Source organism: Paraburkholderia mimosarum LMG 23256 = NBRC 106338 (genome assembly GCF_000739815.1).
GTDB classification, from domain to species: Bacteria; Pseudomonadota; Gammaproteobacteria; order Burkholderiales; family Burkholderiaceae; genus Paraburkholderia; species Paraburkholderia mimosarum.
This window is the reverse complement of the sequence record NZ_BBJJ01000052.1, coordinates 1-49,697: the sequence shown is the minus strand read 5'-3', so window position 1 is coordinate 49,697 and position 49,697 is coordinate 1. Positions and strand designations below refer to the sequence as shown.

At 65.5% G+C, this 49,697-nt stretch carries 40 protein-coding genes and 1 pseudogene; 21 read left to right on the top strand and 20 right to left on the bottom strand.

Features of this window, described 5'->3' with window-relative positions; translation table 11 throughout:
• The 3 genes and pseudogenes from BMI01S_RS27250 to BMI01S_RS27240 form a co-directional block, all read left to right on the top strand.
• Positions 1-779, top strand: a pseudogene (locus tag BMI01S_RS27250) (DUF802 domain-containing protein); the annotation flags it as partial.
• Positions 776-1,423 carry an OmpA family protein gene (locus BMI01S_RS27245; RefSeq protein ID WP_028210346.1) on the top strand — a complete coding sequence of 216 codons (648 nt, stop codon included), beginning with the start codon at positions 776-778 and terminating at the stop codon, positions 1,421-1,423. The pseudogene BMI01S_RS27250 and the gene BMI01S_RS27245, both read left to right, overlap by 4 nt.
• Complete coding sequence (locus BMI01S_RS27240) at positions 1,413-2,069, top strand: DUF2894 domain-containing protein (RefSeq protein WP_042291117.1); 657 nt, start codon at positions 1,413-1,415, stop codon at positions 2,067-2,069. The genes BMI01S_RS27245 and BMI01S_RS27240 overlap by 11 nt, the downstream gene beginning before the upstream one ends.
• Positions 2,070-2,136: 67 nt before the next feature.
• Here BMI01S_RS27240 and BMI01S_RS27235 read toward each other — a convergent pair whose 3' ends face one another.
• From BMI01S_RS27235 to BMI01S_RS27225, 3 genes are all read right to left on the bottom strand, one after another.
• A complete protein-coding gene (locus BMI01S_RS27235) occupies positions 2,137-3,264 on the bottom strand; it encodes a 3-deoxy-7-phosphoheptulonate synthase (RefSeq protein WP_028230371.1) in 1,128 nt (375 codons plus the stop codon).
• A gap of 138 nt (positions 3,265-3,402) precedes the next feature.
• A complete protein-coding gene (locus BMI01S_RS27230; protein WP_028210349.1) occupies positions 3,403-4,410 on the bottom strand; it encodes a sterol desaturase family protein in 1,008 nt (335 codons plus the stop codon).
• Positions 4,411-4,423: 13 nt separating this feature from the next.
• Positions 4,424-5,422 (bottom strand): YncE family protein, encoded by a 999-nt coding sequence (locus BMI01S_RS27225; RefSeq protein ID WP_028230370.1) that lies wholly within the window; start codon positions 5,420-5,422, stop codon positions 4,424-4,426.
• Positions 5,423-5,659: 237 nt separating this feature from the next.
• Here BMI01S_RS27225 and BMI01S_RS27220 point away from each other — a divergent pair, with 237 nt between their 5' ends.
• Both BMI01S_RS27220 and zwf read left to right on the top strand, forming a co-directional pair.
• Positions 5,660-7,003, top strand: a complete 1,344-nt coding sequence (locus BMI01S_RS27220; protein ID WP_081723334.1) for an Nramp family divalent metal transporter — start codon at positions 5,660-5,662, stop codon at positions 7,001-7,003.
• Between the two features lie 292 nt (positions 7,004-7,295).
• Positions 7,296-8,771, top strand: coding sequence for a glucose-6-phosphate dehydrogenase (zwf, locus tag BMI01S_RS27215; protein ID WP_028210352.1), 1,476 nt, complete (start codon positions 7,296-7,298; stop codon positions 8,769-8,771).
• Between the two features lie 39 nt (positions 8,772-8,810).
• Here the strand turns inward: zwf and BMI01S_RS42060 are convergent, their stop codons facing one another.
• Positions 8,811-8,963: a hypothetical protein gene (locus tag BMI01S_RS42060; RefSeq protein WP_028210353.1), complete on the bottom strand. Its 153-nt coding sequence runs from the start codon at positions 8,961-8,963 to the stop codon at positions 8,811-8,813.
• Between the two features lie 88 nt (positions 8,964-9,051).
• On the bottom strand, positions 9,052-9,468 hold the full coding sequence (locus BMI01S_RS27205) for a MarR family winged helix-turn-helix transcriptional regulator (protein ID WP_028230368.1): 417 nt from the start codon (positions 9,466-9,468) through the stop codon (positions 9,052-9,054).
• A gap of 175 nt (positions 9,469-9,643) precedes the next feature.
• Here BMI01S_RS27205 and BMI01S_RS27200 point away from each other — a divergent pair, with 175 nt between their 5' ends.
• Positions 9,644-10,708, top strand: coding sequence for an alcohol dehydrogenase (locus BMI01S_RS27200; protein ID WP_028210355.1), 1,065 nt, complete (start codon positions 9,644-9,646; stop codon positions 10,706-10,708).
• 65 nt (positions 10,709-10,773) lie between these two features.
• Here the strand turns inward: BMI01S_RS27200 and BMI01S_RS42055 are convergent, their stop codons facing one another.
• Positions 10,774-10,953, bottom strand: a complete 180-nt coding sequence (locus BMI01S_RS42055) for a hypothetical protein (protein WP_028210356.1) — start codon at positions 10,951-10,953, stop codon at positions 10,774-10,776.
• Positions 10,954-11,196: 243 nt separating this feature from the next.
• Between BMI01S_RS42055 and BMI01S_RS27190 the strand changes: the two genes are divergently transcribed.
• Positions 11,197-13,329: a tetratricopeptide repeat protein gene (locus BMI01S_RS27190; protein WP_028230367.1), complete on the top strand. Its 2,133-nt coding sequence runs from the start codon at positions 11,197-11,199 to the stop codon at positions 13,327-13,329.
• A 19-nt stretch (positions 13,330-13,348) separates the two neighbouring features.
• Here BMI01S_RS27190 and BMI01S_RS27185 read toward each other — a convergent pair whose 3' ends face one another.
• Positions 13,349-13,567 carry a hypothetical protein gene (locus BMI01S_RS27185; protein ID WP_028230366.1) on the bottom strand — a complete coding sequence of 73 codons (219 nt, stop codon included), beginning with the start codon at positions 13,565-13,567 and terminating at the stop codon, positions 13,349-13,351.
• Positions 13,568-13,730: 163 nt separating this feature from the next.
• Here BMI01S_RS27185 and BMI01S_RS27180 point away from each other — a divergent pair, with 163 nt between their 5' ends.
• The 3 genes from BMI01S_RS27180 (at position 13,731) to BMI01S_RS27170 (ending at position 16,877) form a co-directional block, all read left to right on the top strand.
• The gene (locus BMI01S_RS27180; protein WP_028230365.1) at positions 13,731-14,084 is read left to right on the top strand and encodes a DUF1330 domain-containing protein; all 354 of its coding nucleotides are present in this window, start codon (positions 13,731-13,733) and stop codon (positions 14,082-14,084) included.
• A gap of 170 nt (positions 14,085-14,254) precedes the next feature.
• Positions 14,255-14,668, top strand: a complete 414-nt coding sequence (locus BMI01S_RS27175; protein WP_154671161.1) for a hypothetical protein — start codon at positions 14,255-14,257, stop codon at positions 14,666-14,668.
• Positions 14,669-14,747: 79 nt separating this feature from the next.
• Positions 14,748-16,877 (top strand): phosphocholine-specific phospholipase C, encoded by a 2,130-nt coding sequence (locus BMI01S_RS27170; protein WP_028230364.1) that lies wholly within the window; start codon positions 14,748-14,750, stop codon positions 16,875-16,877.
• Between the two features lie 77 nt (positions 16,878-16,954).
• On the opposite strand, the gene BMI01S_RS27165 is transcribed toward BMI01S_RS27170, so the two are convergent.
• Entirely contained in the window at positions 16,955-17,977 is a 1,023-nt protein-coding gene (locus BMI01S_RS27165) for a LirA/MavJ family T4SS effector (protein WP_051381344.1), read from the bottom strand.
• 571 nt (positions 17,978-18,548) lie between these two features.
• Here BMI01S_RS27165 and ppk2 point away from each other — a divergent pair.
• The 9 genes from ppk2 (at position 18,549) to BMI01S_RS27120 (ending at position 26,587) form a co-directional block, all read left to right on the top strand.
• Positions 18,549-19,394, top strand: a complete 846-nt coding sequence (gene ppk2 / locus BMI01S_RS27160) for a polyphosphate kinase 2 (RefSeq protein WP_042291112.1) — start codon at positions 18,549-18,551, stop codon at positions 19,392-19,394.
• Positions 19,395-19,609: 215 nt separating this feature from the next.
• Entirely contained in the window at positions 19,610-20,407 is a 798-nt protein-coding gene (locus tag BMI01S_RS27155) for a potassium channel family protein (RefSeq protein WP_028210361.1), read from the top strand.
• A gap of 104 nt (positions 20,408-20,511) precedes the next feature.
• The gene (locus BMI01S_RS27150) at positions 20,512-22,233 is read left to right on the top strand and encodes a SulP family inorganic anion transporter (RefSeq protein ID WP_042291110.1); all 1,722 of its coding nucleotides are present in this window, start codon (positions 20,512-20,514) and stop codon (positions 22,231-22,233) included.
• A gap of 502 nt (positions 22,234-22,735) precedes the next feature.
• Complete coding sequence (locus tag BMI01S_RS27145; RefSeq protein WP_028230361.1) at positions 22,736-23,806, top strand: catalase family peroxidase; 1,071 nt, start codon at positions 22,736-22,738, stop codon at positions 23,804-23,806.
• Positions 23,803-24,348 (top strand): cytochrome b, encoded by a 546-nt coding sequence (locus BMI01S_RS27140; RefSeq protein WP_028230360.1) that lies wholly within the window; start codon positions 23,803-23,805, stop codon positions 24,346-24,348. Before BMI01S_RS27145 ends, BMI01S_RS27140 begins: the two co-directional genes overlap by 4 nt.
• A gap of 18 nt (positions 24,349-24,366) precedes the next feature.
• On the top strand, positions 24,367-24,639 hold the full coding sequence (locus tag BMI01S_RS27135; protein WP_028230359.1) for a CerR family C-terminal domain-containing protein: 273 nt from the start codon (positions 24,367-24,369) through the stop codon (positions 24,637-24,639).
• The gene (locus BMI01S_RS27130; RefSeq protein ID WP_028230358.1) at positions 24,582-25,217 is read left to right on the top strand and encodes a LysE family translocator; all 636 of its coding nucleotides are present in this window, start codon (positions 24,582-24,584) and stop codon (positions 25,215-25,217) included. The genes BMI01S_RS27135 and BMI01S_RS27130 overlap by 58 nt, the downstream gene beginning before the upstream one ends.
• Before the next feature lie 96 nt (positions 25,218-25,313).
• Positions 25,314-25,880, top strand: coding sequence for a TetR/AcrR family transcriptional regulator (locus tag BMI01S_RS27125; protein ID WP_028230357.1), 567 nt, complete (start codon positions 25,314-25,316; stop codon positions 25,878-25,880).
• Between the two features lie 281 nt (positions 25,881-26,161).
• Complete coding sequence (locus BMI01S_RS27120) at positions 26,162-26,587, top strand: organic hydroperoxide resistance protein (protein ID WP_028210368.1); 426 nt, start codon at positions 26,162-26,164, stop codon at positions 26,585-26,587.
• Between the two features lie 79 nt (positions 26,588-26,666).
• Here BMI01S_RS27120 and recD read toward each other — a convergent pair whose 3' ends face one another.
• The 8 genes from recD to BMI01S_RS27080 all read right to left on the bottom strand — a co-directional run bounded on the left by recD (position 26,667) and on the right by BMI01S_RS27080 (position 41,957).
• Entirely contained in the window at positions 26,667-28,898 is a 2,232-nt protein-coding gene (gene recD / locus BMI01S_RS27115) for an exodeoxyribonuclease V subunit alpha (protein WP_081723333.1), read from the bottom strand.
• The gene (recB, locus tag BMI01S_RS27110; RefSeq protein ID WP_028230355.1) at positions 28,895-32,731 is read right to left on the bottom strand and encodes an exodeoxyribonuclease V subunit beta; all 3,837 of its coding nucleotides are present in this window, start codon (positions 32,729-32,731) and stop codon (positions 28,895-28,897) included. The genes recD and recB overlap by 4 nt, the downstream gene beginning before the upstream one ends.
• Complete coding sequence (gene recC / locus BMI01S_RS27105; RefSeq protein WP_244145308.1) at positions 32,728-36,312, bottom strand: exodeoxyribonuclease V subunit gamma; 3,585 nt, start codon at positions 36,310-36,312, stop codon at positions 32,728-32,730. The genes recB and recC overlap by 4 nt, the downstream gene beginning before the upstream one ends.
• A gap of 276 nt (positions 36,313-36,588) precedes the next feature.
• Positions 36,589-37,665 carry a sn-glycerol-3-phosphate import ATP-binding protein UgpC gene (locus BMI01S_RS27100; RefSeq protein ID WP_028230354.1) on the bottom strand — a complete coding sequence of 359 codons (1,077 nt, stop codon included), beginning with the start codon at positions 37,663-37,665 and terminating at the stop codon, positions 36,589-36,591.
• A 25-nt stretch (positions 37,666-37,690) separates the two neighbouring features.
• Positions 37,691-38,536, bottom strand: coding sequence for a sn-glycerol-3-phosphate ABC transporter permease UgpE (gene ugpE / locus BMI01S_RS27095; protein ID WP_028210371.1), 846 nt, complete (start codon positions 38,534-38,536; stop codon positions 37,691-37,693).
• A complete protein-coding gene (ugpA, locus tag BMI01S_RS27090; protein ID WP_028230353.1) occupies positions 38,536-39,417 on the bottom strand; it encodes a sn-glycerol-3-phosphate ABC transporter permease UgpA in 882 nt (293 codons plus the stop codon). The genes ugpE and ugpA overlap by 1 nt, the downstream gene beginning before the upstream one ends.
• Before the next feature lie 227 nt (positions 39,418-39,644).
• The gene (locus tag BMI01S_RS27085; protein ID WP_028230352.1) at positions 39,645-40,886 is read right to left on the bottom strand and encodes an NAD(P)/FAD-dependent oxidoreductase; all 1,242 of its coding nucleotides are present in this window, start codon (positions 40,884-40,886) and stop codon (positions 39,645-39,647) included.
• A gap of 165 nt (positions 40,887-41,051) precedes the next feature.
• Positions 41,052-41,957 (bottom strand): transporter substrate-binding domain-containing protein, encoded by a 906-nt coding sequence (locus tag BMI01S_RS27080; protein ID WP_028230351.1) that lies wholly within the window; start codon positions 41,955-41,957, stop codon positions 41,052-41,054.
• 339 nt (positions 41,958-42,296) lie between these two features.
• Here BMI01S_RS27080 and BMI01S_RS27075 point away from each other — a divergent pair, with 339 nt between their 5' ends.
• Positions 42,297-42,821 carry a nucleoside 2-deoxyribosyltransferase gene (locus BMI01S_RS27075; RefSeq protein WP_036018016.1) on the top strand — a complete coding sequence of 175 codons (525 nt, stop codon included), beginning with the start codon at positions 42,297-42,299 and terminating at the stop codon, positions 42,819-42,821.
• A gap of 25 nt (positions 42,822-42,846) precedes the next feature.
• Here BMI01S_RS27075 and BMI01S_RS27070 read toward each other — a convergent pair whose 3' ends face one another.
• From BMI01S_RS27070 to BMI01S_RS42050, 4 genes are all read right to left on the bottom strand, one after another.
• Positions 42,847-44,529 carry a S10 family peptidase gene (locus BMI01S_RS27070; RefSeq protein ID WP_028230350.1) on the bottom strand — a complete coding sequence of 561 codons (1,683 nt, stop codon included), beginning with the start codon at positions 44,527-44,529 and terminating at the stop codon, positions 42,847-42,849.
• A 95-nt stretch (positions 44,530-44,624) separates the two neighbouring features.
• Positions 44,625-46,295 (bottom strand): S53 family peptidase, encoded by a 1,671-nt coding sequence (locus tag BMI01S_RS27065; RefSeq protein WP_042291104.1) that lies wholly within the window; start codon positions 46,293-46,295, stop codon positions 44,625-44,627.
• A gap of 574 nt (positions 46,296-46,869) precedes the next feature.
• Positions 46,870-47,760, bottom strand: a complete 891-nt coding sequence (galU, locus tag BMI01S_RS27060; protein ID WP_028210375.1) for a UTP--glucose-1-phosphate uridylyltransferase GalU — start codon at positions 47,758-47,760, stop codon at positions 46,870-46,872.
• 271 nt (positions 47,761-48,031) lie between these two features.
• Positions 48,032-48,175, bottom strand: coding sequence for a hypothetical protein (locus BMI01S_RS42050; RefSeq protein ID WP_167334407.1), 144 nt, complete (start codon positions 48,173-48,175; stop codon positions 48,032-48,034).
• Positions 48,176-48,401: 226 nt separating this feature from the next.
• Here BMI01S_RS42050 and BMI01S_RS27055 point away from each other — a divergent pair, with 226 nt between their 5' ends.
• The gene (locus BMI01S_RS27055) at positions 48,402-49,562 is read left to right on the top strand and encodes an acyltransferase family protein (RefSeq protein ID WP_028230349.1); all 1,161 of its coding nucleotides are present in this window, start codon (positions 48,402-48,404) and stop codon (positions 49,560-49,562) included.
• Positions 49,563-49,697: the final 135 nt, after the last annotated feature.

The window sequence follows — 49,697 nt, the reverse complement described above, 5'->3', positions numbered from 1 at the left end:
CCGAAATCTCCGCGCGCGACGAGCAACGTCTCGAAGCCTGGACCGCCTCGCTTGCGACGATGTCCGCCGCGCTGCGCGAGGAATGGGAAGCCACGAGCGCGGCCACCGCGCAACGCCAGCAGGACATCTGCGAAACCCTGGCCCGAACCGCCAGCGACATCACCTCGCAATCGCAGGCCCATAACGCGAGCACGATCGCCGAAATCGGCAGCCTCGTGCAGGCCGCGTCCGCCGCCCCGCAGGCAGCCGCCGAAGTCATCGCCGAGCTGCGCCAGAAGCTCTCGGACAGCATGGTCCGCGACACCGCGATGCTCGACGAGCGCAACCGCCTGCTCGCCACGCTCGAAACCCTGCTCGACGCCGTGAACCGCGCCTCCACCGAGCAGCGCTCGGCGATCGACGCGCTCGTCTCCACCTCGGCGGACCTGCTCGAGCGCGTGGGCGGCCAGTTCAGCGCGAACGTCGAGGCACAAAGCGGCAAGCTCGGCGCGATCGCCGCGCAGGTGAGCGGCAGCGCCGTGGAAGTGGCGAGCCTTGGCGACGCGTTCGGCGCGGCCGTCACCGTGTTCGGCGAATCGAACGACAAGCTCGTGGCGCATCTCGAGCGCATCGAGGCCGCGCTCGACAAGTCGCTCGCGCGCAGCGACGACCAGCTCGCCTACTACGTGGCGCAGGCGCGTGAAGTGATCGACCTGAGCATGCTGTCGCAGAAGCAGATCGTCGAGAACCTCCAGCAGCTCGCCGGCCAGCGCGCCACCGAAGGAGTGGACGCGGCATGAACGACGAAATCGACGGCGGCGCGGCCCCCGCCGCGCCGGTCTGGCCCGCGTTCGCCGACCTGATGTCGGTGCTGCTGGGCGCGTTCCTGCTGATCCTCGTGGGCGTGGTCGGCATGCAGCTCGAACTGTCGAGCCGCCTCGCCGACGAGGTCAAGCAGCGCAAGGCCGAGACGCAGCGGCGCAAGACGCTCGAAGAGGCGCTTGCGGGCCCGCTCGCCGCCGGGCGCGTGACGCTCGTGAACGGGCGCATCGGCATCAGCGGCAGCGTGCTGTTCGCGCTGAACTCGGACCAGCTGACGCCGCAGGGCCGCGATCTGCTCAAGAGCCTCGCGGGGCCGCTCGCGGCGTATTTGAAGAGCCGCGACGAGATCCTGATGGTGAGCGGTTTCGCCGACGATCAGCAGGTGCACGCGGGCAACCGCCGCTTCGCCGACAACTGGGAGCTTTCGGCCGAACGCGCGCTGACGGTCACACGCGCGTTCATCGATCAGGGCGTTCCGGCCAAGTCGGTGTTCGCGGCCGCGTTCGGCTCGGAGCAGCCGGTGAGCGCGAACACCGACGAAGCGGGCCGCGCGAAAAACCGCCGCGTCGAGATCGCGCCGGTGCCGCGGCCGACTGTCGGCGAGGGCAAGCATGGTGAATGACGCGGGCCCGCATCGAGCGCCTGCCGCGCCCGAGGCATCCGGCGCGCGCGCCCTGCTCGACGTCTGGCGCGCGCGCGGCGCCGACCAGCTCGACCCGATTCGCTTTCATTTGATCGAGGCGCTGGAGCGGCGCGCCGCCGCGCACGCGGGTGAAGCGCGGCGCCTCATGGACGCGCGCCTGGCGGAACTGCTCGACGCCTTCGCCGGCGACCTCGCGCGCGGGACATCGAAGACCACGCGCGTGCTGGGCGACGAGCCGGCGAGGAGCGAGCTGGGCCGCCTCGTCGATTCGCTCGCGCGCGTGGAGCCGGCGCGACCGGCGGGAAGCGCGCGGCACGAGCCGGACCCGGAGCTGGTCGAATACTTCCGCAAAACCTGGTCGCGCGTACGCACCGAAAAGCAGCTGCGCCAGTCGCTGGACCAGGTGCCGAGGAACGCGGGGCCGCTCAATTCGAGCAGCCTCGTGCATCGCGCGCTCTCGCTCATGCGCGAAGTCTCGCCGGGCTATCTTCAGCATTTCCTCGCGTATGCCGATGCGCTTTCGTGGCTCGAGCAGTGGAGTGCGAGCGTGGCGGTCGCGGCGCCGGTCAAGGAAGCGCCGCGCGCTTCATCAGCGAAGAAAGGAAGTCGCGGGAAGGCGCGATAGTCGCCGACCCGCGGTTCATCCGCTTGCGGGCGGTTTCGATCGAAGGCGGCTTCCCGAAGCGCCGTCCTCAGCCCGCAACGGCCTTGCGCCGCGCCCGCACTGCCTGCGCCAGCCCATCGAGCACGGGCGCCGTCTGCGCCCAGCTGATGCACGCATCGGTAATCGACACGCCGCGCTGAAGCGGCACGCCCGGCTTCAGATCCTGGCGGCCCTCTTCGAGATGGCTCTCGATCATCACGCCGACGATGCGCTTTTCGCCGCCTTCGAGCTGCTCGCCGATGTTGCGCGCGACGTCGATCTGCCGCTGATGCGCCTTGTTCGAGTTCGCATGAGAGCAGTCGATCATGACCTGCTCGCGCAGCCCCGCCTTAGCGAGCGACGCACAGCACGCCGCCACGGAGGCCGCATCGTAGTTCGGCCCGCTCTTGCCGCCGCGAAGGATCACGTGGCAGTCGTCGTTGCCGCGCGTTTCGAAGATGGCGGCCATGCCCATCTTCGTCATGCCCATGAATGCGTGGCTCGCGCGCGCGGCGACGATGGCGTCGGTGGCCACCTGCACGCCACCGTCGGTGCCATTCTTGAAGCCGATCGGGCACGAAAGGCCCGAGGCCAGCTGACGATGGCTCTGGCTCTCGGTCGTGCGCGCGCCGATCGCGCCCCACGCGACGAGGTCGGCGATGAATTGCGGACTCAGCAGATCGAGAAATTCCGTGGCCGTGGGCAGGCCCAGCGCGTTGATGTCGAGCAGCAGCTGGCGCGCCGCGCGCAGGCCCTCGTTGATGCGGAAGCTGCCGTCCAGACGCGGATCGTTGATATAGCCCTTCCAGCCCACCGTCGTGCGCGGCTTCTCGAAGTACACGCGCATGACGACCAGCAGATCGTCCTCGAGCGTGTCGGCCTTCGCCTTGAGTAGCTTCGCGTATTCGATGGCCTGGTCGTGGTCGTGGATCGAGCACGGACCCACCACCACCACGAGCCGGTCGTCGCGCTGCGCGAGCACCTCGGCGATCTCGCCGCGGCTCGTTTCGACGAGCGTCTGCGTCTCCTGCGGCACGGGCAGCTCGTCGAGCAGCAGCGCGGGCGAAATGAGCGGACGCACGGCGCCGATGCGCGTGTCGTCGATGCGGGTCGTGTCCTGGGTGGCGTCGGCCACGCCGACTTCCTGGTCGTGCTGCGGATTGTCGATACGGCTCAAGATGTTCTCCAGCTACGGGCTAGATGCATGGGGGATCAAGCCACGATTATCGCATCCGGCGCGCCGGCAGCCTCCGAAACGAAACGAGGCGGCCCGAAGACCGCCTCACGAAAGAACCCGCAACGTGCGCCGCCACGATCAGCGCGCCGCATCTCCCATCGGATAGCCCTTGCCCGCCAGCCGGCGCGCAATGCGCACCAGCGCGAACCACTGCTGGGCGAGCAGCCCTTCGCCATAGCTCACGCCCTTGCCGTGCGGCGCGGGCAACTGGTCGCGAATGCCGGTGGGTTCCTGCGCCTTGCTCCACGACGCGGTGCGGAACATCATGTCCCACCAGGGAAACAGCACGCCGAAGTTGCAGCCGTAGCGCGTGCCTTCGTGCCCGTAGCCGATCGCATGATGACGGCGGTGAAACGCCGGGCTCACGACGATCCGTTCGAGCAGCCATCCGAAATCGAGGCGCGCGTTCACGTGCTGCACGCTCTGCATGAAGTTGCTCATTGCCACGAGCACGACGAACTGCGCGGGCTGCACGCCGATGAAGAGCGAGATGCCAGCGAAAAACGCGGCCTGAAGAACATCGTCGAGGAAATGATTGCGATCGTCGCACCACATCGACATCTGCTGCTGGCTATGGTGCACGGCGTGCAGCTCCCACCACACGCCGAAGCGATGCTGCCAGCGGTGATACCAGTAGCCCGCGAAGTCGAGCACGACGAGATAGATCAGGAACGACACCAGCGGCTTGTCGGTCACGCCGGGCCACAGACTGTCCACTTCGATGTTCGGGACGCTGTAGATCGCCATCAGGCTCTGCCAGTGATTGAACAACGGCGTCAACAGAAAGAAGAACGCGATGTTCAGGATGCCTAGCTTGGCGATCCACGTGTACCAGACGTCGGCGCGCAGCGCCTTGCGGTCGCGCCATTGCTCCGCGGGTCGCAACGCTTCGAGCGGGCGCAGCAGCAGATACGACGCGCAAACCTGCAGCACGCCCACGATCACCCAGTACAGCGCGTCGTAGGTGTCCTCGTCGTAGCCCATCAGGCCGATCTTGTAGAAGGCCGGCTGCACCACGTCCACGTAGACGAGCGTCTGCAGCCACGACACGAGGTTGTCGGCCTGCGAAATCAGCGTATCGATCATTCGGACTCCTGCATCAATCCGGGTTGGGCGCGTAGACGGGCGCGCGGTTCGCGAAATAGATGCCGTGCGGCGAACGGCCCACCGCAATGGTGTCGATCAGCTGGCGCGTGTTCAGGTCGATGATCCCCACGTGTCTCGCGAAACGGAACGTCACCCACAGGTAGCGCTTGTCGGCGGACAGCTCCATGTCGTCGGGGCCGGGACGCAGGCCCGTGATGTCGCCGACCTTCGTGAGCGTGGTGTAGTCGAGAATGCTGATCGTGCTTTCCACGCGGTTCGAGACGGCCACATGCGTGCCGTCGTCGAGATTGCGGAAGTTATGCGCGCCACGGCCGGTCTGGATCCTTTTCACGACCGTGCGGTTGTGCCAGTCCACCACGGCCACGTCGTCCTCGCCCGTCATGCCGACCAGCAGGTACTTGTCGCCCGGCGTCATCCACAGGCCCGCGGGCGTGCTGCCCACGGGCAGCTTCCAGAGCACCGTTTGCGTCGGCAGATCGATGGCGGCCACTTCGCCCGTGTCCTGCAGCGTCACGAACGCGGTCTTGCTGTCCGAGGCGAAGGTGATGTGGCTCGGCGTTTTCCCGAGCGCGATGCGTTTCGCGAGCGTGAGGTTCTTGCCGTCGTAGCGGTATACGTCCACGCGGTCGAGGCGCAGGCCCGCGGTCACGAACCATTTGTGGTCGGGCGAAAAGCCGAGCTGGTACGGATCTTCGATGCCTTCCAGGCGGCTTTGCACCTGCCCCGTATGCGGGTCGAGGAACAGCAGGTCGTTCGACACCGAATCGGCGACGATCAGCGACTTGCCGTCGGGCGTGATCATCAGGTGATGCGGCTCCTTGCCGGTGGGCTCGGTGCCGACCACGGTGCGGCTCGCCTCGTCGATGAGCGAGAGCCTGGCCTCGCCCGAATCGAGCACGATGACCTTGTCGTCGGCGTGGGCGAGCGCGCCCCATGCAAGGCCGCCGATGAGGCCGCAATTCAGCAGCGCAGTCGCGAGCGTTTTTTTCATGCGCGCCGGTGTAAGCGAAAAGATCGGGAATTGAGGCATTTCGTAAGGGAGAAACTGCAGCGAAGGCGCGCGGCGCCGGTTTGTGCTGAGATACCGCTAAGGTAGGCGCGCGGATTGCCTGCTTAACGTGTGAGGCCCCGATTCCGATGACGCCTGTGCAACGCATTTGCAGCCACGCGATGCGACGGTTACGGCGATGGGCTGCGCGTACAGACCCTAACTCTCGCGAGAAGTTGCATGGACCATCGCGCCCGCGAAGACCGCGCAGATAGCGCGGACACCGCCGTGCGCGCCCCCGACGGCCTGACCCGCAGCACGGCCGCCGCAGTGCGCGAAGCGCTCGAAGGACGCCGCCGCGGCGTCGCCCTTCTGCTGCCGCTCGCGGGTCCGGCCGTGGTCGTCTCCGTCGCCTATATCGACCCCGGCAATTTCGCGACCAACATCCAGGCCGGCGCGCGCTACGGCTATGCGCTGCTGTGGGTGGTACTGCTCGCCAATGTGATCGCCATGCTTTTCCAGGGGCTCTCGGCGAAGCTCGGCATCGCCACGGGCCGCAATCTCGCCGAACTGTGCCGCGACACGCTGCCCGCGCCGCTCGTGTGGCTCATGTGGATCGTGAGCGAAATCGCGGCCATGGCCACCGATCTCGCCGAATTTCTCGGCGGCGCGATCGGCCTCGCGCTGCTCTTTCATCTGCCGCTGCTGGCGGGCATGGCCGTCACCGCTGTCGTGACCTATGCGCTGCTGTTTCTGGAGCGCGCGGGCTTCCGGCCGCTCGAACTCGTGATCGGCGCGCTCGTGGGTGTGATCGGCATCTGCTATGTGCTCGAACTTTTCATCGCGCCCGTCGAGTGGCCGACTCTCCTCCGCCAGCTCGCCACGCCGCGCCTGCCCGATGCGCAAGCCGTGACGATCGCGGTGGGCATCATCGGCGCAACGGTGATGCCGCATGCACTCTTCCTGCACTCCGGGCTCACCCAGGCGCGCGTGCTCGCGCGCGACGACACCGAGCGCGCGCGCCTCGTGAAGTTTTCTAACGTCGAAGTCGTGGTCGCGCTTTCGGTGGCCGGCCTCATCAACATGGCGATGGTGGTCATGGCCTCGGGCGCCTTCCACCAGGGCTATGCCGATGTCGCCGAAATCGGGACCGCCTACCGCACGCTCGCCCCGCTGCTGGGCGCGGCCGCCGCGAGCATCTTCCTCGTCTCGCTGATCGCCTCGGGCATTTCCAGCTCCGTGGTCGGCACGCTCGCCGGGCAAATGATCATGCAGGGCTTCGTGAACTTCCGCATTCCGCTATGGCTGCGCCGCGCGGTGACGATGGTGCCGAGCTTCGTCGTCGTGGCGCTCGGCGTGAACGCGACCGAGGCGCTCGTGATGAGCCAGGTCGTGCTGAGCCTCGCGCTGCCGTTCCCGATGGCCGCGCTCGTCTGGCTCACGTGCCGCGCCGACATCATGGGGCCGCATCGCAATCGCGCGCTCACGGCGATTGGCGCCGCTGCGGGCGCGCTCGTCGTGCTCGTGCTCAACGTTGCGCTGCTGCTGGTGACCTTCGGCGGGGCGCTGCCTGGACTCGGGTGACGCGCGCGTAAAAAAGCCGGATGCCCGCGCGATCGTCAAAATGAACGGCCGGTCGGTTTATCGATGTGAGCGTGCCGCGCAACGGCCCCTTCGCGCCACGCGTGCAAACTCGGGCGAAACCATGCACCATTAGCGTTTTCGCCGCGCCCCGTTCTCGTGACGGGCGCGGCTTTTGCAACCGCGCGCGAGCGTCCCCGCCCGAAAGCCGCATGGATGAGCCCAAAGTGAGCCCTGAGCGAATCCAGAGCGAGCCCAAAGCGCAGACCCGAGCGCGCGCCACCTCCGACCTGCCATGACGAATCAGCCTGCCCAAGCCTTGCCCGAACAGCCCGTCGACATGATCATTTTCGGCGGCGGAGGCGACCTGGCCGCGCGCAAACTGCTGCCCGCGCTCTACATGGCGCACCTGCACGGCAACCTGCCGCCCGAAACGCGCATCATCGCCGTGGGCCGCAAGAACTGGACGATCGACGACTACCGCAGCTTCATGGACGAGCAGTCGCGTCCGTTCATCGATGCCAAAGCGTTCGACGCGCAGGCGTGGGACCGCTATCTGAACCTGTTCCAGTACGTGATCATCGACGTGAACGCGCCCGCCGACTACGCGAACCTGAAGGCGGCGTCGCGCGAGCATGCGCTGCGCGTGTTCTATCTCTCGACGTCGCCCGAACTCTTCACGACGATTTGCGACAACCTCACGACGGGCGGCCTCGTCGACGGCAGCTCGCGTGTGGTGCTCGAAAAACCGCTCGGCCACGATCTCGCCTCGGCGCAGCAGATCAACGAGTCGGTGGGCCGGCATTTCGCCGAGTCGCAGATCTACCGGATCGACCACTATCTGGGCAAGGAAACGGTGCAGAACCTGATGGTGCTGCGCTTCGGCAACCCGATCTTCGGGCCGCTCTGGCAGGCGCCGTACATCCGCAGCGTGCAGATCACGGTGGCGGAAACGGTGGGCGTGGGCAGCCGCGCGGGCTTCTACGATCACACGGGTGCGCTGCGCGACATGGTGCAGAACCACCTGCTGCAACTGCTGTGCATCGTGGCAATGGAGCCGCCCGTTTCGCTCGACCCGGACGCCGTGCGCGACGAAAAGCTCAAGGTGCTGCGCTCGCTGCGCCCGATGTCGCTCGCCGATATCGCGCGGGACACCGTGCGCGGCCAATACGCGGCGGGCGCCGTGGACGGCCAGCCGGTGAAGGGCTACCTCGAAGAAGACAACGTGCCGGCCGACAGCAAGGCCGAAACGTTCGTGGCGCTGCGCGCGCACATCAACAACTGGCGCTGGGCCAACGTGCCGTTCTTCCTGCGCACCGGCAAGCGCTTGCAGAAGCGCCAGTCGGAGATCGTGATCGAATTCGCGGACCTGCCGTTCTCGATCTTCCCGAGCGGTCCGCGCAATTACGGCAATCGTCTAGTGATCCAGCTTCAGCCCGAAGAATCGATCCAGTTGCAGATGCTCGCGAAGGAACCGGGCAGCGGCATGAACATGCTGCCGGTGAGCCTGAACCTCGATCTCCAGCAGGCCATTCCCGAGCGCCGCGCGGAAGCCTACGAGCGCCTGCTGATCGACGTGATTCGCGGGCGCCTCACGCACTTCATGCGCCGCGACGAACTGGAAGCCGCATGGAAGTGGGTCGAGCCGATCCTGCACGGCTGGAAGGAACTGAACGACCGCCCGCGCACTTACACGTCGGGCACGTTCGGGCCGGCGGCATCGTCGGCGCTGCTCGCGCGCGAGAACCTGTCGTGGGCCGAGGAAATGTAATGTGAGGCACGGCGGGCGCCGCGCGGCGGCCGCCGGCTTTTATTGCTGATCGCCGGAATCGGGACGAAAAAGATCGAAGCCCGCAAACACGATTACACCGCTCAGCGCCATCAACGGCACCGAGTGACGGCCGAGAAAAAGAACGGCGGCCGCGAGCCACGTCGAAATACAAAAAGCGCCGATGCGCCGCATGATGCAACTCCGTATTTTTTGATGCCACTTTGATGCCGCTTTGATGCCCTTCTTGTAGCCTGCCGGGCTTCGCGCGTGCCGTGCGGATTCAGCCCAATGTGGCGCGCGCCGTGCGCAGGCGCGACACCGTATCGACAAACGCTTCGCCACCCAGCGTGCGCTTCATGCGGCTCGTGACCGTCGCGCTCGCGGCGTTGAGCGCCTCGCCAATCGCAAGGGCATGTGCCGTGGGCACGATCGCCACTTCGCGTCCGTCGCCCTCCGTGCGCTGGCGCTCCACGTAGCCGCGCGCCTCCAGACCGTCGAGCACGCGCGTGGCCGTGGGCCGGGCGATGGAAAGCAACTCGGCCAGTTCGCGCTGGAGCGAACCGGGCCGCTCCAGCACCGCGCGCAGCATGAAACCCTGCGGCGGCGTAAGCTCGAAGCGCTCGAAGGCCTCCGCCCATTCGCGCTCCAGGCGCCGCGCCAGCGCCGTGGTGTTGAAGTAAAGGCAATGATCGAACATGTGCGTAGCATATCCGGATATCGTTAGCTATGCAACGATCAGCATGTGTTGCGTCTACCCTCGGACGAATCGAGCACCCTGCAAGGGAAATAGCGTTTGCACCGCATCCGTTATGATGCGAAGCAATCGTCATCGCCTGGCCGTCGAACACCACATCACGGAGACATCGATGCAAATGCGCTGCTACTGCGTTATCCATCACGGCAAGCCACTGGAACTGATCGAGCGCGAGGTGCCCCAGCCAAAGGGCACTGAGGTGCTGCTGCGCGTGAAGGCCGCGGGCCTGTGCCATTCCGACCTGCACATCTGGGAGGGCTACTACGATCTGGGCGGCGGCAAGAAACTCTCGCTCGCCGATCGCGGCATCAAGCTGCCGCTCACGCCGAGCCATGAAATCTGCGGCGAGGTCGTGGCGCTCGGGCCCGATGCGCAAGCCGCTACAGAAGCACTCCCAGCGGGGACGTCCGCAGTCGTGCATCCGTGGATCGGCTGCGGCGAATGCGCGGCCTGCAAGCGCGGCGAAGAGAACATTTGCGCGAAGCCGCAGTCGCTCGGCGTGCTGCGCGACGGCGGTTTCGCCGACTACGTGATCGTGCCGCATCCGCGTTATCTCGTGGATCTCGCCGGCCTCGATCCCGTGAAGGCCGCACCGCTCGCCTGCGCGGGCGTAACGACGTATTCGGCCGTCAAGAAGTTTGGCGAGCGCATACACGAAGGCCCCGTGGTCGTGATCGGCGCGGGCGGTCTTGGCATGATGGCGCTCGAAGTGCTCAAGGCGCTGGGCGCGCAGGGCGCGATCGTCGTGGACGTGGACCCCGCCAAGCGCGAAGCGGCGCTCGCCGCCGGCGCGCTAGCCGCCATCGACGCGCGAGCGAGCGACGCGCTCCAGCAGGTCATCGCCGCGACGGGCGGCGGCGCGCGCGCGGTGCTCGACCTCGTGGGCGCGACGCCTACGGTCAGGCTCGCGCTCGATTCCTGCGCGCGCGGCGGCCATGTGGTGATCGTCGGGCTGATGGGCGGGGATCTCACGCTCTCGCTACCCATCATCCCGATGCGGCCGCTGAAGATCGAAGGCAGCTATGTGGGCACGCTGCCCGAGTTGCGCGAACTCGTGACGCTCACGCGCGAAGGCAGGATGCAGCCTTCGCCGGTCTCGGCGCGGCCGCTCACGGAAATCAACGACGCGTTCGAGGCGCTCGCCCAAGGCAAGGTGGTCGGGCGGCAAGTTCTCGTGCCGTGAGCACGCGGCATGGCATTGCGCGCGGGCGCTCGCCGCACGCGATGCCATGTCATCCGGATGCCGAATCAATTCACCGGTTGAGTCGCCTCGCGCTCCCCACGCATATCGCGACTACGGGCGCCGGGGCCCGGATTCTCGCGTCGCGCGAGCGTCGGCGTGAGCACGTGGCGACTCTTGCTCGCGCGGGTTTCCGGCAGTTCGGGAACGTGGCCGCCGAGCGCGCGGCGCCAGCGAGAAATCGGCACATCCGTTCTGCCCGTGCGTGCCGAACAATGTCCCTTACGGTCTCCCCACTGCGCCGCGCCATTTCGCAAGCGTTCTGCAAGCATGGCCAGCCAACCCGGCTCATTGCGCGCTCATTGCTCGAATAAGGGCAACGTATGCGCCCAGTTCGCGCCGTTGCCTGAAGCGCAGCTGTCGTAACCTCGAGACTGGCCCATTGTTCGTGCGAGGCAGACAGCTGCGCACCACCGCTTCTACCGTTCACCGTGATCATTACGACGCCCCTCGCGCCCGCCCCCGACGACATCCTGCGCGAAGCCAACGCGCATTGCGAGGCGCACCGCTTCGCGCAAGCGCTCGCGCTGCTCGAACCGCTCGTCGGCGAGGGCGCGACGACCGACGACACGACGCTCGCGCCGGCGCTCAATCTCGCGGCGCTCAGCGCGACGGGCATGGGCGACGTCGCGCGCGCCGAGACGCTCTGGCAGCGCTGCCTCGCCGCAAAACCGGACTTCGCGGAGGCGTACCGCGGACTCGCTGGGCTCTATGCGACGCTCGGCGCCCTCGCGCCAGCGCAGGCGCTTTATGAACGGCTGCTGAACCTCACGCCCGCCGACATCGACGCACGCAGCAATCTCGGCGTCGTCCTGCAGCGCCAGGAGCGGCACGCCGAAGCGGAAGCTGCGTTTTGCGCGGTACTCGCGCAATGCCCCAGCCACGCCGACGCGCACTACAACCTGGGACTGCTGCTGCACCGGCAAGGCCGCCTCACCGAAGCCGAAAGCGCGTTGCGCGCCGCCATTGCCGCCAATGCGCGCCATGCGAAGGCGTACAACGGCCTCGGCACGTTGCTGCGAGACCTGGGACGAGGCGACGACGCGGCGGAGGCCTTTCGCCAGGCCCTGCTGATCCAGCCGCAGTATCCGGAGGCGCTCAACCATCTCGCCATGCTGCTCAAGGCATCCGGCAGGCTCGCCGAAGCGGAACTCGCGGTGCGCCTCGCGCTCCAGATGCGCCCCAATTTCGTGGACGCGCTCAACAACCTGGGTTGCGTGCTCACCGATCTCAAGCGCGTGCCCGAGGCCCAGGCGGCCTTTCGCGAGACGCTCGCGCTCGCGCCCGATCACGCCGAGGCGCATTACAACCTGGGCGTCGCGCTGCATACGCTGGAGCGGCTGCCCGAAGCTGAGGCCGCTTATCGCGAGACGATGCGCCGCTTGCCCGGCCGGGTCGAGGCCTGGAACAATCTTGCCTGCGTGCTGATGGCGCTCGGGCGGCGCGGCGAAGCGCTCGACGTGCTTCACGAGGCGCTTGCCGTGCGGCCCGACTTCGCCGAGGCGCATTTCAACGTGGCGAGCCTGCTGAAGGAATACGGCCGGCTCGACGAAGCGGAAGCGGCCTACCGCCGCGCACTCGACGCGAACCCCGACTACGGCGACGCCAAATTCCGCCTCGCCACGCTGCTCATCAGCATGGGCCGATTCGAGGAAGGCTTCGCGCGCTACGAATGCCGCTACACGATGCCCGGTTTCGTGCATCACGCCACGCAAGGCCTGCTGCAGTGCCCCGTCTGGCAGGGCGAACCGCTGGCCGGCAAGTCGCTGCTGCTGTGGCAGGAAGATGGCCTCGGCGACATGCTGCAATTCGGGCGCTATGCTCGCGTGCTCAAGGCGCAAGGCGCGGCGCACATCGCGTTCGCGTGCCAGGCGCCGCTGCGCCGGCTCTTCAGCGGCGCCGACGGCATCGACGCCGTGCTGGGCCACGAAGCCGCCGCGACTGCCGCCGCGCAGTTCGACTACTGGGTGAGCCCGATAAGCGTGCCTCACCGTCTTGGCACGACGCTCGACACGATCCCCGCGCCGCTCGTCGTGACGCCCGAGCCGGCGCTCGTCGAGCACTGGCGCGCGCGCCTTGCCACGCTCGAGCCGGGGCCGCGCATCGGCATCGTCTGGAAGGGCAATGCGAAGCATTTCAACGACGCGCACCGCTCGCTGCCAACGCTCGCCGCGCTCGCGCCGCTCTGGAACCTGCCGGGGGTGCGCTTCGTGAGCCTGCAGAAAGGTCAGGGCGAAGACGAAGCCCGCAACCCGCCCGCGAGCCTGCCGCTGCTGCACCTCGGCTCGGACGTGCGCGATTTCGTCGATACGGCCGCCATCGTCGCGCAGCTCGATCTCGTGGTTTGCGTGGATACGTCCACCGCGCATCTGGCGGCGTCGCTCGGCAAGCCGTGCTGGGTGCTGCTGCCGCATTTCGACCTGGACTGGCGCTGGATGCACGAGCGCGAAGATTCGCCGTGGTATCCGGGCACGATGCGCCTCTTCCGCCAGCGCGTCGACGAAGCGTGGCCGGCAGTAGTGGAGCGCGTGCGGGTGGCGTGCGCCGAGCGCTTCGGGATTTGAAAGCGGTGCTGGGCGCGCCTCAATCCCAGATGTTGCGGAACGCCACGGCGACGATCACCGGCACGCACATCACGAGCGGAATGGCGAAGTACGGAATCTCCATATCGACGACCCACTTGTAGACGATCCAGCCGATACCGAGCGCGAGCGTCAGCACGCCCACGAGCGCCGTGAGGGTGTTCAACAGCCATTTGGGCGGCTGCTTGCGCGCAGACTTGTTCTCGGGTGACGGGTTCATGGCGGCGGTGGCGAAAAGCGGGAACGTCCCGGGCCGGGCTTCGGATTGCGGCTATTTTACTCCGCCGGCATGACCTCCCAGGTAATCGATTCGCCGCCTGGCGCGCCCTATTCTCGCAAGCGTTAGCCCCCTTTCATCCTGCTTCACGCTCACGAGGACTGCCATGACCGCTTATGCCATCGCCCATCTGCGCGACGTCGAACCATGCCCCGCGATCGTCGAGTACCTGGAGAAGATCGACGCCACCCTCGCCCCCTATGGCGGCCGTTTCATCATTCATGGTGGACGCGTCGAGCGGCTCGAAGGCAAGTTTTCCGGCGACCTCATCATGATCGAGTTCGCGAGCCGCGAAATCGCGCGCGAGTGGTATCGCTCGAGCGCCTATCAGGCGATCCTGCCGCTGCGCGCCGGACATTCGCGCGGGGACGTGTTCCTGATCGATCAGGTCGAGATGCCGCATCGCGCTACCGACGTACTGCGCGCCGCCCACCATGACGGCGATCCTCCCGCTGCGTGACACACGACGCGAAAGCATTTCGTTAGCAGAGAATCTGCGAGCACATGCTTGTAATGCGGAGCGTTGAAGCGCTGATTTCGACTCGCGCAAACGTTTTCTCGCGTTTCACAATTTTTTCTTCAACGGCGACGAAACTGTGCGCGACCCATCCTCAGAGAACGGATGCGCACGTGAGAATGCACCTCCCCTACCGCGTGTCGGCGACACTGCCGACCGCAGTTATCGTTGTGCTCGCAACGAGCATGCTCGATGCATGCGGCCCGGGTTACGGCTCATCGACGCCGCTAACGCCGACGTCCGCGCAACGCCAGCAAGCCGCAACGCCATCGCCATCGCCATCGGCAAACAGCGCGGCGACAACGCCGCAGCCCGATGCACGCGTTTTGGCGAACCCGGGCGCCACGCCCGCTCATGGCGCGAACGTGGCAACCACCGCGAGCGACTCCATCCAGAGCGCACAGGCCAGCCTCGCCGCCGACGGCGATCAGGTCACGCCGGTCATGAGCTACGCGCCAGGCGACACCGCGCAAACCCAGGCCAGCAACGGCAACGATTCCAGCAGTTCGGCCATGCCCAGCCATTGAAGCACCGCACCTGCGTGCCCCTGTGCCAGCCCACCGTCGGGGCACGACACGCCAACCTCAAGCAGAAAGGTGAACAGCAATGACGTCAACCAGTCGCCGCCGTTTCCTGCAGACCGTCGCGCAGTCGGGCGCCGCCGCCGCCGCGATGACCGTTCTCCCCGAATCGATCCGCAATGCGCTGGCCATACCAGCCAATTCGCGCACGGGCACGATCCGCGATGTCGAGCACATCGTCGTGTTCATGCAGGAGAACCGCTCGTTCGACCACTACTTCGGCCATCTGCGCGGCGTTCGCGGCTACAACGACCGCCTGCCGATTCCGCTGCCCGGCGGCCTGCCCGTGTGGTATCAGGCCTCGAAGGCGGACGCGACGAAACCCGTGCTGCCGTTCCATCTCGACACGTTCAAGACGAGCGCACAATGCGTGGGCGATCTCGACCACGCGTGGTACCCCACGCACTACGCGATCAACAACGGCCTTTACAACCAGTGGCCGCAGTACAAGACCGACATGACGATGGGCTACTACCTGCGCGCGGACATTCCATTCCACTACGCGCTGGCCGATGCCTTCACGGTGTGCGACAACTACTTCTGCTCGCTGCCCGGTCCGACGCATCCGAACCGCGCCTACCTCATGACCGGCATGGTCGATCCGACCGGCACGATGGGCGGCCCGCTGCTCGACAACAACGACTACGTGGACAACGACGTGCCGCCCACGTATCAACTCCTCTCGTGGACGACCTACCCCGAGCGCCTGCAAGCCGCCGGCATTTCGTGGCAGATCTACCAGCAGGGCACGAACGGCAGCGATCCGCTGAACGGCAACTACGGGACGAACATCCTGCAGAACTTCGCGAACTTCATCAACGCGCAGCCGGGCTCGGCGCTGTACCAGCGCGCGCAAACCGTGCGCACGATCGCCGAGCTGAAAAACGACGTACTCCAGAATAATCTTCCGCAGGTCTCGTGGCTCCTGCCACCTGCGGCGTTCTCGGAGCACCCCAAGTACACGCCGGCCTATGGCGCGGAGTACACCTCGCAGATTCTCGACGCCCTGACTTCGAACCCCGAAGTCTGGAGCAAGACCGTGTTATTCATCATGTATGACGAGAACGACGGCTTCTTCGACCACATCGTGCCGCCGCAGCCGCCCACGATGCCTACCCAGGGCAAGTCGACCGTGAGCGTGGACGGCGAGATTCACAACGTGGTCAACCCGCTGCGCGGCGGCAAGTACACCGCCGACGGCCTGCCATATGGCCTGGGCCCGCGCGTGCCGATGACCGTGGTTTCGCCGTGGAGCAAGGGGGGCTTCGTCTGCTCGCAGGTGTTCGATCATACTTCGGTGATCCGCTTCATCGAAGCACGGTTCGGCGTACAGGAGCCCAACATCACGGCATGGCGACGCGCGGTGTGCGGCGATCTCACGACATGCTTCGACTTCCGCACGCCCGACGCCACGATGCCCTCCCTGCCCGACACGAGCAACTACATGGCGCTGGCCGACAACCAGTGCTCGGTCAACTCGGCGCCGACGGTGCCGGCCACGCCACAGCCAATCGACCCGCAGGAGCCCGGTGTGCGTTACGCACGCGCGCTCCCTTACGAGCTTCATGTGAATGCGAAGCCGGAAGCGCTGAACAACACGCTTTCAATCACGATCGCAAATACGGGCCGCCAGGGCGCGCACTTCTACGTGTACGGCACGAATCGCAGCGACGGTCCCTGGCGCTATACCGTCGAAGCGGGCAAGTCGCTCGACGACACATGGGATCTGAGCGTGACGAACGGCATCTACGCGTTCGAAGTGCACGGCCCCAACGGTTTCGTGCGGCGCTTCGCGGGCACGGCCGCGCAATCGGGTCCGGGGAAGTCAGGCCGCTCGCCGCAACCTTACGTGTCGGCGCACTACGACATCGCCAACGGCAATCTCTTCCTCGCGTTCTCGAACACGGGGACGAGCGTCGCGCACCTGAACGTGACCGACAACGCCTATGGCGCACACGGGCGCAATGTGATCGTGCCGGCTGGCGGCCACATCGAGGAAGTCTGGGTTCTTGCGTCGAGCCATCACTGGTATGACCTCACGGTCACCAGCCGCGACGACGCCACCTTCGCGTGGCGCTTCGCCGGACACATCGAGAACGGCCGGCCGAGCATCAGCGACCCGGCGGCGGTCGTGCCGGTGAGCAGGCTAGGCTGAGCCCGGTGCGAAGCTGCTTACACCATCAGGTTTCCTGTCTATTCCCTGGTTGCGGCGTCTTCCGGGCGCCGCTTTTTTTACCTCGCCCCGTGGTTCACTGGATTTCGACCAGGCGCTTCAGCGCTCGGGAATTCGACGACCGAGCACTGAGTTCGCCGCATTGCATCGCCGGGCGTGACGGTCTTGCGTGTCAGCCGCGCGGGGTTGACTTCACCCTGCTTCCAGCCTTCTTTGGCTTTGGCGGCGGTATCGGTATAAATGTTCGCCAGATTCATTTTGCTCGTATTTGTCTCCTTGTTTGTCGTGATGCTGATCCAGTTCCTGTTTGAATATCTTTTGTACAGATAGTTGGAAACGAAATGCCCGGCAATGGGCTGGAAGCCATTGCGGTTCCCAAGCAGGTAGCGGGTGACATTTTGCGGGCAGCGCCAGGAATCGGTTAGCAGCCGCTTGTCGGGATCCCGCGCGGTGGTGCCGGTGGCAGGAAAACTGTCGACGAGAAGCTGCCATAAATTGATGGTGTCCACGCCCCGGCTCATGATCCAGTAGTCCACCGTTCTGGCGTACAGGTCGGGAATGCTGCTCGTTGTCTGGCCGTTCAATAGCTGCGCGGCCACGAGCCATTGCAGGCTGTGACTGTGTTCACCATGATCGGCGCTGATGGCATCTTTCCAGAACAGCTTCGCCCTGATCAAGGAGCCAATGAACGGATCGCCGGCGATGAGCGTGGTCCCGATTGGCGCGGTATTGAAATCCGTTTCGGCGGAAAGCCCTTGTTGAAAAGTGAAGCCATATTGATGTGCCAGCATGCCCAGGCACCGCGTGAACAGATTGCCGGGAGGAGGCGCAGGAACAGGCGTGTAGAGACGCTGGTTGCGCTGATTGGTGATCGTGCGATAGTTCTCCCACAACAAACCCGACACGGTCTCCAGGCCCGTTTTGAAACTATCGAGATTTTCAAAGAGATCAAAAATCTTCCCAAAGTCCCGGTAATCGGCGTCCAGCGCATCACCGTCCTGCTTCACGATTTCCCGGTCCTTGCCCTTCTCCTTTTTGGTTTTCAGGAATCGATATTTACTGATGGCCTCATAGCCGGGCATTTGCTCTCTCCTTGTTCGCTGACATGGAACGATCCAGATCCGCCAATCGGCACGGCCACGATGACCGACATTAACCCGATCCAAAAATTGTAGTAAGGATTTCTGATTGGATGAATATCATATGCACCGAGCATCAGAAAATCGTCCAGCGTATCGGCGAGTGTCTTTGTTTTGAACGAACGCAGCAGTAGTCATTCGAAATGCAGGTCGAATTTCAGCAAGCTAACCGAAGGTTAGTTAACGTGCTCGCTGACCGGACAACCGGTGGAGCCGATACTCGTTCTTTATCACGCGCCCCTCCATTTCGGTCCTTCGAGCCAGCAGGTTCGCGGCGGCAACACTGCAACAGTCTGAGCGGATGGGCTACGGCTCTCCGATCGCGATGTTGGCTCCACATGGCAATAGACGCTGTTCGCTGATCTAGGTCAATCATGGCAAAGTGCGTCCTCTTAGGCTTTAGATGCCGAGCCGCTACCCGAGCACTCTCGTCGTGTTCGACTTGTGGGGCGGTCCGACCGAATCGGTCATTCTGCTCGCATTCCCTGCACGGTGACACGACTGGAAAGCGGGCATGGCTTTTTCCAGGAGTAGCGAAATGTCTGGAACACCTAAAGAAGCCAGGGGCGACAAGCCGAACGCAGACGGCAAAGTCGACGACAAGACGTATCTGGAGGCGCTTCGTCACCTGCACGTCGAACTGGTCAAGATGCAGGAATGGGTTGTGCACACCGGGGCGAAAGTCTGCGTGGTGTTCGAAGGGCGCGACGGTGCCGGCAAGGGGGGCACCATCAAGGCCATCACCGAGCGCACGAGCCCGCGCGTGTTCCGGGTGATTGCGCTGCCTGCGCCGTCGGAACGCGAAAAGACCCAGATGTACATGCAGCGTTATATACCGCACCTGCCGGCCGCCGGCGAGGTCGTCCTTTTCGACCGGAGCTGGTACAACCGCGCGGGCGTCGAGCGCGTCATGGGCTTCTGCACGGAGGATGAGGCGCAGGAATTCCTGATGATCGTGCCGCTCGTGGAGCGTGCAGTCATTCATTCGGGCGTCATCCTGATCAAGTACTGGCTTGAGGTGAGTCCCGAGGAGCAGACCCGGCGGCTCGAAGACCGCATCCACGACGAGCGCAAAGTCTGGAAGCTTTCGCCGATGGACCTCGAGTCCTATCGTCGCTGGTATGACTATTCACGGGCCCGCGACCAAATGTTTGCATTGACCGACACCGACATCGCACCCTGGTTCGTCGTGCGTTCCGACGACAAAAAGCGCGCGCGGCTGAATGCGATCAGTCATTTGCTCAGCAAGATTCCGTACCATAGCGTACCGAGGGAGAAGGTGTCGTTGCCTCACCGGCAAAAGGCCGGGGGGTACCGCGAACTGGACCATCCTTTCAGGTACGTGCCCGAAAAATATTGAGTAGCGCCGCATCGCGTCCGCCAGAAAGGAGACCCGGGATTGCACGCCGAAGTCGCAAACGACGCGCGACCGAATGCCTCCACGTGTTCCTGCAACGCGCGGGCAAGGACATGATCCGATTGGTCAAGCGGCAGTATGGAAAGCAGGTTATTCGTCCGTGCCCTCCATGAATGGTTCGGACTGCAATTCAAAAAGCGGATTCGAGGAATGATCGGATGTACCGGATCGCAGAACCACGCCTTGGCGGACTACGCATCCAGGAATGGCACCGCCGCGCACGCTTCGCGATTGGCCTGCTGATTCTGGTGCTGCTAGGTTCGTCGGTCGGGCTGGTGCTGCTCGATCGTTCCGATGCGCCGTTGACCACGAAGATGTTCACGGCCCTCTGGGATGCGGTGAATCTCGTCACGACCCTGGGCGACTTCTCGGATTTCAATACGGACCAAAAGGTATTCATGCTGGTCGCGATGCTTGCGACGGTGGTGGTCGCCGGCTATGCATTACGGCAACTGGCAGGGATGCTGTCGGGCGACGACGTGATGGTCTTCTGGGAGAACAGGGCCATGGAGCACAAGCTCGAAACGCTGAACAACCACATCGTCGTGTGCCCGTTTAGTCCGGTCGGTCAGTTGGTCGCCGCCCGTTTGCTGGATGCCGGAGCGACCGTGCTCGTGCTGGATAGCGACGCAAAGCGCGCCGAAAAAGCCTCTGGACTGGGATACATGGTCATTCTCGGCGATCAGACGTCCTTCGACGACGTACTTGAGCGCGCCAGGCTGGATACCGCCCGTGCGTTGTTCGTGACGGGCGCCGATCCCAACAGCAACCTCGAGATCACGCTGGTGGCGCACACGCTCAATCCCGCGCTCAAGATCGTGGTGTCGGGCGAGAACGAACTGCGCAGATTGTTACTCCTGAGGGCAGGCGCGTCGACTGTCATTGACGAGAACGACATCGTTGCGTCCGCCATGGTGCGCGAGAGCGATGCACGGCAGGCGCAGCACCGCTCATAAAGCATATCGCTCGACAGGTGCGATCTGCGGGTAGTCTGCCGCCCGTTGTCGGCGCGATCGCACGTTGCTCCGCAAAACTGGCCTCGTGGCTTCGGGAGTCGCTCATGAGACACGCTTCATCAACCCATCCCGCAGGCGGCTTTCGCATTCCGGTGCTCGAGTGGGTCCACGACTACCAGAAGGACTGGCTCAGGCCGGATGTCATTGCTGGCGCGACCGCTGCGGCGGTCGTTCTTCCGAAAGCCATGGCCTATGCGACTGTCGCGGGTCTGCCAGTCCAGGTCGGGCTGTATACGGCCTTCCTTCCGATGGTGATCTATGCGTTCCTGGGGTCGTCGCGGCCGCTCAGCGTCAGCACCAGCGCAACGATCGCCATCCTCGCCGCAGCCGCTCTCGCCCGCGCGGCCCCTCGAGGAGGGACGGCGGAACTGCTGAGCGCCTTGGCAACGTTGACCTTGCTGGTCGGGGGCATGCTTACGCTCGCCGCGCTCCTGCGGTTGGGATTCGTTGCCAACTTCATTTCCGATCCGGTGCTCACCGGATTCAAGGCAGGGGTAGCGGTCATCATCGTGCTGGATCAGTTGCCGAAGCTGCTCGGCATTCACTTCCCGAAGGGATCGTTTTTCCACAACGTGCTGGCCATCGTAACGGGTATTCCTCACCTCTCGGCGGCGACACTCGCTGTGGGAGCGATTACCGTGGGCATCCTCGTGGCAATCGAGCACTTCTTTCCACGTGCACCCGCACCGCTAATCGCGGTGGCCTGCGGGATCGGCGGCGTGAGCCTCTTCGGCCTGCGCTCGTATGGAGTCGAGATCGTCGGCAAGGTGCCGACGGGCTTCTCGCCCATCACCATGCCCGACGTTTCCCTCGTTGCGTCGCTTGCGCCAGTTGCCGCGTGCATTGCCTTGATGAGCTTTACCGAGACGATCGCGTCGGGGCGAGCATTCGCTGAGAGCGGCGAACCTGCGCCACAGGCGAATCGGGAACTGCTGGCCATTGGTCTTGCCAATGTCGGAGGCGCGCTGCTGGGCTCCATGCCAGCGGGCGGCGGAACGACGCAGACAGCCGTCAACCGTTTCGCGGGCGCCCGCACTCAGCTCGCCGAACTGGTCACGGCTGCCGTCGCGCTCGGCACGATGTTGCTTCTCGCGCCCTTCATCGGATTGATGCCGCATGCCACGCTGGCAGCCGTTGTCATCGTCTATTCGATCGGCCTGATCAAGCCCGCGGAATTTCGTGCGATCGCCGCTGTGCGACACACAGAGCTGGTGTGGGCGCTGGTTGCGCTCGCCGGCGTCGTACTGCTTGGCACGTTGCAGGGCATCCTCGTCGCCATTGTCGTGTCACTGCTGGCGCTTGCCCACCAGACGTCCGATCCCCCCGTGCATGTGCTGCGCCGCAAGCCGGGCACGAACGTGTTTCGTCCGGTGTCTGCCGAGCACCCCGACGACGAGGCGTTTCCCGGCCTTCTGCTGTTGAGGCCCGAAGGGACCATTTTTTTCGCCAATGCCGAGCGCGTCGGCCAAAAGGTCCGCACGCTGATCGAGCAGACGCATCCCAGGGTCGTCGTGCTCCATCTGCGCGCCGTAACCGACCTCGAGTACACCGCGCTGAAAATGCTGACGGAATCGGAACAGAAGCTGCGCAAGCAGGACATCATGCTCTGGCTCGTGGGTCTCAACCCGGGCGTACTGGCAATGGTGCAAAATTCACCGCTCGGCAAGACGCTCGGACGCGACCGGATGTTCTTCAATCTGGAGCGGGCAGTCGAGGCATGGGAGGCGCAGCAACCACCAGGAACCGTGAGCGGAGCGTCGCACTGAGTTTGCCGGGTGCCTGCCGACGCATTCGCGAGCCCGGCAAAAATCGCTGTCCGGCTTCTGGACGCCCCACGCCTCGACTCGACGCATGCGATTTCGTTGCTCCCGCAACGAGATTGAACGCACTCCATGGCACGCTGACCCAGCCGACGTACGGCGCGCCCGATGCGCGCCGGCCAACCACGCAGTGACACACCGTGCTGCCAGGCGGCGCAGCCAAGATCTGGTAGCGGAACCCTTTCCGCGTAACCAGCCCAGTCGATACTGTTCTCTTACTTCGCGCACGATCGCGCAGGTATCGAATTCCGCGCTTTCAATCCCGTAAACATGACGCCCGAGCACGCTCGCATTATTTCTCTTCGCATTGGGAATAGAACGCAGCCATGCGTTGTTGACGCCAGTAACGGCCCTCCGGCCATCGACTGGAATCGTTCATGCACACTCTCGCACACCTTACGCTTTCACATGCATTGCCGGGCGCGCGCCCGTGCACAGGGGCCCGTCCGTGAATCGCGCCTCGATCTGCGTGCCGTGCCGATTCGCGGCCATCGCAGCCGTGGTGGGCTGCGCGGGCGCCGCGTTCGCGTGGACGGCCGGCTGGCTCACGCCGAAGCGCCTCGACGCCCCGCATATCATCAACACGTTCGAGTCGAATTATGGCGTCCACCCGGACTATCGGCGCAATCACGCCAAGGGACTCTGTGTGGAGGGCTGGTTCGAAAGCAATGGCAACGGCGCGAGCGTGTCGCGTGCCGCCGTGTTCGCGCCGGGACGCACGCCCGTAGTCGGACGCTTCGCCATTCCCGGCAGCAACCCCGCCGCGCCGGACGCCAGCACGCCTGTGCGCAGCATGGCTCTGCTATTCCAGTTGCAGAACGGCGAGCAGTGGCGCACCGGCATGAACTCGGTGCCTGTCTTCATCGTTCGCACTCCGGACCAATTCTATAGGCAGCTCGTGGCTTCGAAGCCAGACCCGGCGACGGGAAAGCCCGACGCGGCGAAGCTCGACGCTTTTTTCCGGGCGAACCCGGAAACGCTGCCGTTCCGCAATTGGGTGACGGCGCATCCGCCCTCCTCCAGTTTCGCGAATACGGCGTTTTACAGCGTCAACGCGTTCATCGCCACGGACGCCGCCGGCAACCGGCACGCCGTGCGCTGGCAAACCGTGCCGGAAGCGGCCTGGGCGCCGGAGACGCCGGCGCAAAAGGCCGACCCGAACTTCCTCGCCGACGACTTCGCCGCGCGCTTCGCAGCGGGCCCCGCGGCGATCCCTTTGCGCTGGAGGCTCGTGCTCACCGTCGCTGCCGCCGCAGATCCGACGAACGACGCCACGCAGCAATGGCCCGCGGACCGCGAGCAGATCGACGCCGGCACGCTGGTATTGCAGCGCGCCGAGCCGCAAAGCAACGGCATGTGCCGCGACGTGAACTACGATCCGACCATTTTGCCCGACGGTCTGAAGCCTTCCGACGACCCGTTGCTCGCCGCGCGCTCGGCGGCCTATTCAGTTTCGTTCAATCGCCGCACGCGCGAGGAAGCCGAACTCGCGCAGACGCATGGAGGCTCCCAGCCATGAAACAACCGGTCCAACATTTCAGCACGTTGCAGCGCCTCCTGCATTGGTCGATGGCAGTCCTTATCGTCACGATGCTGTTCGTCGGCGTGGGGATGGTCTCCACGGTCTCGCGCTTGCATGAGGCCCTGCTTGCGCTCCACCGTCCGCTGGGCATCGTGCTGCTTGCTCTCGTGATCGTGCGCATCGCAACGCGGCTCCGGTGCGGAGCGCCGCGCCTGCCCGCCGGGTTGCCGGCCTGGCAGCGCGCGGGCGCGCACGCCTCGCACCTCGCCCTTTATCTGTTGATGATCGCTATGCCGCTGATCGGCTGGTCGATGCTATCGGCGGGCGGCTATCCCGTCGTGCTGTACGGCGGCCTGCATCTGCCGCCCATCGCGCCGCATGACGTGACGCTCTATGCATGGCTGCGCGCCGCGCATACCTGGCTCGCCATGGCGCTCTACGCGACGATTCTGTTGCATCTGGGAGCCGCGCTCTTTCACGCGCTCATTCGCCGGGACGGTGTGCTCGCCAGCATGGCGCGTGGCGAAGCGCGCGGTTGACGGGTGGGACTGGAACGCATGACCGGCATACCGGCGCGTGATCCCCTCAGCATCGTGCGCATGTTTGGCCTGTACGGCCAATTTCTGCTTTTCTTCATCGCGCACCGCTCGACGCTCTCGACGCTCGGCTGGGACGACATCGACACGGACAAGGCGGAATTTCTGAAGGCGAATATCGCGGAACAAACGCGCGTGCTAGTCTTCGAGGTTCCCTCCCTCATCGGAGCCCCGTCATGTCCGCCCTTGCCGCCGTCGCCAGCATTCTCCTCGCCGTTCTGCTCGGGGCCATGAGTCCCGGCCCGAGCTTCGTGCTCGTCGCGCGTAACTCGATCGGCCTGTCGCGCCGCGACGGCGTGGCCACCGCGCTTGGCATGGGCAGTGGCGCGATCTGCTTTGCCGGCATCGCGCTCGCCGGGCTCTACACGGTGCTCGCCACGGTTGCCTGGCTCTACGCGGCGCTGAAGATCGCGGGCGGCGCCTACCTGCTCTATATCGCTTCGCGCATCTGGCGCGGCGCCGGCACGCCGGTCACCGTGAGCAAGACGGCCGCGGCCGGCGAGCGGCCCGGCAAGTCCTACTGGAGCGGCCTCACCACGCAGTTGAGCAACCCGAAAACGGCCATTGCCTATGGCGGCATCTTCGTGGCGCTGTTGCCGCAGCATCCGCCGCTCTGGTGCTACTTCGCGTTGCCGCCGCTCGTGTTCGCGATCGAAACCGGCTGGTACACGGTCGTGGCGCTGTGCTTTTCGAGTCAGCGCCCGCGCGATCTGTATCTGCAGGCAAAAGGCTGGATCGACCGCATCGCCGCAGGCGCCATCGCGGCGCTCGGCTTGCGCCTGATCTTCAGCGCGGGGCATCGCGGCATCTGACATCGCCCGGCGCGGTCCCCTGGCCGCGCCGGAGCAGCGGAAACAAATTGCCCATTCCGCTTGACAATCTATCTTCCAGTAGATAAATTGGAGTCCATGGACACGAAACTGACAGTGCGGGAGCAGCTTCTCGACCACGCCATCACCCTCATGATGCTGCGCGGCTACAACGGCTTCAGCTACCGTGACCTGTCGGAACTGGTGGGCGTAAAAACGTCCAGCATCCACTACTACTTTCCGTCGAAAGACGACCTCGTGCTGGAAGCGGTAAATCAGTACAGCAGCGAGGTCATGGCGGGACTGCAATCCATCGAAGCAGCGCTCCCGGCGCGCGAAAAGCTCGCGATCTACACGCGGCTCTTCGGCAAGACGCTGGGCGACGGCAACCAGATCTGTCTGTGCGGCATGCTGGCCGCCGACATCGAATCGCTGCCCGAAAACGTGCGCCAGGCCGTGCAGGCGTTCTTCCGCGCCAACGAAGACTGGCTGGCCGAAGTGCTGGCGCAAGGGGCCAGGGAAGGCACGCTGGTCGTGAAGGGTAAGGCGCAAAGCGCCGCGCGCACCCTGTTCGCGGCGTTGCAGGGCAGTGTTCTGGCAAGCCGGCTGTTCAAAACGAAGTCGCGCCTCGAAGATGTAGAAGCCATGTGGCGCGTGGCCCAGTGAAATGCTGAAGCTGCAAGCCGGGGCGGTACGCCGCCTCTTTTGTTGGGCTACAGTTTCTATCTTCTGATAGATAGCCGTAAAAGGTGCATCATGATCGAGTTTCTACGACTACGAATCTATCTTGTGGTAGATAGAATACACAGACTGACAACGATGAATTCGCAAGCTGCTTTGCTGTTCTGCTGGACCCCGGTGCATATGCCTGTCGCCTTGCACCGCTAGATTGGAAGTCGCACCGAGCCGTACCTTTAACTCACCGTCTTTGCTCAAAGGAGCCTGTCATGTCGATCGAAAAAGTCCTCTACCGCGCCGAAGCCACCGCTACCGGCGGCCGTGATGGCCGCGCCGTCATTCCCGCCAGCCAGCTGGATCTCAAGCTCACCACGCCGCGCGAACTGGGCGGCGCGGGCGGCGACGGCACGAACCCCGAACAGCTTTTCGCCGCCGGCTATAGCGCGTGTTTCATCGGCGCGATGAAGTTCGTCGCGGCGCGCGACAAGATCGCCCTGCCCGCCGATCTTTCGATCACCGGCAACGTGGGCATCGGCCAGATTCCGAATGGCTTCGGCATCGAAGTCGAACTGAAGGTCTCGCTGCCCGGCATGGACCGCGCGGCCGCCCAGGCGCTCGTCGACAAGGCACATATCGTGTGCCCGTACTCGAACGCCACGCGCGGCAACATCGACGTGACGCTCACGATCGTTTAACGCGCACACTCGACGAAGTATTTCGCACTACGAGCGAAGGGCCGCCACTGCGAGCGGCCCTTCGTGCTTTGGCGACTGCTCACGCGGCCTGCGCGTCGCGCGCGAGTCCCGCCATGAGGCCGCTTGCGCGCTGCACCCTGGCGAGCACCGCGCGATCGAGCACGGCGCGCCCCTCGGGCACGGCGAGCGTGAGAAACGACCGCGCACGCGTGATGCCCGTGTAGACGAGTTCGCGCGTGAGAATGGGGCTGTACGTGTCGGGCAGCACGAGTGCGGCGTGCGTGAACTCCGAGCCCTGCGACTTGTGGACGGTGAGCGCGAACACGGTTTCGACGCCTTGCAAACGGCTCGGCGACACCCACTTCACGGTGCCCGAGCCGTCGCCGGCCGGGAACGCCACCCGCAGCACGGTCGGCTCGCCCGCCGCGACGGGCAGTTCCAGCGCGATGCCGATATCGCCGTTCATGAGTCCGAGCTCGTAGTCGTTGTGCGTGACGAGCACGGGGCGGCCCGCGTACCAGTCGCCATGCGGATCGATGAGACCTTCTTCGTGCAGCAGCCGCGCGACGCGCCGGTTCAAGCCCTCGACGCCCCACGGACCGCGCCGCAGCGCACACAGCAGCTGAAACGCGCCATGCGCCCTGAGCACACCGGCCGCCCAGTCGGCGAGCGCCTCGGGCGGGGCGCCGGGCTCGGGCCGCGTCGCCCGCATCGTTTCCAGGTAGTGGCGGTAGCCGTGGCGCTGCGCCCGCACCGATCCACTGTCATCCACGCGGCCTTCGACGACGAGTGCGCGCAACGGACCATCGTCGTCTGCCTGGCAGACGATCCTCGCGAGATCGTCGTAACCGCGCGACCAGATCTTCGCGACAGCCACTGCATCGCCCGCGTTGACGAGTTCGGCCAGCGCGCCGATGCCGCTCTCCGATGCGAAACGATGGCTCTCGCGCAGCATCGCAATGGCCTGATCGAGCGGCAGTCCGTGCTCGTCGAGCATCGCGGCGTCGATGCGCTCGCCCGTGGCCGCTTCGAGCCAGGTGCGCGACGCTTGCGTGTAGTGCCCTTCGCGCGCGCGGTCGCACAATTCGCCCAGCACCGCGCCGGCTTCGACCGATGCTAGCTGGTCCTTGTCGCCCAGCAGGATCAGACGCGCGGATGACGGCAGCGCATCGAGCACGGCGGCCATCATTTCGAGGTCGACCATCGAGGCCTCGTCGATCACGAGCACGTCCACGGGCAGCGGATTCACGGCGTCATGCCTGAAGCGCCGGCTGCCGGGCCGCGTGCCCAACACGCGATGCAGCGTGGCGACGACGGTCGGGATCGCGTTGCGCAGCGTCGCGGGATCGACGTGAGCCTGCAACGCCTCGAACGGCAATCGCTCCACCGCGCCCGCTATCGATTCGTTCAAACGGGCCGCGGCCTTGCCCGTGGGCGCAGCAAGCCGGATGCGCAACGGCCTCGCCGCACGCGTTCCCTGCCCGGCGCGGCCAAGCGCCAATGTCTGAAGGAGTGCCAACAATCTGACGACCGTGGTTGTCTTGCCCGTGCCCGGCCCGCCCGTGACGATGCTGAACGCGCTGCGCGCGGCGAGCGCACACGCGAGCTTCTGCCAGTCGGCGGCGCGCGGACTTTCCTTGGAATGCGGCGCGAACAGCGCATCGAGCGCCGCGCGGGCCACCTCCAGCGGCAATCCTGCTTCGACCTGTGCGGCGCGCGCGAGGCGCCGTTCGATGCCTGCGCGCACGTCCTGCTCGTACTGCCAGTAGCGCCGCAAATAGAGCCGCGTGCCGGCGAGCACGAGCGGCGTGTTGCCTGCTGCCTCGTTTGCGGGCTCCGCGCTCGCGCTTTCCTCGCTCACGAGATCCGGCACCGCGAGCGCCTCGCGCCATTGCGCGAGCGTGACGCCCGCCAGCACTTCGGCCGGCGGCTGGGCCGGCGTCGCCGCCAGCACTTGCGGGCCGTCGGGCGGCAGGGAGAGCGCAAATGCGGGGTCCTCCAGCGTGGCCTTCAAGTCCAGACAGACGTGACCGCGCCCGAGCTGATGGCTCGCGAGCGCCGCCGCGAGCAACAGGAGCGGCGGACAGTACGGCGCTTCGGTCCACAGAAAGCGGGCAAACGCGGCATCGAGCGTGCGCAGCCAGCCGCGCTCGACCCAGTTGTCGAGGACGCCGAGCATCTGCGCGGCCGTCTCGCGCGCGGCGCTGCGCGTGGGTGTCGGCTCGGGTTCCGGCTCGGCGTCGGGCAAGGCCAGATTCTGGAACAGATCGCCGGTGAAACAGTCCGGTCCTTTCGTGCGGCGCCTCGTCATGCCACATCCTCCAGCGCATTGCGACGCGCGAAACACGCGTCGAGTCGTTCGATCAGCTCGCGCGGCGGCCGCTCGCAATGCAGCCCCTGCCCAGGCGCATGGCCGCCACGCAGGAACAGATACACGGCGCCGCCCACGTGACGGTCGTAGTCGTAATCGGGCAGGCGCGCCTTGAGCAGCCGGTGCAGCGCGAACAAATACAGCGCGTATTGCAGTTCATAACGCGAATGGAGGATCTGCGCGCGCATTTTCGCGGGCGTATACGACGCATCGTCGGGGCCGAGCCAGTTCGATTTGTAGTCGGCCACGTAATAGCGGCCCTCGTGTTCGAATACGAGATCGATGAAACCCTTGAGCATGCCGTTGAGCGTCGCGGCGTCGAGCGCGGGCCGCGCCTCGCCGTCCAGCGTGAAGGCGGTGACGAGCGCATCGATTTCGAGCGTATCGACGTCGTGCGCCGTGACCCAAAACTCGAGCTCCGCCATGTACGAGCCCGGCTCGAGCGCCGCGAACGCAACGGGCGCAACGCTTTCGCCTTCGATGTCGGGCAGGCGCAGCGGCGTACGCACGAGCCCCAGCATCCATTGCGTGAGCGGCTCGATCCAGTGCGACCAGCCGCGCACGTTGCAGCGGCGCGCGACCATGTCGCGCACGCGCGGCTCGTCTTGTGCGATGACGGCGAAGCCTTCGTTGGCCGCCCATTCCATCAGCTCGTGCAGGAAGGTGCCCGCGTCCGCACCGCGTTCGAAGCCATGCATCGGCGCGAGCGCGGGCGCGACGCTCGCTTGCCCGGCGTTTGCAAAGCCTTCGTCTTCCTCGGGCGGCACGCTCGCATCGAGCAGTTCGAGGAAGACGTCTTCGCTGCGGGTATCGGGCGCGCCGCGGGCATCGTCCGCTTCGACGGGCGCGGTCGAGCCGATCGACGATTCCACGGTCTTGAGGCTCGAATAGCTCGCGATCCACCAGCGTTCGCGCTCCCGATGCGCAAGCGTGCGCGCATGGCCTCTCACCGCGCCGGTATCGCGCAACGCGAACACTTCGCGATGCGCCTGCGGCGCCGGCGCCGCGGCGATGTCCGTGCACGGGCCGCGCAAGGCATCGAGAAATGCTTCGGTCTCCTCAGTTGGCAAAGTTGCACCGCCATTGAGCAGATAACCGAACGCACTCGCTTCTACGCCCTGCACCGGTCCATAGCCAACCCAGGTCGCGTAGCGCGCGCGCGTGAGCGCGACGTAAAGCTTGCGCAGATCCTCGCCAAGCCGTTCGCGATCGGCCTGATACAGCACGCGCGCGTCCGCTTCGAGCGTGACTCGCAGCTCGCCTTCCTCGTCGTGCCATTTGAACGGCACGTCGTCGGGCTTGACGGCGCGGTGCGCACAGGCGAACGGCAGAAACACGAGTGGATATTCGAGGCCCTTCGACTTGTGGATCGTGACGACCTGCACGAGTCCCGCATCGCTCTCCAGGCGCAGTTGGCGCACGTCGCCCCCGCCGCCCGCGCTTTCGTCCTCGCGCTGCTCGTCCAGGTAGCGGATCAGCGCGTGCTCGCCGTCGAGTTGCGTGCTCGCCTGCTGCAACAGCTCGGCGAGATGCAGCAGGTTGGTGAGCGCGCGCTCGCCGTTCAGCCCCGCGCCCGCCGCCTCGCCGATGAGACGCTGCGGCACGTGAAAATCGTTGAAGAGGCGGCGCAGCATCGGCAGCACGCCCTTCTTGCGCCAGCAGTCGCGGTACCCGCGGAACTGCAGCACGCGTGCTTCCCACGCGATCTCGTCACGACCGAGCAGATCGAGTTCCGACCATGCGAGCCCGAGCGTGGGCGTGGCGAGCGCCGTGCGCACGAGGCGGCCGTCGTCGGGCTCGGCACAGGCCGCGAGCCAGTAGCGCAGTTCTTCGGCCTGCGGCGTCTGGTACACCGAGTCGCGATCCGAGAGATAGACGCTGCGCACGCCTCGTGCGGCCAGCGCCTCGCGTATCGCCTGCGCCTCGCTGCGGTTGTTGACGAGCACCGCCATGTCGGCGGGCTGCAACGGCCGCATGCCGCACTCGCCCGAAAAACCGGCGGCATGCTCCTGGCCGAGATTGAGCAGGCGCACCATTTCGGTCGCGCAACTCGCGGCCATACCGGCGAGATACGCGCCTTTGCTGAGCGGCTTGCCATCCTCGGCCGGCGGCATCCACCAGACGTTGAGCGCGGGCAGCGCCGCGCCCGCCGCGACCAGTTTTTCGGGCCGTCCGTGCGCATCGGCGGCGACGAACGGCAGCGCGTTCCCGCATCCATCAGGGCTGCGAAACAAAAAGGCTCCACTACCCTCGGGCCGCGACTCGGCCGCTTCGAAGCAACGGTTTACCGCTTCGACCATCGCGCGCGTGGAACGGAAATTCTTCTTCAGCGTATAGAGTCGCCCTTCGCAGGCTCGGCGCGCGCGCAGATAGGTATAGATGTCGGCGCCGCGAAACGCGTAGATCGCCTGCTTCGGGTCGCCGATCAGGACGATCGCCGTACCAGTGTCGTTCTCGTCGATCCGGTAGACCGCATCGAAGATCTGATACTGAACCGGGTCCGTATCCTGGAACTCGTCGATCAGCGCGACCGGGTACTGCTTGCGGATGATTTCCGCGAGCCTCGCGCCATTCTCGCGCTGCAGCGCCGCGCGCAACCGCGTGAGCAGATCGTCGAAGCCCATTTGCGAGCGGCGCGCCTCCTCTTCCTCGAAGCGCCGCGCCACCCAGCGTGCCGCGTGGCACAGCAGGTCCTGCTTCGCCTCGGGCGGCGCGGCCAGCGATGCGCGCAGGCTTTCCATCGCCACGAAGGCGGCATGCTCGGGCGGATCGCCCTTTACCCAGATTTCCACGAGGCCGGCGGGCGTGAGGCGCGTCCACACCGCCGCCTTGTCGTCGAAACCCGGATGCGCGGAATCAGCATCGTTGGCCCAGTCGCGCAGCTTGCCGATCCATGTTTCGCAGTGCTTCGAATTGAGCTTTCTGGCATCGAACTGCTTCGCCGCGCGCGCCGCGTGGAGCAGCACCTCGACCTCGTCGATCCAGACTCGCCACGGCGCCTTCAGCGCTTCGAGTTCTGCCTGCGCGCGTTTGCGCGCGTCGTCGAGCGCCGCGCCGGGGTCGCACGCATCCGGCAACAGGTCGGCGTGGGCAAGCAGCCCCCGAATCGCCTTGTGCAGTTCGTCCGGGCTCGCGAACCACGCGCGGACCTCGGCGGCACATCGCGCGTCGAGCGGCGCCATGAAGGTGCGCCAGTAGTCGCGCACCACCTCGGCGCGCAATTCCGTCTGGTCGGTTTCGAGTGTCTGCGAAAAGAGGCTGTCGCTGTCGAATGCGTGCTCGCTCAGCATGCGATTACACCAGCCGTGGATCGTCGAGACCGCGGCCTCGTCCATCCATTCGGCCGCGAGTTGCAGGCGGCGCGCGCAGGCGGGCCATTGCTCCGGCGGATAGTCCTCGCGCAGATCGTGCAGCAGGTCTTCGCCGGACTCGCGTTCGAGCACGTCTTCAGGCTCCACGCGAAAGCATTGCGCGGCTTCGATGAGTCGCGCGCGAATGCGCTCGCGCAGTTCCTTGGTCGCCGCGTCGGTGAACGTGACGACGAGGATTTCGGGCGGCGTGAGCGCGCGCCCCGACGTGCGCGCCTCGTCCGCGAAATCCGCAGCGTCCGCCGCCGCATCGAGCGCGCCGTGGCCGAGCACGAGGCGCACGTACAGCATGGCGATCGTGAACGTCTTGCCCGTGCCCGCGCTCGCCTCGATCAGGCGGCTGCCGTAAAGCGGGAAGCGCAGCGGGTCCAGCACCTGGGCGTCCATGTTGTCGAGCGGATTCATGCAGTTTCTCCAGCCTCGACCGAAGCGCGCTTCCCACGCGACGACGCGAGCGGCGCGCGCGCGACGGGCAGCAGCAGCGTCGTGGCGAGCGTGATGAAATCGTCGTGCGCGGCAAGCGCGTCGAAATCGGGGAACGCGCGGCGCAAGTAGGCGTTCGTGTCGCGCTCGCCACGCGTTAGCGCGTTGCCCTCGTACGCCATGCGAGCGGCTTCCCACGCGTGCGCGGACGCTGCGGCGCGCGTGCCGTCGAAGGTATCCGGCAGCTTGCGCAGCCATGCAAACGCAGTCTTCACCGCGAGCGGCAACGGCCGGCGGGCACCATCGTCCCACGCGGCGAGCAACGCGAGCAGATAGTCGCGCGCGGCCTGCTCGTCGAGGGGCGCGAACTCCGCCACGCCCACCTTGCTCACGATTACCGTGGTCACCGGACCCGCCGCGATCTGTGCGGCCACGTGCGCGACCCAGTACGGGACGAGACGGTCGCCGCGATAACGGTGATCCTTCACGAGCGTGCCCGGCTCCAGAATCACGCGGCCGAGCGCGCCTTGCGGGCCCTCACGCAGATCGTCGAGCCAGTCGTCGAGCGACACCATGCGGCCGTCGAACGTCGCATCGAGACGTATTTCGTATTGGTGGTCGAGCGGCTCGGGCCAGCGCGCGAGCGCCTTGCGATATTCGACGAAAAGCTCGGGCATGGGAGCAAGCAGTTCCTCGCCGATCACTTCGCCAAAGCCGCCCGACGCGAGATCGCCGCTGCGATGCATCCGTTCCAGGCGCGCGAGCGCCGCGGGTTCGAGATCGTCCTCGCCGCGCTCCATCGCCCTGACCTGCGCGCGGATCAATTCGTCTTGCAGCTGCCACGCCTGCAAGGCGTCCACTTCGAACGGCTCGTGATTTTCGCTCGCCGCGTCCTCGCTTTCGAAGGCGACACGCAGGCGCTGCCGGAAGAAGCTGCGCACCGGGTCGCGCAGGAATTCGCCGAGTTCGCGAATCGTCAGGGGCTCATCGCGCTCGGGCGGCGCCAGGGCTTGCGCATTCGCTTCGGCCCCGGGGCGCACGTCGGCGAGCTTGCCCCACTCGTGCGCATACGTGTAAAGCAATGCTTCTTCGGGCCGTGCCGGAAAATAGTCCGGGCTGAACGGTTGCAAGCGATGCTCGATGGTCAACGCGTCGAGCAGCGCCTGGCCATCGGCATCTTCTTCGCCTTCGAGCCGCCAGCCGGCCTTCAGGTGGTCGCGCAACTGCCCGACCAGCACCGAGGGCGGGCGCGGCGTGTTGTCGGTCACGCTGCGCCCGATCCACGAAACATGCAGATGGTCGCGCGCCGAAAGCATCGCTTCGAGGAACAGATAGCGGTCGTCCTCGCGGCGCGAGCGGTCGCCGGGACGATAGTCGCGGCGCATGAGGTCGAAGTCGAGCGGCGTGCGGCTGCGCGGATAGTCGCCGTCGTTCATGCCGAGCAGGCAGACGCGCCGGAACGGAATCGCGCGCATCGGCATCAGTGTGGCGAAGGTCACCGCGCCCGCGAAGAAGCGCTGCGAGAGGCCGCCGCCTTCGAGCGCCGCGAGCCAGTTCTCCGCGACGATGGCGAGCGGCAACGTGTCGGTGAGCGCGGCTTCGTCGCACGCCTCACGCCACGTTTCGAGCGCGGCGTCGAGACGGTCGAGCGTGTAGGCGTCTTCGTCCTGCGCGGCGAAAAAGGCCGCCTTCAACGCGCGCAGGCGCTCGCACCACACTTCGACCGTGGCCGGCTCGCGCAGCGTGCGCCACGCATGGTCGAGCGCATCGACGAGGCGCGTGAGCGGGCCGAGCAACGCGGCGTCGAGCCCGCCGATCTCGCTGTATGGCTCGATACCGCGCCATGCGCCCGCGCGCTCGCCCGCCGCGTAGCCCAGCAGCATGCGCCGCAGGCCGAATGCCCAGCTATTGGGCGCGCTCAGTTCGTCGGCCTGCGGCAATCCCAGGCTCGCGCGCTGCGCCGCATGCAGGCCCCAGCGGATGTTCGCGCCGTCGATCCAGTGGTGCAAGGTGGGCACGTCTTCGGCGTCGATGCCAAAGCGCGCGCGCACGGCCGGCACTTCGAGCAGGTCGAGCACGTCGCTCACCGTCACGCGCGAGTACGGCAGCGACAGCAGCATTTCCAGCGCGCCGATCAGCGGATCGAACGCGCGCTGCGCGCGGTCGGCCACGCTGAACGGAATGCTGCGCGGGTCACTGGCGTCGAGCAGGCCGAACACGGCCTGGATATGCGGCGCATAGACCTCGATGTCGGGCACCATCACGATGACGTCGCGCGGACGCAGCGTCGGGTCCGCCGCAAACGCGGCGAGCAGGCGGTCGTGCAGGATCTCCACTTCGCGCTGTGCGCTGTGCGCGACGTGAAAGCGAATTGATTCGTCCTCCTGCACATTGACCGGACCCCAGTGTTCGCGCGTCTCGGCGAGCGGGCGCAGATCGCGAATGTCGTCCTGCAGTTGCTGGAGCAGCGTGAGCGCGTCTTCGCCTTCGAACAGATCGATACGTTGCCCGATGCGCGTGAAATGCGGTGTATAGGTCTCGCGCGCCTCGTCGCTGTCGTATTCGTCGAGCAGGCCGATGAAGTCGCGCCCTTGCTTGCCCCATGCCGCGAGCAGCGGCTGCGCATGCAGATGCAGCTGCGCTTCGTCGAGGCGGTCAGGCGCGCCCGCGCGGCGGCGCTGCCGCGCGTGGCGCGCGCGCAGCAGGTCCTGGTCCGCGACGATATCGGCCCAATAATGCATACACGGGTTGTGCACGCACATCAGCACCTGGCACCAGCGCGCGAGCGCGGCGAGCACTTCCACCGACTGGCGCGGCAGGCTCGAAATGCCGAACACGACGAGGCGGCGCGGTAACGCGGCCGGCCGCGGTTCGCCCTCCTCCCACGCCTGCGCGCGCTGCATGAACGCCTCGTGCACGGCGGCGCGGCCCGTGTCGCGCAAGCCGATGCGGTCTTGCGCATGAGCGCTCACGTCCGCGAGCAGGGCGCGCCAGAGCGCCGCCTGCCAGCGCGCCTCCTCGGGCAACGGCACGCGAGCGTTGCGCGCATCGATCAGCACGTCCTCATGCGCCGCCCACGCGGCGAGCCAGTCGGAGCGATAGACCTGATACTGGTCGAGCAGGTCGGCCACGCGCTGCGCGAGCTGGAAGCACTTGCGCTGGTCCTCGTCGTGCGTCATGAAGCGCTTGAGCGGTTCATAACCCGGTTCGTCGAGCAGCGCGGGCAGCATGCGCATGAGACGCCACACGAGACGCGACTTGTCGAACGGCGAGACCGCGGGCACCGCGTCGTTGCCGAGCACCGCGCGATAAACCTGCCACAGGAAGCGCGACGGCAGCGACATTTCGAACGCCGCGGCGATGCCGCAGCCGCCCTCCTCCGGATCGGCCGCGAACGCGAGCTTGAGCCACTGCGCGATGCCGTTGCTCTGCACGAGGAACATTTCCTTTTCGAGCGGTGCGAGCGGATTCTGGCTGATCCAGTTGACGATCAGATCGCGCATGCGCTCGGGCTGATTGCCGTGTACCAGCATCAGCCCCGTGGGCAGTTCGCGCGCGCTCAAGCGGGGCTCCGGCGCGCGATACGCGCAATACGTGCGAAACGTGCGAAACGTGCGAAACGTGCAAGCCGCGCGTTAACTGCGCAACGTGCGAAACGCGCGGATAGGGCGAGAAAGCGAAGAGGAGGGATTGCGGCCATGTCGCCTGTTCGTATGGGGTGCCGGTTCATGCCGGCACGTGCCTGTGTCGATCGCGCCGGCAGCTTCGCGCCCGCGCAATGCGACAGTTTACGACAATCGAGGCCGCCGCGAGCGGCGCAGCCGCATGCCGGACGCGTTCTACCCGAGGCGCTTGCCCGTCGCCGGATCGAAGAAATGCAGCCGGGCAGGCGGCAGGTGCACCGCCAGCCGCTCGCCGGGCGCGGGCCGCGTTTCGTGCGGCAGGCGCACCACCACATCCGCGTTGCCCCAGCGGCCGTGCGCGAGATTGTCGGCGCCGAGCAGCTCGCAGGTCTCGACTTCGAGCGTGACCGGCTCCGCGGCGCCTCGCGCGTGCATATGCTCGGGCCGCACGCCGAGCACGCATTCCGTGCCCTTCGGCAACCAGGCCGGCGGCTCGCCGAGCGGCAGATGGGGCCCGTTGCCCGCGATTTCGAAGCGCCGGCCGTCGTCGCTCACGCGCCCGTGCAGCAGGTTCATCGCCGGCGAGCCGATGAAGCTCGCCACGAACATCGAGGCGGGCCGGTCGTACACCTCGCCGGGCGTGCCGATCTGCTCAGCACGGCCCGCGTTGAGCACCATCACGCGCTGCGCGAGCGTCATCGCCTCGATCTGGTCGTGCGTGACGTAGAGGCTCGTCGTGCGCAGTCGCGCGTGCAGGCGCTGGATTTCAAGGCGCATCTGCACGCGCAGCTTCGCGTCGAGGTTCGACAGCGGCTCGTCGAACAGGAACACGGAGGGCTCGCGCACGATCGCGCGCCCCATCGCCACACGCTGACGCTGGCCGCCCGAAAGCTCGCGCGGCTTGCGCTCGAGCAGCTTGCCCAGTTCGAGGATTTCTGCGGCCGCGCTCACGCGCGAATCGATCGTCTTGCGGTCGAGCCCCTGCAGCTTGAGGCTGTACGCCATGTTGCGCGCGACCGTCATGTGCGGATAGAGCGCATAGTTCTGGAACACCATCGCGATGTCGCGATCCTTTGGCTCCACGCGATTGACCACCTTCCCGCCAATGGCGATCTCGCCCGACGTGATCGTTTCGAGCCCCGCCACCATGCGCAGCAGCGTGGATTTCCCGCACCCCGACGGGCCGACGAGCACCATGAACTCGCCGTCCTGCACCTGCACGTCGATGCCGTGCAGAACCTGCTGCGCGCCGTCGTACGACTTCGTCACGCCCCGTATGCTCAATGCCGCCATGCCGTCTCCCGAATTGCACCCATCGTCATTTCTCCACATCCACGAGGCCGCGCACGAACCAGCGCTGCATGGCCAGCACGACCACGAGCGGCGGCAGCATCGCGATCATCGTCGCGCACATCACGAGATGCCATTGCGTGGCCGCGTCGCCGCTCGAAATCATGCTCTTGATGCCCACCACGGCGGTCGTCATCGAAGCCGTGCTCGACATGAGGATCGGCCACAGATACTGGTTCCAGCCGTAGATGAACGTGATGACGAAGAGCGACGCGATGTTCGTCTTCGAGAGCGGCAGCACGACGTCCCAGAAGAAGCGCAGCGCGCCCGCGCCGTCGATGCGCGCGGCCTCGATCAGTTCGTTGGGCAGCGTGAGGAAGAACTGTCGAAACAGGAACGTGGCCGTGGCCGAGGCGATGAGCGGCAGCGTGAGGCCCGCGTAAGTGTTCGTGAGATGCAGCGTGGCCGCCACCTGCACCGTCGGGAAAATGCGCACTTCCACGGGCAGCATCAGCGTCACGAAGATCAGCCAGAACGCGAGACGCCGGAACGGAAAGCGGAAGAACACGATCGCATAGGCCGAGACGATCGAAATGGCGATCTTGCCCACCGAAATCACCAGCGCCGTGATGACGCTGTTCATGAGCATCGTGCTGAACGGGCTCGCCGCGCTGCCCGTCCCGGTGTTCCATACGGTTGCCATGTTCGCGAGCAGGTGCGTGCTGGGCGCGAGCGAGAGCGGCACCGTGAACACCTCCTTCTCGTTCATCGTGGCCGCGCAGAACGCCACGTACACGGGGAAGGCCACGACGGCCACGCCGAGCAGCAGCATGACGTGGCAGAACAGGTTGAAGTATTTGCGGTTTTCGACCATCAGTACTGCACCCGTCGTTCGATGAAACGGAACTGGAAGATCGTGAGCGCGGTGACCATCAGCATCAGCACGACCGACTGCGCGCCCGAGCTGCCGATGTCGAGCCCGCGAAAGCCTTCGTCGAAGATCTTGTAGACGAGCGTGCGCGTGGCCTGGCCGGGGCCGCCGCCCGTGGCGGCGTCGATCACCGGGAACGTATCGAAAAGCGCATACACGATGTTCACGACGAGCAGAAAGAAGCTCGTGGGCGAGAGCAGCGGAAACGCAATGCCGAAGAAGCGCCGCACGGGCCCCGCGCCGTCGATGGCGGCCGCTTCGAAGAGCGATTGCGGAATCGACTGCAGGCCCGCGTAGAAGAACAGAAAGTTGTAGCTGATCTGCTGCCACACCGATGCGATCACAACGAGCGTCATGGCCTGGCCGGGGTTGAGCGCGTGATTCCAGACCACGCCGAAGCGCGCGAGCGCGAACGTCACGAGGCCGATGCTCGGATTGAACAGGAAGCCCCACAGCACGGCGGCGATCACAGGCGCAACCGCATACGGCCAGATGAGGAGCGTTTGATAGAAGCGCTTGCCGCGCGTCACGTGGTGGGCCATGGCCGCGAGCAGCAGCGAAACGGCGAGGCCGCCGAACGTCACGAGGGCCGTGAAAATGAGCGTGGTCCTGACCGAGCCGAGATAGAGCGGATCGTGCAGGAGCCGTGTGAAGTTGGCAAAGCCGACGAACACCGAAGCGGTGCCGAAGGCGTCTTCGGCCTGGGTGGACTGCCAGAGCGCCACGCCGGCCGGCCATAGGAAAAAGATCACGGTCACCGCAAGCTGCGGGCCGACGAGCAGATAAGGCAGCAGGCTCGCCCCAAAGCGGGAGCGTTGTTCCATTGCGTCATTCCCCTCGAATCGCGGCGTTCGTCCTGGCGCGAACACCGTGTGGCGCGGCTTCTTTATCGGATCGAGCCGCCTCGTGGGCGGCGCCGCGTTCGCATTCTAGCCGAGAGTCGTGACAGTTCGGTTCGAGGTTTTGTTCGCCCTGGTTCGGCGCTGTCCGGATCGATGCTTCACGCCGCGCCTCTCGATGAGCCGGTCCACATCGCCGCCCACTGCTCCCTTCACGCAAGCGCCGCCGCCACGAACTTGCCCATGTCCGTGGCCGGATCGCGCAGCGCGTCGAGGTCGAGCTTCACGCCCTTGCCCACCAGTTTCTTGCCGCAGAGAAAGTCGGGCATCGAACTGACCGCATCGACCGCCAGCAGCACGCGGTCCTTGAGGTAGTACACCGCAAAGCGGCGCGCGGCGGGGTCACCGCGCACGATCGCCTCGTCATAGCCTTCGAGCAGGCCGACCGTTTGCAGCTTGAGGTCGTACTGATCGGACCAGAACCACGGCGCGTCGCATGCGGGGCGCGGCTTGCCGGCGATCGCCGAGGCCGCCAGCTTCGCCTGCTCCACGGCGTTGTGCACGCTTTCCAGCCGTCCCGCGCGGCCATAGTGCGCGAGCGGCCGGTGCGCGCAATCGCCGATGGCGAAGACGTCCGGGTCGCTCGTGCGCGCGTCGTCGTCCACCTGGATGCCGTTCGCGCACACGATGCCCGCCGCCTTTGCCAGCGCCTCGTTCGGCACGATGCCGATGCCGACCAGCGCGAGCGTGGCGGGCACGATCTCGCCGCCGGCGAGCTTCACGCCGGCGAGCTTGCCGTGCTCGCCCACGAGCGCCTCGATCTGCGCGTTCAGCCGCAGATCCACGCCCTGCGCGCGATGCTCGTTCGCATAAAAGGTGGAGACGGTCTCGCCCGTCACGCGCCCCAACACGCGAGGCGCAGCTTCGAGCACGGTGACTTCGTGGCCGAGCGCGCGCGCCGCCGCAGCGGCTTCGAGGCCGATATAGCCCGCGCCGATCACGACGAGCTTCTCGCCAGGCTTCACGCGCTCACGCAGCACGTCCGCGTCGGCGAGCGTGCGCAGCGCGATCACGCCCGCGAGATCGTGGCCCGGCACCGTCAATGCGCGTGGTGCGGAGCCGGTCGCGAGAATCAGCTTGTCGTACTGAAGCTCACTGCCGTCGGCAAGCGTGAGCGTCCGGCTCGCGCGGTCGAGCGACTGCGCGCTCGCGCCGAGCTTCAGGTCGATGCGCTGCTCGTCGTAGAACGCGCGCGGCTTGAGCCACAGGCGCTCGACATCGGACTCGCCTTTCAAGTAACCCTTGCTGAGCGGCGGCCGGTGATAAGGCGGCACCGGCTCTTCGCCGACCAGCACGATTCGGCCGCTGAACCCATATTGACGCAGCAGCGCCGCCGCGTTGCCGCCCGCGTGCCCTGCCCCGACGATCACCACCGTTCTGCCCTCTTCTTGCATGTCCGCTCCCGCTTGTATTGCGCCTGTCCCGTCTTGATCGATGCATCGCGCGCATGGGCCGCTGCGGCTCATACGCGCGTCTCGCAACCGGCGTGCCTATTGACCGTGGGCCGCCCGGCGCGTGAGGAACGAGATGATCTCACGGTTCGGGCACGCGGGCCACGCTCAGTCGAAGGCCTGGTCGTTCGGCGCCGCATAGAGCGCGCGCAACTGCTCGCTCATCGGGAACTGGAAATTCGCGCCCTTCGGCGGCACCGGGCTCTCGAACCACTTCTTATAGATCGTATTGATCTCGCCGCTCTTCATGAGTCCCGCCATCGTGCCGTTTACGAGTTGCCGGAATTCGGGGTCGCCGTTGCGCATCATGAACGCATACGCCTCCGATGACTGCGGCGTGCCGACGATCACCCACTCGCCAGGCTTCGACGTGAGCGAGCGCGTGCCCGCGAGCAGCACGTCGTCCATCATGTAGGCCACCGCCCGGCCTGCTTCGAGCATCGCGCGCCCCTCGGCGTAATCGCGCGCGCTGATGATGCGCATGTTCATCTGCTTGTCGAGGTTCATTTGCCGCAAGATGCGCTCGGACGTCGTGCCCTGGTTGGTGAGCACCGTCTTGCCCGCGAGGTCCGCAAAGTCGTGAATGCCCGAATCCTTGCGCGTGAGCAGCCGCGTGGTCGCGACGAAGAACGTATTGGAAAACGTCACCTGGGCCTGGCGCGCCTTCAGGTTGGTCGTGACGCCGCACTCGAGATCCACCGTGCCGTTCTGCACGAGCGGAATGCGGTTTTGCGAAGTGACGGAAATGAATCGCACCTGCAGATCCGGCCGTTTTGTCTTCGCCCTGACCGCCTCGATCACCTTGTCGCAGATGTCCTGCGAAAATCCGGTCACCTTGTCGCCGACCACGTACGAGAACGGCACGGAAGTCTCGCGATAGCCGATGGCGATGATGTTCGCCGAGCGCACCTTTTCGAGCGTGGGCTGCGCGACCTGGGCGGCCGCCGGCTGGGGCAGCGCAAAGCCCAGCGCGATGGCCCAGCAGGCGAGCGCCGGCAGGTTCGGTCGGTTCATGGGTGGGTCCTCGTCATGTCTGGTTTCGCGCCGGTGCGCTTGCGCAAAAGCCTCTAATTGTCGTCATGGCGAATCTTCGCACAATATGTGGGAAATACCAGGCGCGTCAGCCGTTTTAAGCCGTTGATAAAAATAACAAGGAGCGGCAATTGATTTGCAGTTCGAATCAAATGTGCTTGATCGGACATCCATTGAAAGCGGCAGATCGTACCCAGGTACGGCAATTGCCGTCAATCGTCGGAAAGTCACGGTAAGACGCGAGCAAGCGCCTCCCGCTGGAAGGTGGCGCTACAATCGTCGAACGACGAAGCAACCCAGTCCAGTGAGGAATCTAGCGCAATGAATACTGCTCCGCTGCCCCGCCGTCCGCGGGTGTATCTCGCCGGCTTCGACGTCTTCCGGCGCGACGCGCTGGAGCACGGCGCGCGCCTCGTCGCCGCGTGTGCGGAATTTGGCTTCGAAGGCGTCTATCCGCTCGACAAGCAAGCGCCCGCGGACCTCGACGGGCCGCGCAAGGCCGCATGGATCTATCGCGCGAATATCGAATCGATCCGCACCTCGGACATCGTGATGGCCAACGTGAACGATTTCCGCGGCCCCGGCGAGCCCGACTCGGGCACGGCCTTCGAGATCGGCTATGCGGCCGCGCTCGGCAAGGAAATCTGGGCTTATGCGTCCGACACGCGCGCACTCATCGAGCGCGTCCCTTCCCTGCCCGACGCGCAAGGGCGCGTGTGCGAACGCGGCTATCTGGTGGAAGATTTCGGCCTGCCCGTGAACCTCATGATCGCGTGTGCGGCGCACCTCGTGCAGGGCGACGCACGCGCCTGCCTCGAAGCGATGGCGCAGGGCCGCACGCAATAGGTGCGAGCCACCGCGCGCGGGCGCATCAGTGGTGCATGGCGCTCATCGTGTTCATGCGCTGCAGTGCGCGAATGCGCGCGACCGCGGGCTGGTCCGCGACGGCGGACTGATAGAGCTTCGCGAGATCGGCCTTGAGCGCCGTGCGCGACCCCGCATCCAGGTACACCATGTGGCCCGACGGATAGAAGCGCGCGCTCAGGTTGTTGCGCACCTTCTGGTCCAGCAGCGGCATCTTCTGCAAATCGATCACGGTCTGGTAGAACGGCGTGACGAAGTCGTAGTAGCCGTTCGCCGAAAGCACGCGCAAATCCGGGTTCAGCGCCATGACCGCCGCGAGATCGCCCGCCGTGTAGAGCGCGATATTGCCCTGCTCGTCGACGCCCTTTTGCGCGCCGGTCGGATCGATATGGCCGAAGTCCCAGTTCTTGAACGCCTGGTCGTTCAAGTCCGTAAACGACGAGTTCGTGCGGAACTTGAGCTGCTCGTTGAGATAGCTGTTCCACATCGCCGTATAGACGCCGCTCACCGCCGTCATGGTCGGATCGTTGCCGCCCGAGTTGGGATCGATGTTGCCGGCAATGCCCGTGTCGATGGCGGTCACGCGGCCGTCGTAAGAGCCGAGCGCCACGCCCTTGTCTTTCATGAGCGTGGTGAGGAAAAGCGAGTTGCCCCGGCTGTCATAGGAGGCGATGTCGAGACGCCATGACTCCAGCGTTTGCGTGTCGATGCCCGTGTATTGCGACAGTGTCTTGAGCGTAGCCGCGATGGTCTTGTCGTTGGCGTCGGGAAACTTCGAGAGCGCCTGAAGATAATCGGTGCGCGCGAATTGCGCGACCTCTGCGGCAAACGCCTGCAAGTCCTTCGGCGCGGGCGTTACGCCGAGGCGCTCGTGGTACCACGCATCGGCGGCCGCCGTGGGCAGCGCCCCCACGGGATTGCCGCTTTGGGTGTAATCGAGAATCGAAGACTGCAGCGTGATGCCGTTCAGATCCACGCCGTCCTCGTGAAGCCGGTAGGCCAGCACACAGCTGCGCGCCGTGCCGTACGATTCGCCGTAGAGAAACTTCGGCGAATTCCAGCGATCGTTCGCGCTGAGGTAGCGCTTGACGAACTGCTTGAGCGAATCCACGTCCTGGTCCACGCCCCAGAAGTCGCGGTTGTGATGTGGCGCGATGGCCGCCGAATAGCCCGTGCCCACCGGATTGATGAACACCAGGTCGCTCTTGTCGAGCAGGCTGTCCGGATTGTCTTCGAGGGCATAGGGCGCGGGCGGCGTGAAGCCCGGCATCGAGGTCTTGATGCGCCTGGGCGCGTACGAGCCGAGCAGCACGAACACCGAAGAAGACCCCGGCCCGCCGTTGTAGAAGAACGTGACGGGACGGTCCTGCGCCTGCACGCCGTCCTTCGTGAACGCCACGTAGAAGATCCTGGCGTTGGGCTGCGAACTGCTCGGGTCGACGGTCACGAGATGGCCCGCCGTCGCCGTATAGGCAATGACTTCCTTGCCGATCTGGATGGCGTGATGCGTGATCGCGGCGCTCTCGGTCATGTTGGTCACGAAGTCGTCGGGACCGTTGCCGTAGGCCGTGGGGTCGAAGTACGGCTCGTCGGCCTGGGTGCGATGCTTGCCGTTGCCGCTCTCGGGGCCCACCGCTCGCGCCGCGCCGCTTCCGCCGTTTCCGTTGGTGGACTGCGCCTCGTCGTTCATTTCGTGTCCTCGCGAATGAGCCCGTCTTGTGACCGTCCTGGAAAGCACATGCGACCTCGCATTCGAGCGTCCATGCCGCGCGCATCGCCGCGTTTCTATCCGCCTGTCGTCACGTCACGCTGCTGCTGCATACGGCGCTCATGCTGCGCCCCGCCGAGCGCGGCCGCCACCTTGCTGCCCACCGGCGTGCCGAGGCCCGTGCAGGCGTCCCAGCCGGGCGCCGCCGAGAAGTCGCCGTTGCTGCCGCTCGTCACGTCGTTGAAGGCGCTGGGCTGGGCATAGAGCCGCGCGTTCGCGAAGCCGACGGGCGTGCCGCGCGCCGCGTTGATGCGTGCGATCAGCGCAGCCCAGAGCGGCGCTACCGCGCTCGTGCCGCCCACCACCGTGTCCGCGCCGGCCACGCGCACCACGTAGCCCGTGGCCGGATCCGCATCGGCGGAAACGTCGGGCACGCCGCGCCGCACCAGCGCGCCTGCCCCGCCGCCGCGCACGACGCGCAAACCCTTTTGCCAGTCCGGCAGCGCGAAGGTCGCGCTCACGCCGCCGCCCGTCGCGCCATTGTCGCCACTGCTCCACACCGTTTCGCTCTTGATCCGCCCATTCGACGCCGCGATGTGCGTGCCCCCGCAGCCGAGCGCATAGGGGCTGGAAGCGGGAAAGTCGACGTGATCGGCGCCATCGCCCACCCCATCGGCCGAGCCGCTGTCGCCCGAGGCCGCGCACACGGTGACGCCGAGCGCCACGGCCGTCTGCATCGCATCGTTGAGCGCGCCGAGCGATTGCTGCGACCATGCCGACTCCGGCGCGCCCCAGCTGATCGAGATGACCGTTGGCTTACGCTCGCTGTCGTGGAGCGCGGCGCTCACGGCATCGACGAAGCCGGCTTCGCTGTTCGGCGCGAAATACACCGCGATGAGCGCGCCCGGCGCCAGCGCACCGGCGATTTCCACGTCGAGGGTCACTTCGGCGTCGGGGCCGTTCGGGTCGCCGTTCGGGGCGTTCGTCACCTGATCGACGGATACGTCTTCCACGCGCGGCGCGCTCACACCCAGTTCCCCGAAATAGGCGCTGAGATCGGCCGTGTCGTAGCCGCCGCCCATCTCGATGATCGCGATGCACTGGCCCGTGCCGTCGCCCGCGGGAAAGCCGTAAAGCTCCGCGAGTTGCAAGGGCGTGAACGAATGAGTGACGGCGCGCGCCGCGCGGATGGGCGGGCGGATGGGCGCCCCGCTCGCTTCCGTCGCGACGCCCGGAATCGGCGAAACGATGCGAAAGTGCGGTTGCACCTTCGCGCGATTGTCGAGCCCCACCACGGCGGTCACGACCTCATGCATGTCTTCCGGCAAATGCACGGGGCCGCTCGGCTGCCGAAAGTGATGCACGGTATGGTCGACCTGATGTTCGTAGCGTTGCAGCTCGATGCCGAATGCGGCGTTGTACTGCCGCACCGTGCCCGACAGCACGACGCGGCGCGAGGAGGCATCGGTGCGGGCCACGGTGAGCGCGTGCGCGCTCGCGAACTGCTCGACGCGCGCGATGTCCGCCGCCGACGCGCCGAAGCGCCGCTCATAGTCCTCGCGCGAAAGCGGCTGCGCGCCGGGATCGTTCCCGGTGAGCCGGTTCACCAGCTCGTGAAATTCAGCCGACGCCTGGCGCCGCAGGATCACGACGATATCGAAATGCTCCTCCGGATCGCATGCGCCGACGCATTGCGCGCCGGCAGGCGCGGGATGGTCACTGCCTGCCACGGGTGGGTGCCTGCTCATGGCCGATTTCTCCTCGATGAAGCGGGTGCCTGGGTCTGGAATCTGGCGGTCGGACACGCTGCGTGTCTCACGAGTTCCGCATGCCGAACCGGCACGGCATGCCATTCAGGACATCGGCGATCCATGGCGCATCGCCGCCGTACGGCCGAAACCCGCCCGTGCTGGGTGCAACAGGTGAGCGCAGCACGTAGCGTGCCCGGCGGCCACGCGAACGCCGGCAGCAGCGGCGAGGCGAATGATCAGCAGTCGCGTGGCAGCCGTGATGAACGGACTTTCAAGTTTCCTTTCATGGAAATCGTTATCCGAGCGCACTCGAAAAGCACCGCCAGCATCCCGCACAGCAACGTTATCCTTTGTCATGTTGCGCGTCGCGACGATACGGCAATTTTCATAGTCATACTAAGTATCTATCCCGCGTTCGCCGTTTCGCACGACTGCAGACGCGCTTCGCCGAAGCATGCTCCGCGATTCTCCAGCGATTTTGCCTGGATGGTCGATGCGCGCTCCGGCAGGCGCGCCTTGCGAGCGCGCGCCTGCGCCTGTTATCGCATCGCTCGGAGCCCGCAGTCGCCTCTCACGCCGCCGCGGCCAGCGCAGCCGGCAAATGCGCTTGCAGGTAGGCCTCGAATTCGTCCTTCACTTCCGGGTGGCGCAGCGCGAACTCCACGGTTGCCTTGAGGTACCCGAGCTTGCTGCCGCAGTCGAAACGCGTGCCCATGTAGCGGTATGCGAGCACCTGCTCTTCGGTCAGCAGCGACTGCAAGGCATCCGTGAGCTGAAGCTCGCCGCCCGCGCCGGGCTTGAGCGAACGCAGATGCTCGAAAATCGTGGGCATCAGCACGTAGCGGCCCACCACGCCGAGATTCGACGGCGCGACTTCGGGCGCCGGCTTTTCGACGATACCCGAAAGCTTGAACACGTCCTCTTCCCACTCGCGGCCATCCACGATGCCGTACGAAGCGCTGTTTTCACGCGCGATCGATTCCACGCCCACTACGGAGCTGTGATAGTGATTGAACGTGTTCACGAGCTGCTTCATGACCGGCGTGGGGCTGTAAAGCAGGTCGTCCGCGAGAATCACGGCGAACGGGGCGCCGCCAACCAGCTTTTCCGCGCACAGTACGGCGTGGCCCAGACCGAGCGCCTCGGCCTGCCGCACATAGAAGCAGTCCACATTGGCCGGCTTGATGCTGCGAACGACGTCGAGCAGCTTTTGCTTGTTGCGGGCTTCGAGTTCGCATTCGATCTCGTACGACTTGTCGAAATGATCTTCGATCGCGCGCTTGCTGCGGCCGGTCACGAAGATCATTTCGGTAATCCCCGCAGCGATCGCCTCTTCCACCGCGTACTGAATGAGCGGCTTGTCGACGATCGGCAGCATTTCCTTCGGACTCGCCTTGGTGGCGGGCAAAAAGCGCGTCCCAAGGCCTGCAACAGGAAATACCGCTTTGGTTACTTTCAGCATGATGTCCATTCCCAGATCGTTCGTTTGAGTCTCGGTCCCGCAGCGAGGCGGGCCGACTTCCCCGAGGTTCTGCCTTTGGCAGCGCTTGTATTGATGGCTGTGTTTTCAAAAACAAAAAGGCAACAAAAATATTTTTATTTTTTTGAACGCATAACCGGAAACTATTGCCATTCATTTCGAATAATCGGCATGAATTCCGCGATCCGGCTTCGAGCGTTGTTGTATGCGTTGCCGCGTTTCGCTGTCAATGGCGCGTCGTGTCGGACGAAGTCTACTCGACTTCGTCGGCGGGCGGCAAGGCGCCTGATCGCGTGCGGGCGCGCCGTATAGGCTCGTTGCGCAAGGCCTCGCGATACGCGGACACCCCCACCAGTATCAACAGCACGGCCACACCGGCCAGCAAGTGCAGGTTCATCGGATTCTCCAGCGACCATAGTCGATCACATCCAAAATATCATTCCAAATTCCATAAATAAACCGTCTTTTCTTTTATGACATTTTCTTCTCTATTTCCATTGACGGCGCGAATACATTTTGAAAATCTTTTGCTCGTTTCGCTCGCGCGGGCGCCCCTAAGATCGTCGGGTACTCTTCCCACGGACTGGCCGACACCGATGAGCGACCCTGCACTCCACACTGCCATGGCACCCGCATCCGCCCTGCCCGCCGCGACTGCTGGCACGTCGGCAAGGCCAGTCGCGGCGGCGCGCGAGCATGCCGGCGACCACCTGATCGACGGCTTGCGCGGCTTCGCGGCCCTGCTGGTGGCCTATTTCCATTGCCGCCAGGTGACCTGGATCGGCATGGGTGCATTTCACCAGCTGAACGCGAGCCTCGCCAGTCCTGGCACCATCGCTGCGTGGCTTACGTTCCCCGTCGCATGGGGATCGGCGGGCGTGCCGATTTTCTTCGTGATCAGCGGCTATTGCATTCACCGCAGCGGCGCCGCGCGGCTCTTTTCGAACCCCGGTTTCCGGCTCGACGCGCGGCAGTTCTGGCTGCGCCGCTTCGTGCGCATCTATCCGGTGCTGCTCCCCGCGCTGCTGCTGACGCTGGCCGCCGATTCGATCAGTCTTACGCTGCTCCCGGTCAGTCACAAGATCAACGCCATCGGCGCGCGCGATTTCTTCGTCAACCTGTTCTCGCTGCAAGGCGTGGCTGGCAAGACGTATGGCTCCAACGGCGCGCTCTGGACGCTTTCTCTCGAAGTGCAGTTCTATCTGCTCTATCCGCTCGTCTTCGCCGCGCGACGCCGATTCGGCCTGAATGCGGTGCTTGTCGCCGTTGCACTCGTCAACGTGGCTTCCGCGTTGACGCTCGAACGGCACGACATCGTTGTGTTCGCGTCGTACTGGTTCTCGTGGATGCTCGGCGTCTGGATTGCCGAAGTGCGCTTGCGCGGGTCTTATGGCTATCGCTTCGCCTATCCTGCAGCGGCGCTATTCGCTGTAGCCGGTTGCGCGGCATTTCACTTCGGCCAGTTCGGCGCATTCCAGCTCTGGGCTTGCGCGTTCGCCTGCTATCTCGTCAAGGCGCTTGGCCGGCCTGCGGCTCGGTCTCGCGGCGTGCTGCTGGCACTCTTCGCGAAGCTCGGCGAGTTCAGCTACTCGCTGTATCTGATTCATTTGCCGCTCTTCGTCTTGCTCGGATCGCTGCTGTTTCGCTCCGAACTGCAAACGTCGATCTGGGCCTCGTTTGGGTTCACGATCGCCGTGCTGCCGATTGCCTGGGTGTTCTATCAACTCTTCGAGCGTCCAGCGCTTCTTGCCGCTGCGCGGCTCAGGAAGCGGGTTCGGGTTTGATCGGTTCGGTGCTGTTTTGGCCTTTCCTTGTATTCGCGTCGGTCTGTTAGCGTTGCCCCTGTGCGGGGCGGCACCTACTTTCTTTGCCGCGGCAAAGAAAGTAGGTGCCGCCCCGCACAGGGGCAACGCTTGCAT

Coding starts and splice junctions, on each gene's coding strand:
- BMI01S_RS27245 (WP_028210346.1), top strand. CDS start 776: ATGAACGACGAAATCGACGGCGGCGCGGCCCCCGCCGCGCCGGTCTGG.
- BMI01S_RS27240 (WP_042291117.1), top strand. CDS start 1,413: ATGGTGAATGACGCGGGCCCGCATCGAGCGCCTGCCGCGCCCGAGGCA.
- BMI01S_RS27230 (WP_028210349.1), bottom strand. CDS start 4,410: ATGATCGATACGCTGATTTCGCAGGCCGACAACCTCGTGTCGTGGCTG.
- BMI01S_RS27225 (WP_028230370.1), bottom strand. CDS start 5,422: ATGAAAAAAACGCTCGCGACTGCGCTGCTGAATTGCGGCCTCATCGGC.
- BMI01S_RS27220 (WP_081723334.1), top strand. CDS start 5,660: ATGGACCATCGCGCCCGCGAAGACCGCGCAGATAGCGCGGACACCGCC.
- zwf (WP_028210352.1), top strand. CDS start 7,296: ATGACGAATCAGCCTGCCCAAGCCTTGCCCGAACAGCCCGTCGACATG.
- BMI01S_RS42060 (WP_028210353.1), bottom strand. CDS start 8,963: ATGCGGCGCATCGGCGCTTTTTGTATTTCGACGTGGCTCGCGGCCGCC.
- BMI01S_RS27205 (WP_028230368.1), bottom strand. CDS start 9,468: ATGTTCGATCATTGCCTTTACTTCAACACCACGGCGCTGGCGCGGCGC.
- BMI01S_RS27200 (WP_028210355.1), top strand. CDS start 9,644: ATGCGCTGCTACTGCGTTATCCATCACGGCAAGCCACTGGAACTGATC.
- BMI01S_RS27185 (WP_028230366.1), bottom strand. CDS start 13,567: ATGAACCCGTCACCCGAGAACAAGTCTGCGCGCAAGCAGCCGCCCAAA.
- BMI01S_RS27180 (WP_028230365.1), top strand. CDS start 13,731: ATGACCGCTTATGCCATCGCCCATCTGCGCGACGTCGAACCATGCCCC.
- BMI01S_RS27170 (WP_028230364.1), top strand. CDS start 14,748: ATGACGTCAACCAGTCGCCGCCGTTTCCTGCAGACCGTCGCGCAGTCG.
- BMI01S_RS27165 (WP_051381344.1), bottom strand. CDS start 17,977: ATGCCCGGCTATGAGGCCATCAGTAAATATCGATTCCTGAAAACCAAA.
- ppk2 (WP_042291112.1), top strand. CDS start 18,549: ATGGCTTTTTCCAGGAGTAGCGAAATGTCTGGAACACCTAAAGAAGCC.
- BMI01S_RS27155 (WP_028210361.1), top strand. CDS start 19,610: ATGTACCGGATCGCAGAACCACGCCTTGGCGGACTACGCATCCAGGAA.
- BMI01S_RS27150 (WP_042291110.1), top strand. CDS start 20,512: ATGAGACACGCTTCATCAACCCATCCCGCAGGCGGCTTTCGCATTCCG.
- BMI01S_RS27140 (WP_028230360.1), top strand. CDS start 23,803: ATGAAACAACCGGTCCAACATTTCAGCACGTTGCAGCGCCTCCTGCAT.
- BMI01S_RS27135 (WP_028230359.1), top strand. CDS start 24,367: ATGACCGGCATACCGGCGCGTGATCCCCTCAGCATCGTGCGCATGTTT.
- BMI01S_RS27130 (WP_028230358.1), top strand. CDS start 24,582: ATGTCCGCCCTTGCCGCCGTCGCCAGCATTCTCCTCGCCGTTCTGCTC.
- BMI01S_RS27125 (WP_028230357.1), top strand. CDS start 25,314: ATGGACACGAAACTGACAGTGCGGGAGCAGCTTCTCGACCACGCCATC.
- BMI01S_RS27120 (WP_028210368.1), top strand. CDS start 26,162: ATGTCGATCGAAAAAGTCCTCTACCGCGCCGAAGCCACCGCTACCGGC.
- recD (WP_081723333.1), bottom strand. CDS start 28,898: ATGACGAGGCGCCGCACGAAAGGACCGGACTGTTTCACCGGCGATCTG.
- recB (WP_028230355.1), bottom strand. CDS start 32,731: ATGAATCCGCTCGACAACATGGACGCCCAGGTGCTGGACCCGCTGCGC.
- BMI01S_RS27100 (WP_028230354.1), bottom strand. CDS start 37,665: ATGGCGGCATTGAGCATACGGGGCGTGACGAAGTCGTACGACGGCGCG.
- ugpE (WP_028210371.1), bottom strand. CDS start 38,536: ATGGTCGAAAACCGCAAATACTTCAACCTGTTCTGCCACGTCATGCTG.
- ugpA (WP_028230353.1), bottom strand. CDS start 39,417: ATGGAACAACGCTCCCGCTTTGGGGCGAGCCTGCTGCCTTATCTGCTC.
- BMI01S_RS27085 (WP_028230352.1), bottom strand. CDS start 40,886: ATGCAAGAAGAGGGCAGAACGGTGGTGATCGTCGGGGCAGGGCACGCG.
- BMI01S_RS27080 (WP_028230351.1), bottom strand. CDS start 41,957: ATGAACCGACCGAACCTGCCGGCGCTCGCCTGCTGGGCCATCGCGCTG.
- BMI01S_RS27075 (WP_036018016.1), top strand. CDS start 42,297: ATGAATACTGCTCCGCTGCCCCGCCGTCCGCGGGTGTATCTCGCCGGC.
- BMI01S_RS27070 (WP_028230350.1), bottom strand. CDS start 44,529: ATGAACGACGAGGCGCAGTCCACCAACGGAAACGGCGGAAGCGGCGCG.
- BMI01S_RS27065 (WP_042291104.1), bottom strand. CDS start 46,295: ATGAGCAGGCACCCACCCGTGGCAGGCAGTGACCATCCCGCGCCTGCC.
- galU (WP_028210375.1), bottom strand. CDS start 47,760: ATGCTGAAAGTAACCAAAGCGGTATTTCCTGTTGCAGGCCTTGGGACG.
- BMI01S_RS42050 (WP_167334407.1), bottom strand. CDS start 48,175: ATGAACCTGCACTTGCTGGCCGGTGTGGCCGTGCTGTTGATACTGGTG.
- BMI01S_RS27055 (WP_028230349.1), top strand. CDS start 48,402: ATGGCACCCGCATCCGCCCTGCCCGCCGCGACTGCTGGCACGTCGGCA.